Origin of the sequence: Streptomyces sp. NPDC050121 (assembly GCF_044460385.1) — a bacterium.
Taxonomy (GTDB): domain Bacteria; phylum Actinomycetota; class Actinomycetes; order Streptomycetales; family Streptomycetaceae; genus Streptomyces; species Streptomyces soliscabiei.
The window spans coordinates 172,065-228,435 of the sequence record NZ_JBITJV010000003.1 but is presented as its reverse complement, the minus strand read 5'-3'; the positions used below and the strand labels follow the sequence as shown (position 1 = coordinate 228,435).

Sequence of the window (56,371 nt, the reverse complement as noted above, 5' to 3'; positions counted from 1 at the left end):
AGGTGACCGTCTATTTCTGGATCATCAAGGTGCTGACCACCGGCATGGGCGAGACGGCATCGGACCTCCTGGCCCGCACGCTCGGCCCGATCCCGGCGGTGGCGCTCGGCGGCCTCGCCCTCGCGGCGTCCCTGGCCGTGCAGTTCACGGTCCGCCGGTATGTCGCCTGGGCCTACTGGACCGCCGTCGTCATGGTCAGCGTCTTCGGCACCATGGCCGCCGATGTCCTGCACGTCGGCCTCGGTGTGCCGTACGGCGTCTCGACCCCGGCGTTCCTCGTCATGCTGGCCGCGGTCTTCGGCCTCTGGTACGCGAGCGAGCACACCCTCTCCATCCACACGATCCGGACGCGGCGCCGTGAGGCGTTCTACTGGGCGGCCGTCCTGGCAACCTTCGCCCTCGGCACCGCCACGGGCGATCTCACCGCCACCGCCGGCTTCGGCTACCTGGGCTCTGTCGCCCTCTTCGCAGTCGCCATCTGCGTACCCGCCCTGGCCCACCGCTTCGGGGCCCTCGGCGCGGTGACCGCTTTCTGGACCGCCTATGTGATCACCCGCCCCCTCGGAGCCTCCCTCGCCGACTGGATGGCCCTCCCCCACACCCGCGGCGGCCTCGCCCTCGGCCTGGCACCGGTCACCCTCGCCTGGACGGTGGCGATCATCGGATTCGTCGGCTACCTGGCCGTGTCACAGCCCGACAGGGGCGCGCACGCGGCGGTATGAGGTGAGGCCGCGGAACGTGTCGGCCCGGTGTGCTGCTGTGGGACACGGGGCGGTCGGAGCCATCGGCACCGGCTTGGACCGCCCCGACGGGGTTCGCGGAGGGGGGTGGACGGTCAGCCCATGTCCGTCAGGAGGGCGCTCAGTTCCTTCTCCTGCTGCGCGGGCGGCATCGGCGGGTTCGAGTGGTCGATGCCGAAGGTCCCCAGCACCTTGTCCATCTGGGCGTCGATGGAGGTCCACCCGGTCTCGTCCAGCGGCTCCAGGGCGGCCTGGTCGGCATCCCACAGGTCACGCAACGACTGTGCGGCCGTGTGCGCACCCTTCGCGTCCCCCGAGCGTGCGTCCTTGAGCGAGGTGGAGGCGAGCGCCTTCAGAGCGGCGACCTTGGCGGGCGGGAACTTCTTCACCGCCTCGCCTGGGGCCATCTGGACCGCGGAGGTGTTGTCCTCCTCCGGCGCCGGGCCGGTGTGCGGCTGGCTGTGGGCCCAGATCAGCAGGCCCGCGGTGGCGACGGCGAGCAGTCCGAAGCCGGCCAGACCGACGCGCTCCTTTCGCCGGTCGCCGGTGGTGTGGGTGGCGTGGGCGGCCTCGTAGGTCTCGGTCACGTCCGAGCGCGTCACCGTCAGGTAGACCACGGTCGCCAGGATCAGGCCGAGGAAGATCAGGCTGGTGGTGAAGGTGCCCAGCGCGAGGCCGGTCGGCTCGCCCGGCTGGGCGACCTTCGGGGAGGCGAGCCAGTCTCCGATGTTCGCGCCCAGCGGGCGGGTCAGGATGTAGGCGAGCCAGAAGGACAGCACGGGGTTCGCGCCGAACTTCCACAGCAGCGTGATCGCGGCGATGAGGCCGAGCGGCAGCAGCACCGACGCGCCCGGGCTCCAGCCGGTGAGCTCGAGGGTCCAGTCGCCGGTCGCGGTGCCGAGCGCGAAGGTGACAAGAACCGCGAGCCAGTAGAACGACTCGCGCGGAAGCGTGGTGACCGAGTGGATCGACAGCGTGCGCTCGCGCAGCCACCACACGCCGAAGACCACGGCGAGCAGCACCGAGAAGACCGCGGAGCTGATCCACAGCGGCACGTTGAGCTGGTCGGTGAGGATGTCGGTGTACAGGGTCCCCGTGACGCTGACAACGACCACGGTCAGCCAGTAGGGGAACGGTACGTACCGCTTCAGCCGCAGCTGGACGGCTAGGACCACTACGAACACCCCGGTGAAGATCCAGGCCGTGTTCACCAGGCCGACGCCCAGCTTCATGTTGATCCAGTCGGCGAAGCTCTCACCCACGGTGGTGCACAGGATCTTGATCACCCAGAACCAGATGGTGACCTCGGGGACCTTGTTGAGCATGAGATGCCCGCTGCGCGTGCGCGCTTCCGCTGTCGTTGTCATGCCGCCAGGTTCACGCGGGGAACCTGCAAGCAACCTGACTACGTGATCGCGCGCACGGCCGGGAGCGTCACCTCGACATGACCGCGGCCGTCCGCGATCGCGCGGACCTCCGCACCGGCCGAGGCGGCGATGCGCCGGACCACCGGGAGCCCCAGCCCATATCCGTCACCGCGGGTCACACCCGCTTCGAAGACCCGCTCGACGTCCGCAGGATCGATGCCCGGGCCGTCGTCCAGGACATCGACCACGACGGCCGCACCCTGGTTGCGCGCGGTGATCCACACACGCGTCTTCGCATGCCGCAGGCCGTTCTCCAGCAGGGGTGACAGCAGCGACACGGCGACGTCGGGCGCCACGGCCACCTCGATCTTCGCGGGAAAGGCGACCTCGACCGCGCGGCCGCCGATCGCCTGCCGCGCGGCGGAGCGCAGATCGCACCGGGTGCCCTCGTCCGTGCGGGCGCGCGCGGCGCGCAGGATCGTCGTGATCGCCGCGTCGAGGCGGTCGACCTCGCTCAGGACCGCCTCCGGCGGCACCGGCTCGCCGGACAGCTGCGCCAGCTGCGCCTCGCCCCGCAGGACCGTGAGCGGTGTCCGCAGCTCGTGGGCGATCTCGTCGGTGAGCCGGCGCTCGTCCGCCAGTGCGTTGTCGACGCGCTCCAGGAGGCGGTCCAGCGTCTGTCCCAGTTCCCCGAACTCATCCCGGGGGACGCCGAGGTTGAAGCGGCGCCCGGGTTCGTGATGGCCCCAGTCGTCGGCGAGGGCGGCCATTTCGTGCACGACCCGCAGCGCGCGGTGCACCACGAGATGCGCGACACCGCCGGCGAGGACGATCGTGAGGCCGCCCAGGATCAGCGACAAGGTCAGACTGCGCTGCTCGGACGTCTCATAGGGCGTGAGGTCCACCCTCACGACCACCATGACGTGGTGGCCGTCGACGGGAACCTGCCGCGCGTACAGGAGGGAGTCGCCGACGGTCGCGGTCTGCGAACGCCCCGAGTCCACCAGCTCCTCGACACGCCTGACCACGCTCGCCGGCACGTTCCCGTCGATCAGGCGGCCGTCGGCATACACCCAGGCGACCTCGTCCAGCGCCTCGCTGTCGTTCTCCGTGAGCACGACACGGCCGCCTTTGGCAGTGACGTTCGCCGCGACCGCCTCGGCTCGCGTACGGGCCAGATCGTGTGCGTCGGCGTCCGTCACCCTGCTCAGCAGCACGTGCGAGACGACGACCAGGATGGCGACCACGGCGGTGGCGATCAGGACGGTGAGCGCGACGACGCTTCTGCGGAATCCCGTCACTGCCATCGGTAGCCCACGCCTCGGACGGTCGCCAGACGCTCGGCCACGCCCAGCGGACCGAGCTTGGTCCGCAGCCGGCGCACATAGGAGTCGAGGGTGTTGTCGCTGACGTGCGCCCCGTGCGGCCAGCCGGCGGCGACGAGGGCGTGGCGGCGCACCGCGTCGCCCTGCGAGGCGATCAGGCGGCCCAGCAGACGGAACTCGGTCGGGGTCAGGCTCATGCTCACCGCATCGTAGGTCACCACGTGCTTCGCCGGATCGAGGACGACCTCGTGCGATGCGGGCGCCACGGTGGCCCGGCGCAGCAGGGCCCGGACGCGGACCAGCAGTTCCGGGATGTCGAAGGGTTTGGTCATGTAGTCGTCGGCGCCCGCCTCGAAGCCGCCCACCTTGTGATGCAGACCGTCCAGGGCGGTGAGCATCAACACCGGCACGTCGACGCCGCGAGCCCTCAGGGCCAGGCAGACGTCGCGGCCGTCGGCGTCGGGCAGCCCGAGATCCAGGACGACCAGCTGGGGCGCCGGTGCGAGCTGCCGTAGCAGGCTGTCTGCCGTGGCGGCGACGGAAACGGTGTGACCGTCGTGCTCCAGCGCACGCTTGAGGATGCCGCGAACCGCCGCGTCGTCTTCGCACACCAGGATGAAAGCCACGTGCCGACCCTAGATTCCCGCATCTCAATACTCCATCTTCCCCGGCCGGGTACTTGACGCCGGGGCGCGGCCAGCCGAGGGCAGCTCGACTACATAGTCCTCCAGGTCGCCGACGGTCTCGCGCACGCCGCGTCCGTCGGCGTCAGCCGCGATCTCACTGTGCGTGACGTGGCGCGGCGTAGCGGCTCAGGGCCATGGCTCTCGCCTGCGCCGCCCCCTTCATGGGAGTCGTGGCCGTCCTGTCCGTGACGGCGCCCCGTCTCGTGCTGGCTCCGTTCTCCACAGGGGTGAGGGGACCGCGACCGACACGGCCGTCCCGCTCCTGCCATCGCCGCCGTTCTGCAGTGCTTCGACTGTGCGCGCAACATCGGGGTGGGCCTGCTGCACGGCCTCGACGACATCAGGGGCAGATTTCGGGCCACCGTCGTCGGTGGTCGGTGAAGGGCGCCGCTCAGGCTTCCAGCAAGGTGCGCCCGAGCCAGTCGGAGGAGTTACGGGCGCCGGGCAGGGCGTAGAAGTAGCCGCCGCCGGTGGGGAGGATGTAGTCGACGAGGGGTTCGTCGATCAGGCGGGTCTGGGTTGCTTCGAACTGCCGTTCGACGTCCTGCTGGTAGCAGCAGAAGACCAGCCCCATGTCGAGGTTGCCGACGTTGTCGACGCCGCGGTCGTAGTTGTAACCGCGGCGCAGGATGCGGGAGCTGTCGGTGGCGGCGGTACGCGGGTTGGCCAGCCGAATATGGGCGTCCAGCGGGATCGCGTTGCCCTTGGGATCCTGGGCGTACTGGGGGATGTCGGTCTCCTGAGCGCCGTCCAGCGGGGCTCCGGTGTCCTTGCGGCGGCCGAACATCAGCTCCTGCTCGCTCAGCGACACCCGGTCCCAGAACTCCACCAGCATCCGGATGATCCGGATGACCTGGTAGCTGCCGCCCCTCGCCCAGACGGGCTCGCCCTGGCCGTCGCCGACCCAGATCAGGCGGTTGGTCTCGCGGGCCGAGGACACGTCCGGGTTGGCGATGCCGTCCTTGAAGCCGAGCAGGTTGCGCTGGGCGCCGGTGGGACGCGGGGTGTTCTGGAACCCGTCGATGCGCCACTTGATCTGCATGGCGCCGCGGGTGTGCCTGGCGATGTCGCGCAGCGCGTGCAGCACGGTGTCCTGGCGGTCGGCGCAGATCTGCAGGGAGAGGTCGCCGTGACACTCGGCGGGGTCGAGGCTGTCGTTGGGGAAGGTCCGCATCGGTGTGAGGCGGACCGGCTTGGCCCTGGCGAGGCCGTAGCGTCCGTCGAAGAGGGAGGCGCCGACACCGACGGTGACGGTGAGCGCGTCGGCGGGGACGGTCGGGCCGAGGATGCCGTTGTCGGAGGGCGGGGCGCCGACGCCCAGGTCGGCGGGAATGCCGCCCTCGGTGAGGAAACGGGCCCGCTCCGTGATCGTCCTGAACAGGCCGGCCAGTTCCGCGCGGGACGGCGCGATGACGTCGAAGGAGACGAACGTGGCCGCCGTCGGAGTGGGGGTGAGGATGCCGGCCTGGTGCGCACCGTGGAAGGGCACCTTGGCCGCGTTCGTGGTGCCCGCGGCCTGCGCCCGGGGTGCGTCTGTCTGGCTGAGGGCGAACCCTCCGCCCGCCAGGACGGCGCCGGCGGCCCCGGCGCCGAGCGCCGACTTCACGAAGGAGCGGCGGCCGTGACCGGCGGGGCAGCCGCCCGGCGGGGCGGGCGTTTCGGCGGACGGCATCGGTTGATTCCCTTCCATGGATGCGGGCGCTGGTGCGGAGTGCTCGGCGGTCATCAGGCGGCCTTCCTGATCTCCAGGAGGTCCGGGACGGGCGCCACGTCCTCAAGAAGCTGTCCGGTGGCTCCGTTGATCCGGGCCCGGGAAGTGGCGTCCAGGCGGTCCACGGGGGTCCAGGCGGTGCCGTGCTGCGCGGCGTCGAGGAGCGTCTGCAGACGGGCGATGTCCGCGTCGACGCTCGGCAGCAGCTCGGGCGCGCGAGTGGTCAGCAGCGGCCTGAGTACGGTGAGCAGCTCGCGAGTGCCGGCCAGGTTGGCGCCGGCGGTGGCGAGGTTGGTGCCGCTGCCCTCGTCGGTGTCGCCGGTGAGCTCGAACTGGAGGGTGTTCTCCAGGATCTCGTGGGCGCGCAGCGGCAGGTCCGACGAGGCGAAGTCCTGGCTGGGGAACGCCTTCTGCAACCCGGCGGCCGAGGCGACGAGCTGGTCGGCCGGGGCCTCGAGGCTCGCGGCCGACTCACCGTGCCACAGGCCGTACTCGAGGCGGTGAAACCCGGCGAAGTCCTTGTCCCGCTCGCCGCCCGGAAGGCCGTCGGCCCGGCCGTTGACCATCTTGTCGAAGTCCTCGAAGGTGCCGTAGGCGGCTCCGAGGGAGGAGTACGTGAGGTGCGCGGTGAGCCAGTCGATGCGGGCCTTGTCGAGGTGGTTGCCCTTGATGTCGTCGTCGAGGGTGCGGGTCTGCACGACAAGGGTGGCCAGGCCGTGGTTGACGTACGCCTTGTACTCCTGGAGCGGGGCGGCGAGGTCCTCCTCGGAGACCGGTACGACGGCCTTGGCGCTGCCGCCGCCGGTGACGCGGACGGCCTTGGAGGTGACGGCGGTCCCTCCGGTGGGCACGCAACGCCAGGCGTAGGTGCCGCCGGCGACGGTAGCGACAAGGGCGCGGGTGGTGCCCGGGGCCAGTCCCTCGATCTCGCCGTAGACGGCACTCGTCGACGGGTCGATCAGGTATACCTCGGACGTCTTGCCGCCGGTGTTGTGCATCTGGAAGGTCTGCCGACCCGGTTTGGGCGCGGTGAAGCCGTTGCCGCACTCCTTGTCGGAGACGGCGATGGTCTGCGCGGCGGTGGGCTTGGGGCGGCCGAGGGCGACAGCGAGCGAGGCGATCACCACGGGGACGGCGACGACGGCGACGGGGACGATCCAGGTGGGACGGCGACGGGGTGCCTTCTCGGCCTTCCCGGCCCGCGACACCGGCTCCTTCGCCGCGTAGGCCTTCGTCGGCTCCGTCGTCGTGGCCCGGGCGGGGGCGCGTACACCGCGGACGAACAGGGTCATGACGACGGCGAGGTAGCCGACGTAGGCGAGGACCTGGAGCCAGGTCATCATCGGGGTCAGGTTGAACACGCCCTGGACAAGGGTGCTGTACCAGGAGCCGGTGTCGACGTTGCCGCTCAGGTCGAGGGCGTAGGCCGACTTGCCGGGCAGCACACCGCCTTCCTGCAGGTCGCGGAGGCCGTAGCCGAGGACGCCGGCGGCGATCACGATGAGGACGACGCCGGTGGCGGTGAAGAACTTCGTCAGGTTGATCTTCAGGACGCGGCGATACAGGCCCCAGCACAGGCCGGCCGAAAGGACCAGGCCGATCCCGGCACCGGTGAGGGGGCCGGCGGACTCGCCGGCGGCCTGGGCGGTGGTCCACAGGAACAGTGCCGTCTCCAGGCCCTCACGCCCCACCGCGAGGAAGGAGGTGACGATCAGCACGCCCGCGCCCGTGCCGAGCGCACCGGTGACTTTCTCCTTGAGCTCGCCGGAGAGGCCGCGTGCGGAGCGGCGCATCCAGAAGACCATCGCGGTGACGAACACGACCGCGATCACGCTGAGAGTGCCGCTGAAGGCTTCCTGGGCGGCGGCCGACAGGGAGGCTGCGGTGAAGGTGAGAACCGCGCCGAAGCTCATGGACAGGGCGACGGCTGCCAGGACGCCCGTCCATACCTGCGGCAGACGGGACTTGGCCCCGGCCCGGACCAGGGTGGCGACCAGGATGGAGACGATGAGTCCCGCTTCGAGCCCCTCCCTCAGTCCGATCAGGAAACTCGGAAACGCGTCGTCCCACATACGGCTCTCCCAGCTCCGGCCGAGCCGGTACAAGTTAGCGAAGGCATGCCTTATCCACGCCCGGTCCATCATGACTACAGGCCTGTAGTCAGTTGGTCATGAAGGGGTAACGGCGGAGCAAAGTCCGAGGCGGAGCGTCAGGCGAGACCGAACCAGCCGAGCACCGTCCGGACCAGCCGAGCACCGTCCGGACCAGCAGGATGGCGGACATGGCGACGACTCCGACGCGACCAGGGCGGTCGCCGCCAGGCCGTAGCGAGGGCCGCCAACGGCCTCGCCGAGCAAGGCGCAGCGATGGGCCGGCACCAGGAGTACACCAGAACGACAGAGCTGATCAGGACCTGTAGGACCTGAGCGCCGATGAGCAGTTGGATGACGTCGCCCGGATCGCGTCCGAGACGGGAAAGCCAGCCGAGGTGCTGACGTGAGCAGGCTGCGAACCTACACGTCCCGTCATGCCGGTCGTGATCGTCCTGGAGGGGGCCGCCGCCGACCGCTTGACTGTCACCGTGTCGCTCGCGGAACTGACGGCGAGCTTCCACGTCCTGACCGAACACACCCATCACACCGAACACGCGCTCTGGGCATAGACGACCAGCCGCGACGTCCCGGCCTCACCCCGGGCCGGCCTGCGTCGCTTCGCCCCGCCGTGTACGGCGCTGCGCTGGCGGGGCATCTCCCCGGGGCTGAACGCACCCCTGCCGGAACTGGCGACGGACCGGTGTTCGCCGAACCCACCGCCTGCACCTGCGCCAGCGGCTACCGCAGCTTCGGCTTCAGCCGCCTGCTCCACAACCCGGCACGGCCGCCGCGCCGCGCCGGGCGGCCTCCGGTCTGCCGGAACCGCAACCGGCCCTCGCCGAAGACCTGCTGCGCGACCCGAAGCAAACTGCGCACCGACATCCTCGACCTCTGCCGCCGCGTCTTCTTCGCCGGCCTGTGGGCGACGACCGAGCCCGCGCTCACCCGTGCCGCACACCTCGCGCGGCAGCGGCTCGCGGACGAGGGACCGGAGGCGGCCCTGCTCTCATCAGCCCGTCCAGCGCACGGCCGACCGGTCCATCGCGGGTCGCCTTCGACAAGTGCTCCACGCGGTGATCAGCCCGGCCCGTACGCCGATCCTGCTCATCTTCACCCGATACGGCGCCGCCGCACCTGCTCGTGAAGGACGAACCGGAACTCCCACCGGTCGTCCACTTCCCGGTGAAGCCCCGGGGACGGGCGTCACCTTGGCCCGCAGCCGCATGCTCGCGCTCACCGATCCGCGCCGCGTCCGGCTGCGCCGGCTCATCGCCAGGCGATGACCACGGCCGACCTCGCGGGCCAGCAGTCGATGACCCGCCCCCAGGTTTCCCGTTGCCTTCGCGCCCTGGGGCTCGTGCGAGTGGAACGCAACCGGCGCTACGTCCACCACGGTCTCGACCTCGCGGCGGTCGAGCGCATCGGCAGGGACGTGGCCACGGGCCTGCAGCACTGAAGGCGACGGCATGACGACCCGATACCCGATCCTCCGCCACCGCGAACTGCGACCTCGGCTGCGGTGGAGCGCGTGGCGCGAGCGGCGCGCTCCGCTGGTAGCAAGGCCGGTGGAGTCCTCGCGCACGAGATCGACGGGGAGCACAGGACGGGGGCCGACAACACGGCGCGGGCCACGGCCGACTCCGCGGCACATCAGGAGGATCACAAACCGGCCCGCGGCCGATTCCCCTTCCAGCACATATTGATCCGAAACGGTAGGTGTTCTGAGTCGTTGATCCCTGCGTGAGTGAACTGGTGGGGGACGCAAGGCAGTTGTCGCCGTCGGCGCAGGAGGCCCTTCGGCTGCGGGCGGTGGCCGCGTTGGTGGCCGGCCGGACGCGTGAGGATGTCGCGGCGGTGTTCCAGGTCTCGCTCAAGGCCGTGGACAACTGGTGGGCGAAGTGGCTTGCCGGCGGACGCGAGGCGCTTGTGGCCCGGCCGCGTGGGCGCCGGGTCGGGGAACATCAGGTTCTCGACGCGGTCGAGCAGCAGGCGGTCCGGCAGGCCGTACTGGATCACCGGCCCGGTGACCTGGGGCTGGCGGGGCAGCTGTGGACACGTGCCGGTGTGGGGGACCTGATCGCGAAGCTGTACCGGGTGCGGCTGACCGAGCAGGGCGTGGGCAAGTACCTGCGCCGCTGGGGCCTGTCGTTCCAGCGCCCGGACAAACGGGCCGTCGAGCAGAATCCGGAGGCGGTGCGCGTCTGGCGGGAGGAGACCTGGCCGGCGATCCGCGCGAAGGCGAAAGCCGATGGCGGCGAAATCCTCTTCGCCGACCAGGTCGGCATCCGCTCCGACCAGGTCACCGGCCGCACCTGGGGCGCCAAGGGATGCACCCCCATCGTGCGCCGTTCGGGCAACCGGTTCTCGGTGAACGCGATGTCCGCGATCAGCACGAAGGGCCGCATGCACTTCATGGTGTTCACCGAGACCTTCGACGCCGACGTCATGTGCCGCTTCCTCGACCGGCTCGCAGGCCACTTCGACCACAAGGTCCACCTCGTCGTGGACGGCCACTCCGCCCACCGCTCCCGCAAGGTCCGCACCTGGCTCGCCGACCACCCCGACCGGATCGAGTTGCACTTCCTGCCCTCGTACTCGCCCGAGCTCAACCCCGACGAACTGGTCAACGCCGACCTCAAACGCAGCCTGCCGATGCACAGCCGGGCCCGCGACCAGGCCCAACTCGCCACCGAGACCCGCCGGTTCTTCCACCGCCGCCAACGCCAACCACACATCGTCCGCGGCTACTTCGGCGGCCCACACGTTCGCTACACCCTCGAATAGAACCCTTTGAGTTTCGGATCAATAGAGGACACCCGGCATGATCAGAGGAAACGAAGATCGCCATCTCGGGTTTCACGGAACCCGCGACGGAGCCGGTATGCCGAGGCCACGACCGCATGGGCCTTCTCACAATTCGGGCCGGAATGCGTTCGTAGTGACAGGGGCCACTTCACCTCGCGCGCGTTATCTCTACCTTTACCATGCACTTTCCCTTTGTCGACCCACTGCGAGGCCTGCCCGACTATGTCCCACCCGCGCTCCATACCGTATTCGAAGACCTCAGCCAGGCGCCGCGGAAGCCGCATCGGCGCCTGCACCGGTGTGCTCCTGGCCTCGGTGACGACCCTCTTCTCCCTTGGCGCCCTGCACGCGGCACCCGCGGCCGCCGCGCCCGCGCTGTCGGCGCACACCCAGGCCACGGCCGGCGTCAACGCCGCGATGCAGGCTCAGAGCAAGGCACGCGTGACAGCGGCCGTGCTCCGCCTCGACGCTGGGAGCCGGAAGCCGTCGCTGTACGGCCCGGACGCCCTGTACGACACCGCCAGCATCATCAAGGTCGACATCCTCGCGACACTGCTGCTGCAGGCTCAGGACACGGGCCGACATCTCACCGCCCATGAACGCGCCCTGGCCGAACCGATGATCCGCAACAGCGACAACGCGGCGGCGAACCTCCTGTGGCGCGAGATCGGCCAGGCACCGGGCCTGGATGCGGCCAACAAACGTCTGGGACTGACCTCGACCAAGGGTGGTCACGGCCCGAAGTGGGGGCTGACGCGGACGACGGCGAGTGACCAGATCAGGCTCCTGCTCTCCGTGTTCGACGGCGCTGCGACGTCGAAGACTGACTCCCCGCTGAACAAAGAGTCCCGGACCTACGTCCAATCCTTGATGAGCCGTATCGCGAGCGATCAGGCGTGGGGGGTCTCGACGGCCTCCGGCGCGGAGTACGCATTGAAGAACGGCTGGCTGCAGCGCAACACCACCGGACTCTGGGACGTCAACAGCGTCGGCCAGGTGACAGTGGACGGACACCGGTACCTCGTCACCGTGCTGTCGGACGGCAGCGCGTCGATGAGCGACGGCATCTCACTGGTGGAGCGGGCGGCCCGACAGGCCGTGACCGCGACCGCCCGCTCCTGATGGGCAGACCCGTCCTACCTGTCCGCACGCGTCACGCCTGAGTCGGTCGCCGACTGGGCTCAACGCCCTCTTGCGCACAGCTTCGGAGGCCGTTCATGAGCGACCTCGCGCCCCCTGCCGCAGGGCTTCTGCACCGAAAAACCGGTGCCCCAGCTCCAGGAGAGCCGGCGCACCTTCGCGGACTACCGCGGCACCTTCACCTTCCTGCTCGGCTTCGCAGAGCGGCGAACCGGACGGCGGCCGACCCGCTTGAGCATCGCCGACCTGGACGCACTGACGAACGGCGCGTTCCTCAAGCACCTCGAAGCAGTCCGCGGCACTCCGCGGCGACCCGCCACGTCTGTCACACCGCGATGCGCTCGTTCCCGCACTACGAGGCCTACGGACACCCGAACGCGCGGCGCGATCCAGCGGGGCGCGAACGCTTCGACCGGGCCAAGGTCAACCACCTCACCACCACCGAGACCGACGCCCTCGTCGCGGCACCGGACCGCAGCCCCTGAAGCGGACGCCGCGACCACGCCCTGCTCCCATAATCGGCTGCAAACCTGCTAAATAGTGGCCTATGGCTGAAAATCGATCAAAAGGATATTCGGGCTTGTCATTACCCAGCCCAGCCCCTGGGTGCGGCGTCTCTCGCCAGAGCCGGGGCCGCTCCGTCAGGCGTACAGGGCTCTCGTTCCCGCGCCGTGGCGGCCCGGCGCACCTTCCGGGCAAGGAGGGGACTGATTGATGCGTGACTTCGGACAGCCGGCATCACCGGTCGGTCGCCGGACGGTACCGCTGGCGGCGGGTGGAATGGCATTCGGCGCCGCAGGCTTTTCCAGTGACCGCCCTCATGCCACCGCAGCGGAAAGCCCCGGAAGCCCGTCGGGACTCGCGCGCGCCACGTCGTGGCATCCCAGCCCTGATGATGTCGATCCGCAGGTCAAGCCGCGCGCCATACAGCTCATCGAGGCTCTCGGCAACTGGCGCGTCGGGGGAAGATGACGCGATTCCCCAGGGTGTCGTCCCTGAGATCGGGCACCGGCCCCTTGCCGTGGGAACCTGGATGGATGGCTGATCGTCCTCTTGGGCATGCCTCGAGTGCTCATTCTTGGAATCGACCCACGTGCAGTGCCCGGTATGGACGGAGACGCCCTTCGAGCGGCCCTTGACCAGGAACTGGCGCGATTCGGCAAACACGCCATCGATGCGTCCATGACGCTGATCGAGCTGGATGAGTCGGCAGAGCCGGCGATCGTCGCAGCACTGTCCGAGCACGACTGGGACGTCGTCGTCATCGGGGGTGGGATCCGCAAGCCGGAACCGCTTCTGCCGCTCTTTGAGCAGGTCGTGAATCTGGTCCGGCGTCATGCGCCGAAGGCTGCGATCGCGTTCAACACGAGCGGCGGCGACAGCGTCGAGTCAGCCAAGCGGTGGCTGTAAGCCCGAAGTCGCCGACAGGCTTCGGCGGCGGTGGAAGTATGGGCTCAGGGCCGCGAGTCCGGCCGGGCAAGGCCAAGGTGATGGCCCCGCCCTTGAGAACGATCAGTCCCGCTGGGCTTCGAGGGAGGCCGACTGCCCGCTTCTCCAGGTGCTTCGACGGGTGATTCGCCTGGTCATCAAGGTGATCGCGGCCCAGGTGACGAGCGATTCCGAGTGCTGGATGAGCCGTTCGTAGTCCCGCGCCCACGGATAGTGGTCGCAGACCTCCGGAAATCCTGCGTCCCCAACACGTCCCCACGATCATGAAAATGAGGTCAAGGAGATGGTGCCGGCTCGTCGGCTCAGGCCCCGCTGGCCAGCGTCGCGAACGCGTCCCGGAGGGACACGCATACCCGGTTCAAGGACCTTCCCGCCATCTGGGGAGAGGGCCTCGGAGCCATGCGCAGCGGATTTGCCTTCCAACGCGCGGCGATGCAAGGGCAGATGGATCGCTCCCCAAGTAGCGGAGCCGACATTTACCCTCCGTCACCTCAACAACGGCGCCGTACGGGCTGTACCCACGCCCGGGGCCGGCCGGGCACCTCCAAGGTGCCGAGCCCGAGTGGAAGCTGCCCCCGCGTACTTGGGACAGCTCCGCATGTGCGAAGCCTGCTCTCCCTCACTGCCACAGGCGACGTCGCCCCGGATAGCCACTGGGCCTTCCCTGCGGCCTCGGAGGCCTTGCCGGCCGCTACCTCGGCGCCCACCTCCCACCGCTCCTGCCCGAGAGCGCACTTCGGCTCCTGCTGGGCACCCTCGCCACCGGAATCGACACGCTCTACACGGTCCAGATCCTGCGCTGACCACGCACGACTCAGGCCCCGTAGCCACGGCCGGGCCGCCACCGGACACGGTGTTCGCCTCGACCCGGCACCGGCATTCGCAACACGACGCCGAGCGACTGCGGGACCGCAGCCGAGCGACGCATCGCCCAGACCGGACAGTTTTCAGTTCGGGCAGTTTCCATGAGCTCCAGCAGCGAAGAGCGGGAGCCACACTGCGCCGCGCGGTGCCGACCCCCTACCCGCCCTCAGGCGACGCCGGCGCGGCGGACGGAGCGACACCTTCCGTTTCCCTGCGTCCTAGCAGCGTCCCGACTCAAGCGCCCCAGCCACTCACGGAAGCCACCTGCGGCGACTTCTCCGGTTACGCTCCGAGGCATCTGTGCAGGTCAGAGCAGTTCGGACTCTCGCTGGCGACAACGCTGCCGAACCCACGAGCAGCGGATTCAGTCCGTTGAGGCAAAGTTGACGCTCCAGCACCCAAAAATGAACGTTTCCGCAGGTCAGAGACCTGCACAAGTGGGGCGGGTGGGACTCGAACCCACGGCCGACGGATTATGAGTCCGCTGCTCTAACCGGCTGAGCTACCGCCCCATAGCGGCGTGTCGCGTACATGTGTGCGCGCCGTCTGCCGCAGCATAGCCGCTCATACGATCTCACGCTTCGGCTGGTAGACCTTGCACGACCAGGAGGACTGCGCCCTGGCCTGCACGGTTCCCGTAGGCGTGAGACCGACATGAAAAAGGACCCCCATGGGGTCCTCGTTCACGATGCTCCCCCGACTGGACTCGAACCAGTAACCTGCCGGTTAACAGCCGGCTGCTCTGCCAATTGAGCTACGGAGGACCGAGCTCCCCCGACTGGACTCGAACCAGTAACCTGCCGGTTAACAGCCGGCTGCTCTGCCAATTGAGCTACGGAGGAATGCCTCGTTGCATCGAACGTACCTACCTGGGTATCCGCCAGGGGGCGCTCGCTCGCTGCGACACATACATTAGCGCAAGCTGGGGGGTGCTCCGCCAATCGGTTCCCCCGGCGCCGATGCCGTGCCAGGGACCTACACGAGGGAAGGTGGCCGTCATGCGCTACAAGCTCACGTTCGTCGTCGGGCTGGCTCTGGGTTACGTACTGGGCACGCGTGCCGGGCGCGAGCGCTACGAGCAGCTGAAGAAGTCGGCGCAGCAGGTCGCCCAGAACCCCGCGGTGCGCAACACCGCCGAGACCGCCGCCCACCAGGGCCGCCAGTACGCGGGCAAGGCGTACCACGTGGTCAGCGAGAAGGTCGGCGACCACATGCCCGAGTCGGTCGCGGGCCGGGTCCGCGCCCTGAAGGAGCGCAGCGCCCACAACGGCGGAGGCGACGACTGGGGCACCAGCAACACGTAACGGCATCTCTGTGCGCGGGCGCGACCAGCCAGAACGCGCCCGCCGCGCAAGAACAGACCCAGTCATACGCTCTCCACGGCCAAACCCAAGCGGAGTGTGCGGCAGAATTTTCGCCATGGGGATAGTCGCCGGGTTGGACAGTTCGCCCGATTTCACTCGTATCGTCGTCTGCGACGCGGACAGCGGAGCCGTGCTGCGGCAGGGATATGCGCCGCATCCGATGGAAGGCGTTGAGAGCGGTGGGCGGCCCTCCGATGTCGATCCGCAGGCCTGGCTGCTGTCCCTGGGCGAGGCCGCGGGCGGTGGGCTGCTCGAAGGGGTGCAGGCCATCGGGGTGTCCTCGCAGCAGAACGCCGTCGTGCCGCTGGACTCGCAGGGCAACACCGTGCGTCCGGCGATGGTGGGCGGTGACAAGCGGGCGCAGGTCGCGGCGGCCGACCTGGTCGACGCGCTCGGCGGGCGCGAGGCCTGGGCGCAGGCGGTGGGGTGTGTGCCGCAGGCGGCCCAGCCGGTGACCAAGCTGCGCTGGCTGGCGAAGAACGAGCCGGACGCGGCCGCGCGGACCGCCGTGCTGCTCCAGGCGCACGACTGGCTGGTGTGGCAGCTGCTCGGGCGGCCGGTCAGGAGGACCACCGATCGGGGTGGGGCCTCCGGGACCGGGTACTGGTCGGCGGCCACCGGCGGTTATCGGCCGGATCTCGTGGAGCTGGCGCTCGGTCACCAGGCCATGCTGCCCGAGGTGATCGGACCGTCCGACAAGGCCGGTACGACGCCGGAGGGGCTGTTGATCTCCGCGGGCACCGGGGAGACCATGGCCGCGGCCCTGGGGCTCGGGATCGGGCTCGGCGACGCGGTCGTGTCGCTGGGCGCCTCCGGGTCCGTGATGGCCGTGCACCCCGAGGCGCTCGTCGACCAGAGCGGGATGATCACCTCCCTGGCGGACGCGACCGGCATGCACCTGCCCGTCGTCACCACCCTGAACGCCGTACGGACCCTGCGGGGCGCCGCCGAGCTGGTCGGGGCGGCCGATCTGCAGGCGCTGTCGGACCTGGCGATGAAGTCGACGCCGGGGTCGCACGGGCTGGTCATGCTGCCCTATCTGGAGGGTGAGCGGACGCCGAACCTGCCGCACACCGCCGGGACGCTGGCGGGGCTGCGGCGCGAGTCGATGAAGCCCGAGCACTTCGCGCGGGCCGCCTTCGAGGGCATGCTGTGCGGGCTCGCCGACGCGCTCGACGTGCTGCGCGGCCGGGGCGTGGACGTGCGGCGGATCTTCCTGCTCGGGGCGGCGGCCGAGCTGCCGGCCGTGCAGGCGGCGGCGCCCGCGCTGTTCGGGGCGCAGGTCGTCGTACCGCAGCCGGCGGACTACGCGGCGATCGGGGCGGCCCGGCAGGTGGCGTGGGCGCTCGGGGTGTCGCAGGGCACCCTCGATCCGCGGAACCCGCCGGCCTGGCAGGGGGCGGCGGCGCAGGTCCTGGACCCGGGTGAGGAGCTGGCCGTGGGGCAGGCGGTGCGGCAGCAGTTCGTGTCGGTACGGGAGCAGACGCATCCCGGGGCGTTTCGCCCGTAGCGCCCTCCTGGGGCTCTCCACTGAAGGCCGTAAAGACACTGCTGTCGGCTTAATGGGTTGAGGTAACGCGGGTGGAGTGTCCGACGATAGGGGCCAGGGGCAACCGACTGCCCAAGCCCCGCCCGTCGACTCCGAGAGACGTAGCGTGCTCATACGACTGCTGAGGACGTACCTCAGGCCTTATCGAAAACCCATCACCCTGCTGGTGCTGCTGCAGTTCCTGCAGACCTGCGCCACCCTCTACCTGCCCACGCTCAACGCCCACATCATCGACAAGGGCGTCGTCGAGGGGGACACGGGATACATCCTGTCCTTCGGCGGCGTGATGATCGGCATCTCGCTGGCGCAGGTCGTGTGCAACATCGGCGCCGTGTACTACGGCGCGAAGACCGCCTCGGCGCTCGGCCGGGACGTGCGCGCCGGCGTCTTCGACCGGGTGCAGTCCTTCTCCGCCCGGGAGGTCGGCCACTTCGGCGCGCCCACGCTGATCACCCGGACCACGAACGACGTCCAGCAGATCCAGATGCTGGCCCTGATGACGTTCACGCTGATGGCCTCGGCGCCCATCATGTGCGTGGGCGGCATCGTGCTGGCGCTCGGCCTGGACGTGCCGCTGTCCGGGGTGCTCGTCGCCGTGGTGCCGGTGCTGGGCATCTGCGTGACGCTGATCGTGCTGCGGCTGCGGCCGCTGTTCCGGTCCATGCAGGTGAAGGTGGACACCGTGAACCGGGTGCTGCGCGAGCAGATCACCGGCAACCGGGTCATCCGCGCCTTCGTGCGCGACGAGTACGAGGAGGGCCGGTTCCGGAAGGCGAACACCGACCTGACGGACATCTCGCTGAAGACCGGCAACCTGCTCGCACTGATGTTCCCGGTGGTCATGACCACGGTGAACCTGTCGTCGATCGCGGTGGTCTGGTTCGGCGCCCACCGGATCGACAGCGGCGGGATGCAGATCGGTGATCTGACCGCGTTCCTCGCCTATCTCATGCAGATCGTCATGTCCGTGATGATGGCCACCTTCATGTTCATGATGGTGCCGCGCGCGGAGGTGTGCGCCGAGCGCATCCAGGAGGTGCTGGACACCTCGTCGTCCGTGGTGCCGCCGGTGGCGCCCGTCACCGAGCTGCGCCGGCACGGGCATCTGGAGATCCGGGGCGCGGGCTTCCGCTATCCGGGCGCCGAGGAGCCCGTCCTCAAGGCCGTCGAGCTGATGGCGCGGCCCGGGGAGACGACCGCCGTGATCGGCTCGACCGGCAGCGGCAAGTCCACGCTGCTCGGGCTGGTGCCCCGGCTGTTCGACGCCACCGAGGGCGAGGTGCTCGTCGACGGGGTGCCCGTCGCGGAGGTCGACCCGGTGCTGCTGGCCAAGACCGTCGGGCTGGTGCCGCAGAAGCCGTACCTGTTCGCGGGCACGGTCGCCACCAACCTGCGCTACGGCAATCCGGACGCCACGGACGAGGAGCTGTGGCACGCGCTGGAGGTGGCGCAGGCCAAGGACTTCGTCAGCAAGCTGGAGAACGGCCTGGACTCCCCCATCGCGCAGGGCGGGACGAACGTCTCCGGCGGTCAGCGCCAGCGGCTCGCGATCGCCCGTACCCTCGTGCAGCGGCCGGAGATCTACCTCTTCGACGATTCCTTCTCCGCCCTCGACTACGCCACCGACGCGGCGCTGCGGGCGGCGCTCGGGCGGGAGACCGCCGAGGCGACCGTCGTGATCGTCGCCCAGCGGGTGGCGACCATCCGCGACGCCGACCGGATCATCGTCCTCGACGAGGGCCGGGTGGTCGGCACGGGCACGCACCGCGAGCTCATGACGGACAACGAGACCTACCGGGAGATCGTGCTCTCCCAGCTCACGGAAGCGGAGGCTGCCTGATGGCCGGGCCCATGGGGCGCATGATGGCCGGCACCGGTCCCGACAACCGCTCGCTGGACTTCAAGGTGTCGGGCAGGCGGCTGCTCGCCCAGTTCAAGCCGGAACGGCTCACCCTCTACGCGATGCTGGCCTGTGTGACGCTGAGCGTCGGCCTCAGCGTGGTCGGGCCGAAGATCCTCGGCAAGGCCACCGACCTGGTCTTCGCGGGCATCATCGGACGGGAGATGCCGGCCGGGACGAGCAAGACGCAGGTCCTCGACTCGATGCGGGAGCGCGGCGAGGGCAGCGTCGCCGACATGCTCAAGAGCACCGACTTCACGCCCGGCAAGGGCATCGACTTCGACGCGGTCGGCGAGGTCCTGCTGTTCGCGCTCGGCGTGTTCCTCGTCGCCGGTCTGCTGATGGCGGTGGGGACGCGCCTGGTCAACCGGGCCGTGAACCGCACGATGTTCCGGATGCGCGAGGACGTGCAGACGAAGCTGTCGCGGCTGCCGCTGTCGTACTTCGACAAGCGCCAGCGCGGTGAGGTGCTGTCGCGTGCGACGAACGACATCGACAACATCGGGCAGACGCTCCAGCAGTCGATGGGCCAGCTCGTCAACTCGGTGCTGACGATCATCGGTGTGCTGGTGATGATGTTCTGGGTGTCGTGGCTGCTCGCGCTGGTCGCGCTGGTGACCGTGCCGCTGTCGTTCGTCGTCGCCACGCGGGTGGGCAAGCGGTCGCAGCCGCACTTCGTGCAGCAGTGGCGCACCACCGGCAAGCTCAACGCGCACATCGAGGAGATGTACACCGGGCACACGCTGGTGAAGGTGTTCGGCCGCCAGGAGGAGTCGGCCGAGCAGTTCGCCGAGCAGAACGAGGCGCTGTACGAGGCCGGGTTCAAGGCGCAGTTCAACAGCGGGGTCATGCAGCCGCTGATGATGTTCGTGTCGAACCTGAACTATGTGCTGGTGGCGGTGGTGGGCGGGCTGCGCGTCGCGTCCGGCTCGCTCTCCATCGGTGATGTGCAGGCGTTCATCCAGTACTCGCGCCAGTTCTCGATGCCGCTGACGCAGGTCGCGTCGATGGCGAACCTGGTGCAGTCGGGCGTCGCCTCGGCCGAACGGATCTTCGAACTCCTGGACGCGGAGGAGCAGGAGGCGGATCCGGTGGCGGCCGAGCGGCCGAAGGAGCTGCGCGGGCGGGTGGCGCTGGAGGGCGTGTCCTTCCGGTACGACCCGCTCAAGCCGCTGATCGAGGACCTGTCGCTGGCGGTGGAGCCGGGCCACACGGTCGCCATCGTCGGCCCGACGGGCGCCGGCAAGACGACGCTGGTGAACCTGCTCATGCGGTTCTACGACGTCTCCGGCGGGCGCATCACCCTCGACGGCGTCGACATCGCGCGGATGTCCCGCGACGAACTGCGCGCCGGGATCGGCATGGTGCTCCAGGACACCTGGCTGTTCGGCGGCACCATCGCGGAGAACATCGCGTACGGCTCGGCGCGCGAGGTCACCCGCGGCGAGATCGAGGAGGCGGCGCGGGCCGCGCACGCCGACCGGTTCGTGCGCACCCTCCCCGACGGCTACGACACCGTGATCGACGACGAGGGCAGCGGGGTCAGCGCCGGTGAGAAGCAGCTGATCACCATCGCGCGGGCGTTCCTTTCCGACCCGACGATCCTGGTGCTCGACGAGGCCACCAGCTCCGTCGACACCCGCACCGAGGTGCTGATCCAGAAGGCGATGGCGAAGCTGGCGCACGGGCGTACGTCGTTCGTCATCGCGCACCGGCTGTCGACCATCCGGGACGCCGACACGATCCTGGTGATGGAGAACGGCTCGATCGTCGAACAGGGCGCGCACGCCGAGCTCCTCGCGGCCGACGGGGCGTACGCGCGGCTGTACCAGGCGCAGTTCGCGCAGGCGGTGGCCGAGGTCGACTGACGGTCTCCTCGCCGGAGGCTTCTCAAGGGCTTCTCAAGGGGTTCTCAAGGGCTTCTCGGGGGCCGCTCGCATCGGGTGACTGCGAGCGGCCCTTTCAGTCCAGGTAGCCCCGCAGCTGGTCCGCGAAGGCGTGGTCGCGGAGTTTGTTGAGGGTCTTCGACTCGATCTGCCGTATCCGTTCGCGCGTCACGCCGAAAATGCGGCCGATCTCCTCCAGGGTGCGCGGGCGGCCGTCGGCGAGGCCGTAGCGGAGCTGGACCACCTTGCGCTCGCGCTCGCCGAGCGTCGACAGCACGGCCTCCAGGTGCTCGCGCAGCAGCATGAACGCCGCCGACTCGACGGGGCTGGTGGCGTCGCCGTCCTCGATGAGGTCGCCGAGGGCCACGTCGTCCTCCTCGCCCACCGGGGCGTGCAGGGAGACCGGTTCCTGGGCCAGCCGCAGCACCTCGCCGACGCGCTCGGGCGCCAGGTCGAGCTGGGCGGCGACCTCCTCGGCGGTCGGCTCGTAGCCGCGTTCCTGGAGCATGCGGCGCTGGACGCGGACGACCCGGTTGATGAGCTCGACGACATGCACGGGGACGCGGATGGTGCGCGCCTGGTCGGCCAACGCCCGGGACATGGCCTGGCGGATCCACCAGGTGGCGTACGTGGAGAACTTGTAGCCGCGGGCGTAGTCGAACTTCTCGACCGCCCTGATCAGACCGAGGTTGCCCTCCTGCACGAGGTCGAGCATGGTCAGCCCGCGCCCGATGTACCGCTTGGCGACGGACACCACGAGCCGCAGGTTGGCCTCGATCAGCCGCCGCTTGGCCATCCGGCCCATGACGACCAACCGGTCGAGGTCTAGGGCGAGTTCGCTGTCCAGGTCGGGTGCGCCGCTGAGCTTCTCCTCGGCGAACAGGCCCGCCTCCACGCGCCGCGCCAGCTCTACCTCCTCGGCCGCGGTGAGCAGCGGGATCCGGCCGATCTCACGCAGGTACTGGCGGAACAGGTCCGAGGAGGGGCCGCTGTTGTCGGCGGTGCGGGTGCGGGGCGGTACGACGGGCTCGGGGGCCTCTTCGAGCAGCTCGGCGGTCGGCTCGTCCTCCTGCTCTGCCTCCTGCTCGGCCTCCTCCTGGACCGCGGTCCCCGGCTCCGTCGCCGCTTCCGTCTCCGGGTGGTGTGCGGCACGGTCCTGCGGCGGGACCGCGACGAGGACGTCGGTCTCGGCGTCTGCTTCCGTGCCGTCGGCCGTGCCCGTCGGGCCGGTCGGGCCGGTCGTACTGTCGGCGGTGCTGTCGGTGTGGGTCAGGGTCTGGGTCTGCACGGGGGCGACCTCCAGGATGATCGCTGCTGGGGTGAGCAGCAGCGGTACTACGGGAGCGGAGTCGGCGGCCACGCCGCTGTCCGTCCGGGATCGGCCGCGCTCCGAGGACTCAGGCACCGCAACCCAGTGTGGAGTACGACACATCACCGCCACGAGGGGCGTGCGGTGACTTTTTGAGTCCGAGCCGTGACCAGGTGTTCAGAGAGCTGCGGCGCCGTGCGTCTGCAGTGCCTGGTCGTATTGCTGAAGGACCCACAGTTCGTTCTGCACGGCGGCGAAACGGGCCGGGTCGCCTCCGGCGGCAAAGCGGGCGAGCTGGGACTGGATGTCGCGAATGCGGCGTTCCACCGCGCGGCGGCGGACCTGGACGAGCACCCCGCCGGCGTAGATCTCGTCCACCGTGCGACGCATGATCGGTTCAACGGCGAGCTCGGTGACCATGGCGCGGACGGTGTCGTCGGGGGCGGCCTCGCGGACGCGGATCAGGTACTCCTGGCCGTCCCGCGTACCGTATTCGGCTCCGCCCGCTTCCAGGATCACCGCGTGTACGGCGGCGTAGGGCGCGGCGGTGAACTCGTCCATGCCGTAGGCGTCGAAGGCCGGGGAGACCAGCTCCGGGCGCTGCAAAGCAAGCTTCAGCAGCTCGCGTTCCGTCGCGTAGACGGGGTTGCGGAGCGTCAGCGGAGGGCCTCCGAAGGGCTTGGGAGAAGCCGCTTCCAGCTGGGGGGAACGCGCGGGGGCGGACGTCGGGCCCTTGCCGCCGCGCCGGTGCAGGTGACCGACGCGGTCCACCACGAACTCCGGGTCCAGGATGCCGACGAGTCCCGCGAGTTCCACAGCCATCTCGCGCCGCGCGGTGCGCTCCTTGATCCGGGCTGCCACGGGGGCAGCCTCGTCGAGGGCCGCCGCGCGCCCGCCGGGGGTCTCCAGGTCGTAGCGCTGCACGATCTGCTGGAGCGCGAACTTGAACAGTGGGGTGTGCGGTTGGACCAGCTCCGCGACGGCGTCGTCCCCCTTGGCCAGGCGCAGCTCGCACGGATCCATGCCGTCGGGAGCGATCGCGATGTACGTCGAGGCAGCGAACTTCTGGTCGTCCTCGAACGCCCGCAACGCGGCCTTCTGGCCCGCCGCGTCACCGTCGAAGGTGAAGATGACCCGCGCGGTGCCGTTGTCCATCAGCAGGCGGCGCAGGACTTTGATGTGGTCGCCGCCGAAGGCCGTGCCGCAGGTCGCGATGGCGGTCGTCACGCCGGCGAGGTGGCAGGCCATCACGTCGGTGTAGCCCTCGACGACGACCGCCCGGCTGGTCTTGGCGATGTGCTGTTTGGCGAGGTCGATGCCGTACAGCACCTGGGACTTCCGGTAGATCGCCGTGTCGGGCGTGTTGAGGTACTTCGGCCCGTTGTCCGCCTCGTACAGCTTGCGGGCGCCGAAGCCGACGACCTCCCCGCCGATGTCGCGGATCGGCCACATCAGCCGGCCCCGGAAGCGGTCGATCGGCCCGCGGCGGCCCTCCTGGGCGAGCCCGGACAGGAGCAGCTCCTTGTCGCTGAAGCCCTTGCCGCGCAGGAAGCGGGTGAGGTGGTCCCAGCCCTGGGGGCTGTAGCCGACGCCGAAGTGGACGGCGGCGGCCTGGTCGAAGCCGCGCTCGGCGAGGAAGATCCGGCCGGTGTCGGCCTCGGGGCTGGTGGCGAGCTGTTCCGCGTACCACTCGGCGGCGATCTTGTGGGCCTCGACCAGCCGGATCCGTTCGCCGCGCTGGTGGGAGGGGTTGTAGCCGCCCTCCTCGTAGCGCAGGGTGATGCCGGCCTGGCCGGCGAGGCGCTCGACCGCCTCGGAGAAGGTGAGGTGGTCGACCTTCATCACGAACGTGATGGTGTCGCCGCCCTCCTGGCAGCCGAAGCAGTGGAAGAGTCCCTTGCTCGGACTGACCTGGAAGGACGGTGACTTCTCGTCGTGGAACGGGCACAGACCCTTCAGGTTGCCGCCGCCCGCGTTGCGCAACTGGAGGTACTCGGACACCACGGCGTCGATCGGGACCGCGTCCCGTACCGCCTTCACGTCCTCGTCGTTGATCCGTCCAGCCACGAGGTGATTCTACGGGGCGGGGCCGACACTCCCGGGGCCACTACGAGGCCAGGTCCTCCAGGGGAACGTGCGGGTCGGCCAACGCCTCCGTGTTCACCGGGGTTCTCGACGTGATCAGCTTCTGGATCGGCTCTGTGACGTCCCACACGTTCACGTTCATCCCGGCCAGCACGCGGCCCTCCTTGACCCAGAACGCGATGAACTCCCGCTTGCCCGCGTCGCCCCGGATCACCACCTCGTCGTACGTCCCCGGCGGCGCCCACCCGCTGTACTCCATGCCCAGGTCGTACTGGTCGGAGAAGAAGTAGGGCACGCGGTCGTAGGTGACGTCCTTGCCGAGCATCGCGCGGGCGGCGGCCGGACCGCCGTTCAGCGCGTTGGCCCAGTGCTCCACCCGCAGCCGGGTGTCGAAGAGGCCGTGCGGGAAGGACGCGACGTCGCCGGCCGCGTGGATGTCGGGGTCGGAGGTGCGCAGCTGGGCGTCCACGGCGATGCCGCCGCCGTGGGCGCGGTCGGCGAGGGTGAGGCCGGCCGTCTCCGCGAGGCCGGTGCGGGGGGCCGCGCCGATCGCCGCGAGGACGTCGTGCGCCGGGTGCTCCTCGCCGTCGTCGGTGCGGGCGGCGAGGACCATGCCGTCCTGGCCGACGATCTCGGTGAGCCGGGCCCCGAAGTGGAAGCGGACGCCGTGCTCGCGGTGCAGGTCGGCGAAGAGGCCGCCCAGCTCCGGGCCGAGCACTCCGTGCAGCGGGGTCGGCTCCGGTTCGACGACGGTGACCTCGGCGCCGTACTCACGGGCCGCCGCCGCGATCTCCAGGCCGATCCAGCCGCCGCCGGCGATCACGATGTGGCCGTTGTCACGGCCGAGGGCGGCCAGGACGCCCTTGAGGCGCTCGGCGTGCGCGAGCCGCCGCAAGTGGTGCACGCCCGCCAGGTCGGTACCGGGGATGTCCAGCCTGCGCGGCTCGGCGCCGGTGGCCAGGAGCAGCTTGTCGTAGTGGACGAGCGTGCCGTCGTCACCGAAGCGGACCGTCTTCGCGGTGCGGTCGATCGCGTCGACGGTCTGGCCCAGGTGCAGCTCGATGTCGTTCTGCGCGTACCAGGCGGGCTCGTGCACGAAGACGCTCTCGCGCGTCTCCTTGCCGAGCAGGTAGCCCTTGGAGAGCGGCGGACGCTCGTAGGGGTGGTCGCGCTCGTCGCAGATCAGTATCACGCGGCCGGTGAAGCCCTCCGCCCTCAGCGTCTCGGCCGCCTTCGCGCCGGCCAGGCCTCCTCCGACGATGACAAATGTCTGATCCGCGTCGACCACGTGATGCCTCCTCGTAAGCGTGCCGCCACATGCGAGCGTCCCGCACGCAGCGTGATGGGGGAAGGGGGACGTGCCCGATCAAGGCACGCCGGGGCTCGTTCGGGCCCGTTTGGGCGCACCCGACCCTCCCTCGGTCAGGGTCGTCGGTCAGGGTGCCGTCTGCCCCGTCAGACGGGCGTGAAGCGAGCGGGCGGAGGCGTCGGTGAGGGAGGCGATCTGGTCGACGACGACCCGCTTGCGGGCCCGGTCGTCGGCGGCCCGGTCGAACAGCGCGCGGAACTGGGGGTCGAGGCCGGCCGGGGCGCGCGCGGTGAGCGCCTCGGCGAGTTCGCTGATGACGACACGCTGGTCGGCGCGCAGGCGTTCCTGCTCGGCCCGCTGCATGACGTACCGGTCGGCGACCGCCTTGAGGACCGCGCACTCCAGGCGCGTCTCGTACGGGACGACGAGTTCGGCGCCGTAACGCGTGAGGCGGCCCGCGCCGTGGAGCGCACGGGTGGCCGACTCGGCGGCGAGGCAGAAGCGGCCGATGAGCTGGCTGGTGGCGTCCTTCAGGCCGGCCTGGGCGACCGCCGTGCCGTCGTAGCCGTGCGGCCACCACTCCTGGTCCAGGAGACGGTCCAGGGCGGCGGCGAGTTCGGCCGGATCGGTGTCGTCCGGAACGTAGCGGCCGACGGCGACCCGGAAGACCTCCTGGCGTTCCGGTTCGGCGTGCAGGCAGCCCGGGTCGATGTGTCCCGCGTGCAGGCCGTCCTCCACGTCGTGCACCGAGTACGCCACGTCGTCCGCCCAGTCCATGACCTGCGCCTCGAAGCATGTGCGCGTGCCCGGCGCCTCCTTGCGGACCCAGTCGAAGACCGGCCGGTCGTCCTCGTACACACCGAACTTGCGGGACGCGGGGTCCGTGGGGTGGGCGCCCCGGGGCCACGGGTACTTGGTGGCGGCGTCGAGGGCGGCCCGGGTGAGGTTGAGGCCGACGGAGCCCTCGGCGGTGAAGCGCTTGGGCTCGATACGGGTGAGGAGGCGCAGTGACTGGGCGTTGCCCTCGAAGCCGCCGCAGTCCTGCGCGAAGTCGTTCAGGGCCTGTTCGCCGTTGTGGCCGAACGGGGGGTGACCCAGGTCGTGGGAGAGACAGGCCGCCTCGACCAGGTCGGGGTCGCAGCCCAGGGCCGCACCGAGCTCGCGGCCGACCTGGGCGCACTCCAGGGAGTGGGTGAGGCGGGTGCGGGGCGTGGCGTCCCATGCGTCGGTGCGCTCTCCCGGGGTGACCACCTGGGTCTTGCCGGCGAGTCTTCTCAGCGCCGAGGAGTGCAGGACGCGTGCGCGGTCTCGTTGGAAGGCGGTACGGCCTGGACGCTTGTCGGGCTCGGGAGCCCAGCGTTCGGTTGACGGCGGGTCATAGGCGGTGAGGGGTGCGGTGCCTTCCATGCTTCGACAGTAAGCGGCGGTACTGACAAATGGGTGCCTACTCGTCTGCCGGGTTCTGCTGTCGGATCAGGCGGCGTTGCTCTTGCCGCCCGCTTCCAGTGCCTGGTCGTAGCGGTGGAGGAGGAGGTCGGCCATGGCGGGGTGGGTGCCCAGCGGGGCGGACGCCATCCAGGGGGCTGCTTGCGCGCACTCGGTTGCGAAGCGGCCGGGGGCGGTGAAGTAGGAGGCGATCGCCACCCGGTCCCGGCCCCTCGCCGCCAGGGCCCGGACCGCCGTGTCGACCGTCGGGGTCGCTGTGGAGGCGTAGGCGGGGATCACCGGGACGCCCAGGCGGTGGGCCAGGAGGTGGGCGGTGCGGCGGGTGTCGACGGCCGAGTCGGGGTCGCGGGAGCCGGCCGCCGCGAGGACCACCGCGCTCGTCCGGCGTTCCGCGTCCGTCATGTCCGTGCGCCAGCCCGCCTCGACCAGACGGGAGTGCAGCGTCTCCACCAGCAGGGGGTGCGGGCCGAGCGGGGCCGCCACGCGCGTGCGTACCCGAGCCCTGGCGGCCATCTCGGGGATGTCCCGCTTGACGTGGTAGCCGCGGGCCAGCAGCAGCGGGACCAGGACGGCGTCCGTCGTGTCGTGGGCGTCGAGGTCGGCGAGGGTGTCCGCCAGCAGGGGCTCGTTGAGCTCGATGTGGCCGAGGTGGACCGGCAGGCCGGGACGCTGCTCGCGGACGCGGTCCAGGAGCGTGCGCACGGTGCTCAGGGCGCGCGGGTCGCGGCTGCCGTGGGCGACGACGACCAGCGCGGGCGGGCCGGGTCGCCGGCGGCCGTCGAGGTGGACGAGGCTTGGCTGGCTCATGCACCGATCGTGACGGCCCGAGGTTGCACTGCCGTTGCCTGACCGTCACGAGTTCTTTCCGGGGGTTCACGGCGGGCGGGGCGGCGGTGTGAGATGCCGCTCGGACGCGGGAGCGACGCGGGAGGCGAACCGGGGGGCGAACCGGGGGGCGAACCGGAATCGAACCTGGATCGAACCGGATCTCTGTTCGCTGCGTCTTCCCAGGCCGAAGGGGTTGTCGACCCGGGGGGACACCGTATGAACATCCGTCGACCGCGGCTGCCGCGTACCCGTGCGGGACGGCGCCGGCTGGTGCAGGCCGTGATGGCGGGGTGTGTGCTGGCGCTGCTGCCGTCCACCTGGATGTGGGTGACGACGGCGGACCGGCTCGGTACGACGGCGGACGCGCCGCGCACCGAGGTCGCCGTCGTCTTCGGCGCGGGTCTGTGGGACGGCGAGCCGTCGCCGTATCTCGCGCACCGGCTGGACGCGGCGGCCACGCTGTACCGGGAGGGCCGGATCAAGGTCGTGCTCGTGACGGGCGACAACAGCCGGAAGGACTACGACGAGCCCGACGCGATGCGCATGTACCTGACGAAGCACGGGGTGCCCGACGCGCGGATCGTCAGCGACTACGCCGGTTTCGACACCTGGGACTCCTGTGTCCGCGCCAAGAAGATCTTCGGCGTCGACCGGGCCGTACTGATCAGCCAGGGGTTCCACATCCGGCGGGCCGTCGCCCTGTGCGAGGCGGCGGGCGTGGACTCGTACGGCGTCGGCGTCGCCGCGAAACACGACGTGACCTGGTATTACGGGGGCGCCCGGGAGGTCCTCGCGGCCGGCAAGGCGGCCCTGGACGCGCTGTTCGAGCCGGACCCCCGGTTCCTCGGGCCGAAGGAGCAGGGCGTGACGAGGGCGCTGGCCGACGGGCGGTAACGGGACGGCGGCGGGCGGGGTCGGCGGGTCGGTCGCCGGCGTGGCGGACGCCTCACGGTGGGCCGGGGGCGGTCGGGAGGGCACCACCACACCGCCGTAACAGGAGACCGCACGGGGTGTAACACGGCCGACGCACGCTGAGGCGTATGCGGACCACCTCGACACCCACCCACTGCCCGTACTGCGCCCTGCAGTGCGGGATGGCCCTGTCGCCCCTGCCCACGGGGGGTGTCGAGGTGGTCGAGCGCGCGGACTTCCCGGTGAACCGGGGCGCGCTGTGCGGCAAGGGCCGTACGGCGGCTCAGGTGCTCTCGTCCCGGGTGCGGCTGACCTCCCCGTTGGTGCGGTCCGGCGACACGCTCGTGCCGGCCACCTGGGACGAGGCGCTCGACCGGATCGCCGGGGAGCTGACGCGGGTGCGGGACGTGCACGGGGCCGACGCGCTCGGGGTGTTCGGCGGGGGCGGGCTGACGAACGAGAAGGCGTACACGCTCGGCAAGTTCGCGCGGGTCGTGCTCGGCACCTCGCAGATCGACTACAACGGGCGCTTCTGCATGTCGTCCGCGGCGGCGGCCGGCATCAAGGCGTTCGGGCTCGACCGGGGGCTGCCGTTCCCGCTGGAGGACATCCCAAAGACGGGGTGCGTGATCCTCGTCGGGTCGAACCTCGCGGAGACCATGCCGCCCTCCCTGCGGTTCTTCAACGAACTGCGGGAGAACGGCGGCACGTTGATCGTGATCGACCCGCGCCGGACGAAGACCGCCGAACAGGCCGACCTGCATCTCGCGCCCCGGCCCGGGACGGATCTCGCCCTCGCCCTCGGCCTGTTGCACCTGATCGTCGCCGAGGGGCGGGTCGACGAGGAGTACGTGCGGGAGCGGACCGTCGGCTGGGAGGACGCGCGGGCCGCGGCCATGGCGCACTGGCCGGAGTACGTGGAGCGGATCACGGGGGTGTCCGTTCCACAACTGAGGGAGACAGTGCGGCTGTTCTGCGAGCCCGAGACCGCGATGGTGCTCACCGCGCGCGGGCCCGAGCAGCAGTCCAAGGGAACCGACACGGTCGGCGCCTGGATCAACCTGTGCCTGGCGACGGGCCGGGCGGGACGCCCGCTCAGCGGCTACGGCTGCCTCACCGGGCAGGGCAACGGGCAGGGCGGGCGCGAACACGGCCAGAAGGCCGACCAGTTGCCCGGCTACCGAAAGCTGGACGATCCGGCGGCCCGGGCGCACGTGGCCGAGGTGTGGGGCGTCGACCCCGACTCACTGCCCGGACCGGGACGCAGCGCCTACGAGCTGCTGGACGCCCTGGGCACGGACATCCGCTCGCTGCTGCTGATGGGGTCCAACCCGGTGGTGTCCGCGCCGCGGGCGGCCCATGTCGAGGAACGTCTGAAGTCCCTTGATTTCCTTGCCGTCTGTGACGTCGTCCTGTCGGAGACGGCGCAACTCGCGGACGTCGTCCTGCCGGTCACCCAGTGGGCGGAGGAGACGGGGACGACGACGAGCCTGGAAGGGCGGGTGCTGCTGCGCCGGCAGGCGATCACCGCCCCGGAGGGCGTGCGCAGCGACCTGGAGGTGCTGCACGAGCTGGCGGCCCGGCTGGGCGTCGAGAAGGGCTTCCCGACCGAGCCCGAGGAGGTCTTCGAGGAGCTCCGGCGGGCCAGCGCCGGCGGCATCGCGGACTACTCCGGGATCAGCTACGCGCGGCTGGCGGAAGGAGCGGGCGAGGGCGTGTTCTGGCCCTGCCCGGCGGAGGAGGAGACGGACGCGGGGGGCGCGGCGGGCGGGGAGCAGGCCGAGCAGGGGCCGTCCGGCACGCCCCGGCTCTTCCTCGACCGGTTCGCCACGCCGGACGGCCGGGCCCGGTTCGTGCCGGTCACGCACCGGCCGGCCGCCGAGGAACCGGACGACGACTACCCCGTGCTGCTCACCACCGGGCGGGTCGTGGCGCAGTACCAGTCCGGCGCGCAGACCCGGCGGGTGGACGAGCTGAACGCCGCCGCGCCCGGCCCGTTCGTCGAACTGCACCCCCGCCTCGCGGCGCGGCTCGGGGCGGCCGAGGGCGACCCGGTGGCGGTCGTGTCCCGGCGGGGGCGCGCCGTCGCACCCGCCCGCATCACCACCGGAATCCGCCCGGACACCGTCTTCATGCCGTTCCACTGGCCGGGCGAGGGCCGCGCCAACACCCTCACCAACCCGGCGCTCGACCCGACCTCACGCATGCCGGAGTTCAAGGTGTGCGCGGTACGGGTGGAGAAGGTGGCGGCTCTCTAGTCCTGCTGGAGTACTAGGACGCGTCGCGGGGCAGGCGCAGGGCCAGGCCGTCCAGGACGACCTCCAGGCCGTAGGTGAACTTGTCCTCGCGCAGCGCCACCGGGTCGGTCGCCTCGGCGGCGCTCACGGCGTACTCGCCGGCGAGGTGCTCGTAGGGGGCGGCGGCCTGCTGGGCTGCGGGCATCAGACGGGCGATGAAGTCGGCCTCGCTCTCGCCGGAGCGGGCGACCGTGGTGAGCCAGGCCGCCTCGGTGGTGCTGATGCCGATGACATAACTGAGCAGCGGCTCGATCGCGCGGCCCGGCTCCTCGAAGCCGGCGGCGGTGAACAGGGCGGCCAGACTCTCGGAGAAGGCCATCAGGTTGGGGCCCAGGTAGGCGAGGCCGGCCTGGCCGAGGACCGAGGACAGCCAGGGGTGCCGTAGCGCCGTCGCACGGAAGGAGGCCGCGGCCTCCGTGACGGCGGCGCGCCAGTCGGGGCCGTCGGCGGGCGGGACGTGGATCTCGGCGGCGACCTCGTCCACGGCCAGCTCCATCAGCTCGTCCTTGGTGGCGACGTGCCGGTAGAGGGAGGTCGCGCCGGCGTTCAGGCGCGCGCCCAGCTTGCGCATGCTCAGCGCCTCGATGCCGTCGGCGTCCAGCATCGCGACCGCCTCGCGGACGATCGCGTCCTGGCTGAGCGCGGGCTGGTCGGGCTCGCGCTTCTGCCGGGTCCAGACGGACGGGACGGGCTTCGGGGTCTTCGTCTTGGCGGTCATGGCTTCACTCCCGGCGATCCGACGGCATAGGGCGTACATCGTGCGCCCTCAGCGTACAGAGTTCTACGCTTGCGTACACCGTTCCAGTCTGCGTACAGTGTTCGCAACGGACGGAACACCGTACGCAGCCGCCGAAGTCATCGAAAGGACCGGACTTCCCATGTCGGAAACCCGCAGCCCACGCCGTTGGTGGATCCTCGTCGTGCTGTGCCTGAGCACGCTGGTCCTGACGATCGACAGCATGGCGCTGACCGTCGCGGTGCCCTCGATGACCGAGGACCTCGGCGCGAGCGCCCAGGACACGCAGTGGATCCTCGACTCCTACATCCTGGTCTTCGCCGGCCTGCTGCTGACCTCCGGAAGCCTCGGCGACCGCTTCGGCCGCCGGAAGGTGATGCTGACAGGCCTGCTGCTCTTCGGGGCGGCCTCACTGGCCGCGACGATCTGCACGAACCCCGGTGAGGTGATCGCCGTCCGCACCGCGATGGGCGTCGGCGGGGCGCTGATCATGCCGTCCACCCTCTCGATCCTCATCACCGTCTTCGACGAGGAGGAGCGCGGCAGGGCGATGGCTGCCTGGGGGTCGGTGTCGATGCTGGGCCTGGTCGGCAGCCCCGTGCTCGGCGGTGTCCTGATCGACCACTTCTCCTGGCACTCGATCTTCTTCATCAACGTCCCGGTCGTCGCGCTGGCCGTCGTCGCCGCCGTGGTCCTGATGCCGGAGTCGAAGGCTCCCTGGCAGAAGCCCGACCCGCTGGGCGCGGTGCTCTCCGCGGTCGGCATGACCGCCCTGGTGTGGTGGATCATCGAGCTCCCGCAGCACGGCGCCTTCGGCGGCCGCTCCACCGTCAGCCTCGTGGTCGCCGTCGTCGGTCTGGCCGGCTTCGTGATCTGGGAGAACGTCAGCTCCGCCCCGATGGTCCCGCTGGTCCTCTTCAAGCACCGCAACTTCAGCGGCGGTTCGCTCTCGCTGGCCCTGGTGCAGATCGGCAACGGCGGTCTGCTGCTGGTCCTCACCCAGTACCTGCAGTTCGTCCTCGGCTACTCCCCCGTCAAGGCGGGCCTCGCCTTCCTGCCCCTGGCCGTCGCCGCGCTGATCGGCAACGGCATGGGCGCCAAGTTCGCCGCACAGTACGGCAACCGCTACGTGATCCTGTCCGGCATGCTCGTGATGGTCGCCTGCTTCGCCCTGCTGACGACGGTCGACGCCGACTCCGGCTTCACCGTCCCGGCGATCGCCCTCGGGCTGCTCGGCCTCGGCGCGGGTCTGGCGATGCCGGCCGCGGTGGGCGCGCTGATGGGCACCATCCCCGCGGACAAGGCGGGCGTCGGCTCGGCCCTGAACGACACGATCCAGCAGGCCGGCACGGCTCTGGGCATCGCGATCCTCGGCTCCCTCCTCACCAGCGGCTACGCCGCCGAGATGCCGGCCGACGCCCCCGAGGCGGCCCGGCAGTCCATCGGCGGGGCGCTGGCGGTGGCCGGCGGGGACCAGGGCCTGGTCCGGGCGGCCCGGGAGGCCTTCACCGCCTCGATGACGACGACCTTCACGGTCAGCGCGATCGGTGTGCTGGCGGCTGCGGTCCTGGCCGCCCTGGTGATGCGGGACCGCAAGCCGGAACAGCCGACGGCCGCGCTCGACACGTCGCTGCAGGAGCAGGAGCTGGTCGCCTGAGCGGCTGAACGCCCGTACCGAGAAGGCCGGCACCCTGCGGGGGCGCCGGCCTTCGGCATGGTCGTCAGCCGGCAGCCGCCGGCCGGGAGCCGACGGTCGTCAGCCGGCTGCCGTCCAGCCCGGGATCGCGGGCAGTACCTTCTGCGCGACGCGCAGCAGTGCCGCGTCGTCCGGACGGACGCTGTCCTGACGCCAGATGGCGAGTTCGTAGGAGCCGCCGCCGTCCTTGGTGTCCGGGGCGACGACCAGGGTGCGGGCGATGCCGCCGGGAGCGGTGTCGGACTTGCCGCCGCCGAGGTTGAACTGGATGGCGACCGTCTGGCCCGAGTAGAGCACCGCGGGGTGACCCAGGATCGTCTTCTTCTCCGCCTCGTTCAGCAGCTCCTCCATCCCGCCGACCGGAAAGTCGTCGTAGGACCGCGACAGCTGCACGGTGTAGGTGTCCAGCTGGACGGTCCCCCCGGGGGTCGGGGTCTCCGAGCCGCCCGTCTCGATCGAGCTGTGATTGCCGTAGGCGCTGCGCGCGTGCTCGCGCGGGGTGCCGAGGAGCGTCGGCAGGTCCGCGCGGTTCAGCGCCGTGCACAGCTGGGTCCCGGAGAGGCGGTGCGCCGCCTTCGCGGCCCGGTCGGCCTTCTTGTCCTCGTCGTCGGCGGTGCAGGTCGCCGGCTTGTCGGCGGCCTTCGCGTCGTTCTTGGCGTCGTTCTTCTGGATCACGAACAGCCCGCCCCCGAGCGCCCCGACCACGACCAGCGCCGCGATGGCCTGAGCCCATGCGTTCGGGCCCTTCTCCGGCGCGGCAACTCCCTCGACCATGTCCCCCATGTCCCCTATTACCCCCGGTACGGCCTGCTCGCGCCGGATGCGCGCTGGGGGAGCGTAGCGGGTGATCCAGCCACGCGGAAGAGAGTTGTTCGGGCGACGCCGGGCCGTGCCGTGCGTACGCTCCGCTCCCGGAGGTGCACCATGGGAATGTCCCTGCTCTACCAGGTACTCGAGCCGTTGCCGGACGCCGTGAGCGCGCTGCGACGTGCCCGTGGGCTACTGGGCGCGTTCGCGGAGTGGGCCGAGGAGCCGTTCGCTCCCGAGGTCGGCTCGGTCGTGACGGTCGATCAGTTCCACTACGCACGGCGTCACTTCACCTGGGATGACGTCAGATGCGGTGACGGCAGCCCTCTTCCGCCGGACGGGCTGGCGGAGTTCTGGCGCGTGCTGCCCGGAGGCGGAGTTGGACCTCATGGTCCAGGCCGTGGGCCCGCTGGGATTCGACGTGTCCTGGGAGGGGAGTCTGCGGGGCCCGCCCTCGTCGAAGCTCTGCGGAGTGCAACTCTGCCTCGACAGTGTGTGGACCGACCAGTGCACCGAACCCGCCCCCGGAACCCACGCGGTCTACCTCTCCATAGACACCCGCAACCGCGACGCCCAGGAGGAATGGCTCGAGGGGACCGGGCTGAGCCTCGGCCCGGCAGTGGTCGGCTGGTAGACGCGGCGACCGCGTGGGTTCCGGGGGCGACTCGCCTCAGGACTTGAGTTCGGCGTCGGTGTAGTAGCCGCCCGCGACCAGGACGTACTCGTAGTTGCTCTTGTCGACGGTCGTCGGCTGGAGCAGGTAGGACGGCACGGTCTTGACGCCGTTGTTGTAGGACCTTCTGTTGTTTATCTTCGGCGTCTTGCCGGTGAGGATGTCGTCGGCCATCTCCGCGGCGACCCCGGCGAGCAGGCGGAGGTCCTTGTAGACGGTCTGCGACTGCTGGCCCGCGATGATCGACTTCACCGAGGCCAGTTCGGCGTCCTGACCGGTGATGACCGGCAGGGGCTTGTTTCCGGAGCCGTAGCCGTCCTCCTTCAGCGCGTTCAGGACGCCGATGGAGATGCCGTCGTACGGCGACAGGACCGCGTCGACCGCCTTGGTGCTGTACGACGCGGAGAGGATGCCCTCCATGCGCTTCTTCGCGGTGGGGCCGTCCCAGCGCAGGGTGGTGATCTGCTTGAGCGCGGTCTGGCCGGACCGGACGACCAACTGCTTGTTGTCCAGGTACGGCTGGAGGAGGTGCATCGCGCCGTCGAAGAAGTACTTGGTGTTGTTGTCGTCGGGGGAGCCGGCGAACAGTTCGATGTTGAACGGGCCCTTGCCCTTCTCCAGGCCGAGCTTGTCGATGATGTAAAGGGCCTGGTACCGGCCGACCTGCTCGTTGTCGAAGGAGACGTAGTAGTCGACGTTCGGGGTGCCGAGGATGAGCCGGTCGTAGGAGATGACCGGGATCTTGGCGGCGGCGGCCTGCTGGAGCACGCCGTTCAGCGACCTGTTGTCGATGGCCGCGATGATCAGTGCGTCGACGCCCTCCTTGATCAGGCCCGCGATCTGGGAGACCTGGGTTTTCGGATCGTCCTGGCCGTAGAGCAGCTTGGCCTGGTATCCCTTGGCCTTCAGGTCGTTGACCACGCTCTTTCCGTCGGTGAGCCAGCGCTCGGAGGCCTCGGTCGGCATGGCGATGCCGATGGTGCCGCCGGCCTTCTTGGAGCTGCCCGTGGTGCTCTCGCCGCACGCGGACAGGGTGAGGGCCAGAGAGGCGGCTCCGGCGATCGTGGCGAGCGCGGCTCTTCGGTTGCGCATGGTGATCGTTCCTCGTTCTTCTTGTCGTTGAGAGGGTGACGGCGTACCCGCGGACCGGACTCAGGGGGATCGGCGCGCCGCGGCGGATCCGCACGCGGTCGCCGACGTCGTCGGGGACGTGGTGCGCACGTGCAGGCACGGGGAACAGGCGGCGGGTCGCGCTGAGACGACTGCGGGTCGGAACACCTGGGCATACGTCAGGCCACGCCATGGCGCGCCTGTCACGTATGTCCCGATTCCGGTGGTGCGCAGTGCGCTTGCCTTTCAGCCGTTCGAAATACCGTCACATGATCGGAAGTTTGGCGCGAGATTAGGAGGAGGCGTGCGGGGTGTCAACGGTCCGAACAGAAACGGTCTCAGAAAGTACCGAAAACAGCGGCGATGACGACCCAGCGGCCGCCCCGGTCCCGAGGACCGAGGCGGCCGCGTCACCTGCCCGGGAGCGTGCCCAGGAGCGTCGGCGGGGTCAGTTCACGTTGACCGCGCTCCAGGCCGCCGCCACCGCGTTGTACTCCGTGCTGCCGTTGCCGTAGAGGTCCTTCGCCGCGTTGAGGGTCGCCGTCCGCGCCCCCGCGTAGTTCGTGGAGGACGTCATGTAGACCGTCAACGCCCGGTACCAGATCGCGCCGAGCTTGTCGCGGCCGATGCCGGTCACCGTGGAGCCGTTGTACGTAGGGGAGTTGTACGTCACGCCGTTGATCGTTTTCGTGCCGCTGCCCTCGGCCAGCAGGTAGGCGAAGTGGTTGGCGACGCCCGAGGAGTAGTGGACGTCGAGGTTGCCGACCGAGCTGCTCCAGTAGTCGGCGGAGTTGCCGTCCTTGCTCGGCTTGTCCATGTAGCGCAGGGCGTCCCGGCCGAAGCCGGAGCGGACTATCTTCTCGCCGATGAGGTAGTCGCCGGGGTCGGAGGAGTTGTTCGCGTAGAACTCCACCAGGGAGCCGAAGATGTCGGACGTCGCCTCGTTCAGGCCGCCCGACTCGCCCGAGTAGGTCAGCGCGGCCGTCTTGGACGTCACGCCGTGGGACATCTCGTGGCCGGCCACGTCCAGGGCGACCAGCGGGCCGAGCTGGGTGCCGTCACCGTCGCCGTAGGTCATGCAGAAGCAACTGTCGTCCCAGAAGGCGTTGTTGTAACTGTTGCCGTAGTGGACGCGGTTGTAGGAGCCCTTGCCGTCGTTGCCGATGCCGTTGCGGCCGTGCACGTTCTTGTAGTAGTCCCAGGTCACGTCGGTGCCGTACTGGGCGTCGACGGCGGCCGTGGAGCGGTCGGCGCTCGCCCCCGTGCCCCAGTGGTTGTCCGCGTCCGTGAACAGGGTCGCGGGGGCGCGGCTGATGCAGATGCCGAAGATGCACAGGTCGGTCTTGTTGGCCGCGTCGCCGGTGTAGGTGTTGCCCCGCGTCGGGTCCTTGAGCTGGTACGTCGCCCCCGAGAGGGTCGCCTCCAGCGGGACCGTGCCGCCGTACAGGGACTTGCCGTCGCCCGTCGCCGTCTCGATGGTGTCCCAGGCGTCGATCTGCGCGCCGGTGCGGGCGTCGGTGAGCACCGCGCGGGCGACCGGGTTGCCGAGCGAGTCCAGGGCGACGACGTTCGTCCGCCAGGCCAGCCTCGGGGCGCCGTGCAGGGCGTCGACGACCAGCTGCGGCTTGGCCTTCACCTGCTTGAGCGTCTCGCCCAGGTTGGCCGCGCGCAGGGCGTTGACGGCCACGTCGGCGGCCTTGGGCGCGGACAGCTTCGGTGTGATGCTCGCCAGCGAGATCGCCGCCCGCGTCGCCCGGTTCGCGCTGCGGTAGCTGCCGTCGGGGGCCAGGTGGACGACGAAGTCACCGCCCAGGACGGGGAGTTGGCGGTAGGTGCGGTCGTAGCGGATGTGCTGGGCGCCGTCCTTGTCGACGACCACGTCGCGGACGGAGGTGCCCTGCACGGAGGTCAGGCCCAGGGTCGCCGCGTGGTCGGCGAGGGCCGCCGCCGCGTTGTCCAGGGCGGTGGCCCGGGTCGGTCTGTCGGCCGCGTCGGCGACCGGGGACAGTACGGCGGCCAGGAGCGTGGCCGTGGTGGCGGCGATGCCGGCGGTGGCGAGACGGGAACCTCGGACGTGCTGCCGTATCCGACTCATCAGTGTCTTCGGTCTCCTCGGGAAGGCGCCGTGGGGGGCGCGTGTGGGGGTGCTTGGGGAGTGGCGCCGATGTCGTCCTGGCATTTAAGTGGGCATGACATGTCATGTCCATAGCGCCAACGCGAGAGACCGGTGTGGGGGCCGTGAGGGGAGAGAATCGTTTCCGTGACCGCCCCTGAACTCCCCTTCTTCGTCTACGGCACTCTCCGCCCCGGCGAGGTCAACCACGACGCCTTCCTGCGCGGCCGCACCCTGCGCGAGGAGCCGGCCCGGCTCGGCGGCGCGGTGCTGTACGACGGCCCCGGCTACCCCTACGTGGTCGAACAGCCGGGCGCCGCGGGCGCGTCCGTCGTCGGGGAGCTCGTGACGGCCCTCCCGGCGGCGTACGCACGGCTGCTCGCCGAGCTCGACCGGCTGGAGGAGTACCGGCCGGGCGACCCTCGCAACCTCTACGAGCGCGTCGAGCGGGCGGTGCTCGGCGAGGACGGCTCGACTCCCGTACGCGCCTGGGTGTACGTCGCCGCGCCCGCCGTCGCCGCCCGGCTGCGGGCCCGGGGGAAGCCGATCGAGGGCGGGGACTGGCTCACGCGGGGGTGACCGACTCGCGCGGGGGTGACCGACTCGCGCCGGGGTGACCCACTCGCGCGGCGGTGGCCGGTCACCCGTTCACACCCTCTTCGGAAGCTTTTCCGCACTTTGCCGCCCGCACGGCGATGACCTGCCCAAACGCAGGTGACGGCAGCCGTACGTCGCCGCATCTGACACCCATTCATCCCATTACTGACGCGACATCAGCAAGCGCGCACTCGCCGCTGCGACTTACCTCGGAAAGGCAGAGAACCTCAGAAGATCCCGAAGATCCCGAAGATCTCGAGGTCCTCGAGGACCTCAAAGACCCCGAAGACCCCGAACAGCCCGTGAGGAGCACCGATGCGACGCACCACCCGGCTGCTGACCGGTACCGCGCTCGCCGTCACCGCCGCGGCCGGCCTCGCCGGACCCGCCCACGCGGCCGGCACGCGGGCCGGAAACCTGGAGGTGTACCCCTCCGTCGCGGTGCCGGGCGGCCAGGTGTCGGTGAACACGGCGGCGTGCGGGAACGGCCATGCGGCGGCGGGCGACGCCGGCGCGGTGGGCGCCGGTCGTTTCACGCTCGCGCCCAGCGCGCACGAGGGCGAGGCCGCGGGCCGGTTCCAGGTGCCGCCCAGCGCGCAGCCGGGGACGTACGAGATCGTCGCGGAGTGCGGCGGGGACGGGCGGCGGATCACCGGGGACCTGGTGGTCACGCTGGCCTCGGACCGGCAGCCGACGGCTCCGCGCGGAAGTGTGAAGACGGGGGTCGGCGGCGCGCTGGGCACCGACCCCGTGCAGACCGCGGCCGGTGTGGCGGCTCTCGCCGTCGCCGCCGCGGGCGGTACCTGGCTCCTGCATCGCCGGGCGAGAGGCGACGGGTTCTGACGGACACCCTCCGCTGTCCGTCAAGCAGGTACCGCATGTCCCCTCCCCCTCCGGGTCCGACGCCCCTCGCGGCCCGGAGGGGGCTCGGGGCCCCCTCACCGAGAGGAGTTCCACGATGCGCCGCGAAGTCGGCAACACCGCGATAGCGGCCGTCACCGCGGTCGCCCTGTGCTCCGGCGCCTGGCTGCTGCACAGCGGCGCCGAGACGCACCCCCCGCCGCAGCCGTCCGCGGCCCAGGCCCGCTCGGGGAGCACGGACGTACGCTCCGTCCCCGCCCTGCCGCCGTCCCCGCCCATCCGCATCCGCATCCCCGCGATCAGGGTGAACGCCCCGATGATGGGCCTGGGCCTGACGGCCGGCGGCAGCCTCGACGTGCCGCCCCCCGGGAGGAAGAACCTCGCCGGCTGGTACGAGGCCGGCGCCACGCCCGGAGAGACCGGCACCGCGATCGTGGCCGGCCACGTCGACAACGCCGACGGCCCCGCCGTCTTCTACGACCTCGGCGCGCTGCGCAAGGGCAGCACCGTGGAGGTGGACCGCCGCGACGGCGGCGCGGCCCTGTTCACCGTCGACGCCGTCGAGGAGTACGAGGCCAGCCACTTCCCCGACGAGAAGGTGTACGGAGCGGCCGACCGGCCCGAGCTGCGGGTGATCACCTGCGGGGGCGGCTACTCCAAGTCGACCGGCTACCAGGGGAACGTGGTCGTCTTCGCGCACCTCACCGGGAGCCGCTGAGCACGGTCGCTGCGATGGTCCGGGCGATCGTCCGCGCGCAGTCCAGCGCCTCGCTGTGCGTGGTGTCGACCTCCAGGTCGTAGATCACGCCCCAGTGCACGAGCTCCGCCTGCCGCTCGGCCATCCCCCGCACCCGGTCGCCGCGCACGATCTCCCGCCCCGCGGCCACCGCGGCCTCGCACCGGACGCCGACCCACAGCACGTCGAGTCCGTCGAGGACCTTGCGCCACCCCTCCTGGGACCGCGTGCCGCCGAGGAAGACGTCGTCGATGATCACCCGGGCGCCGGCGTGGACCATCGCGGCGACGCCAGTCGCCCACGCCGCCTGCAGCCTCATGAACTCGTCGTCGACGCTCACCTCGCCGTCCGCGGCGAGCTCGATCCCGGCGCCCGCCCCTGGCATCGCCTCGATCAGCGAGTCGACGCCGAAGGCCAGCCAGGGCTCCGGCAGGACCTCCTGCAGACATCGCACGATCCCCGACTTGCCGGAGCTGGAGCCGCCGTTCAGCACGATCACCTGAGTCGTCACACGCGTCGTCACGCGGGTCACAGTAGGGGGCCGGGCCCGACTCCCCCACTCGTTTTCAGGCGATCCACTGGTCGTAGGCCAGGTTCGCGACCAGCGCGAACACCACCGTCAGCAGGACGACCCGGACGAATCCGCTGCCCTTCTTCAGGGCCGTGTGCGCGCCGAGGGTGCCGCCCGCGAGGTTGAAGACGGCCATCACGGCGGCCAACTGCCACAGCACGGCGCCCTGCCAGGCGAAGGTCGCGAGCGCCCCGGCGTTGGTGCAGCAGTTGACGATCTTGGCGGTGGCGGAGGCGGTGACCAGGTCGAGGTGGAGGACGGCGGTGAGGGCGAGGACCAGGAAGGTGCCCGTGCCGGGGCCGATGAGACCGTCGTAGAAGCCGATGCCGAGGCCGGCGAGGGCGATGGCCGCCAGGGTCCGGCAGCGGGAGGCCGGACCGGCGGCGGGGGCCGTGCCGAAGGCGGGGCGCAGGATCACGAAGGCCGCCACGCCCAGCAGCACCACCATGATCACCGGCTTCAGCACCTCGGTGCTCATCCCCGCGGCGAAGAAGGCCCCGCCGGACGACCCGGCCAGCGCCGCCAGCCCGATCCGCACCGCGAGCCGTACATCCACGGGCGTGCGACGCGCGTAGGTCACGGCCGCGCCCGAGGTGCCGACGATCGCGACCGCCTTGTTGGTGCCGAGCGCGGTCGCCGCCGGCGTCCCGGCCGGGAGGCCGAGCAGCAGCACGGGCAGGAGCAGCAGCCCTCCCCCGCCGACCACCGCGTCGATCCAGCCGGCCGCGAGAGCCGCGACGCAGAGCAGCACCAGCATGGTCAGGGATATGTCGGGCATGGTCAGGAACCCTATGCGAGCACGGCCGGCACCTGTGTGGCGGCCGTCGGGGACAACCCTCACACCCACCCTCCGCCCCCGCTGAGGGCAGCGTTCCTCGCGGGAAACAACCGTGATGCGGCCGGGTAACGTCGGCACCGCACGCTCCTGGACATGACCTCGAATTCGCGTGTGGTGGTGATCGGCGCCGGCCTCGCGGGCGTACGACTCGCCCGCCGGCTCGGCGAGCTGGGCACGCCCGCGCTGCTGATCGGCGAGGAGGAGCACCGGCCCTACAACCGGGTCCTGCTCGCCGAGGTGCTGGCCGGGCGGTACGCCCCCGAGGTGATCGCGCTGCCCGCGCCCGCCGGACTGGTCCGGGCCCAGGTCACCGGCATCGACCGCGACCGGCGGACGGTGGCCTGCGCGGACGGCTCGAAGATCGCATACGACACGCTGGTCCTGGCCACCGGCTCCAACCCGGTACTGCCGCCGCTGCGCGGTCTGTTCAGGGACGCGTACCTCGCCTCTGCCCGCCGGGCTGACGAGCCGACCGGCTCTTCCGGCCGGGGGTCCGGGGGTCGCCCCCCGGGAAGGCACAGCACCCCTGACCACGTGCTGCCGGAGGGCGTCCACGCCTTCCGCACCATGGACGACTGCCTCGGTCTGTCGAAGGCGGTACGGCCGGGCGTACGGGCCGTCGTCATCGGCGGCGGCCTCCTCGGGGTCTCCGCGGCCCGCGCGCTGGCGATGCGCGGCGCGCAGGTCGTCCTCGCGCAGCAGGCCGAGCGGCTCATGGAGCGCCAGCTCGACCCGAACGCCTCGAAGCTGGTGCTGCGGCACCTGAAGGACCTCGGCGTCGAGGTCCACACCGAGTGCCGGGTGCGCGACGTGCGCTGCGTCGGCGGGGCCGTCCGCTCGGTCGAGATGGCCGACGGTTACACCCTCGGCGCCGATCTGGTGGTGCTGGCCTGCGGGGTCTCCCCGCGCGCCGGACTCGCCAAGGACGCGGGGCTCGCCGTCCACAAGGGCATCCTCGTCGACGACGAACTGCGCACGTCCGACCCGCACATCCGCGCGATCGGCGACTGCGCGCAGCACGACGGGAACGTGTACGGACTGGCCGCCCCGGCGCTCGAACAGGCGGACGTCCTCGCCGAGTCGCTGACCGGCGTCGCCAACTCCCGCTACCGCGGCACCCGTGCCCTCACCCGGCTCACGCTCGCCGGGCAGAGCGCCTTCGACCTCGCCGCGTTCGGCGAGACGGAGCCGCTCCCCGGCGACGACGTCGTGCAGCTCGCCGACGCCACCCGGGGCACCTATCGCAAGGTCGTCGTCCGCGACGACCGCCTGGTCGGCGGGGTCCTCGTCGGCGAACTCGGCACCGTCGGCGCGCTCGCCCGCGCCTGGGAGGGAGCAGAGCCGCTCCCCACGGACGGCGGCCCCCTGCTTCACCTGCTCACCAACGATGGAGGCTCCTGATGACCGCCACCCTGGGGGCCACCCCCACGATCGTGCTCGTCGGCCACGGCATGGTCGGCCAGCGCTTCCTCGAAGCGCTGGCCGAGCGCGGCCTGACCGCCACGCACCGCGTGGTCGTGCTCTGTGAGGAGCCGCGTCCCGCATACGACCGTGTGGCGCTCACCTCGTACTTCTCGGGCAAGACGCCCGAGGACCTCTCCATGACCGACATGGCGTTCATCGAGACACACGGCATCGAGCTGTACGTCGGCGACCCGGCGGAGACGATCGACCGCGAGGCGAAGAAGGTCACCGCCCGCTCCGGTCAGGTCTTCGAGTACGACACCCTCGTCCTCGCCACCGGCTCGTTCCCCTTCGTGCCGCCGGTGCCGAACAAGGACGCCGAGGGCTGCTTCGTCTACCGCACCATCGACGACCTGCTCGCGATCGAGGAGTACGCCAGGACGGCGACGACCGGCGCGGTGGTCGGCGGCGGTCTGCTCGGACTGGAGGCGGCCGGTGCGCTGAAGGGCCTCGGACTCACCTCCCACATCGTGGAGTTCGCGCCCCGCCTGATGCCCGTCCAGGTCGACGAGGGCGGCGGCGCGGCCCTGCTGCGCACCATCGAGGACATGGGCCTGTCCGTCCACACGGGCGTGGGCACGCAGGAGATCGTCGTCGGCGAGAACGGCGCGGTCACCGGCATGAAGCTCTCCGACGGCTCCGAACTCTCCACCGACCTGGTGGTGTTCAGCGCCGGCGTCCGCCCCCGCGACCAGCTCGCCCGCGACTGCGGTCTCACCGTCGGCGAGCGCGGCGGCATCACGGTCGACGAGCAGTGCCGTACGGTCACCGACCCGCACGTCTTCGCGATCGGCGAGTGCGCGCTGGCCTCCGACGGCCGGGTGTACGGCCTGGTCGCCCCCGGCTACGAGCAGGCCGAGACCGCCGCCGCGACGATCGCCCAGGACGAGGCGGAGTTCACCGGCGCCGACCTGTCCACCAAGCTGAAGCTGCTCGGCGTGGACGTGGCGTCCTTCGGAGACGCGCACGGCGCGACCGACGACTGCCTCGACGTCGTCTACTCCGACTCCCGCTCGGGCCTGTACAAGAAGCTGGTCATCGGCCGCGACGGCACGCTGCTCGGCGGCATCCTGGTCGGCGACGCGGAGGCGTACGGCACGCTGAAGGCGTTCACCGGTTCCGTCCCGCCGGTCGCGCCCGAGTCGCTGGTGCTGCCCGCCGGCGCCGGCGAGTCCGTCCAGCTCGGCCCGTCCGCGCTGCCGGACGACGCGATCATCTGCTCCTGCAACAACGTCCGCAAGGGCACCATCCGCGCCGCGGTCACCGACCACCAGTGCACCACCGTGCCCGAGGTGAAGAAGTGCACCAAGGCCGGTACGACCTGCGGCAGTTGCGTCAAGGTCCTCGGCCAGCTCGTCACCGCCGAACTGGAGGCGTCCGGCGTCGAGGTCGACAAGGGCCTGTGCGGCTGCTTCGCGCAGACCCGCGAGGAGCTGTACGAGATCGTCCTCGCCCTGCGCATCAACACCTACCAGGACCTCCTCGACCGCTACGGCCGCGAGGACGCCCGGGGCGGCGACGGCTGCGACATCTGCAAGCCGGCGGTCGCGTCGATCATCGCGTCCCTCGCCCCGACGATCGGCGCGAGCGGCTACGTCCTGGACGGCGAGCAGGCGGCCCTGCAGGAGACCAACGACCACTTCCTCGCCAACCTCCAGAAGAACGGCTCCTACTCGGTCGTCCCGCGCATCCCCGGCGGCGAGATCACCCCCGAGGGCCTCATCGTGATCGGTGAGATCGCCCGCGACTTCGGCCTCTACACGAAGATCACTGGCGGTCAGCGCATCGACATGTTCGGCGCACGCGTCGAACAACTCCCGCTGATCTGGACCCGGTTGGTCGACGCCGGCTTCGAGTCCGGCCACGCCTACGGCAAGTCCCTGCGCACGGTGAAGTCCTGCGTCGGCCAGACCTGGTGCCGCTACGGCGTCCAGGACTCCGTCCGCATGGCGATCGACCTGGAGCTGCGCTACCGGGGACTGCGCTCGCCCCACAAGCTCAAGTCGGCGGTTTCGGGCTGCGCCCGCGAGTGCGCCGAGGCCCAGTCCAAGGACTTCGGCATCATCGCCACCGCAGGCGGCTGGAACCTCTACGTCGGCGGCAACGGCGGCGCCACCCCGCGCCACGCCGACCTCCTCGCCCAGGACCTCGACGACGCCGAACTGATCCGCCTCATCGACCGGTTCCTGATGTTCTACATCCGCACCGCCGACCGCCTGGAGCGCACCTCGACCTGGCTGGAGCGCATCCCCGGCGGCCTGGACCACGTCCGCGACGTGGTCGTGGAGGACTCCCTCGGCATCTGCGAGGAGCTGGAGTCCCTGATGAAGGACCACGTCGCGCACTACGCCGACGAGTGGGCGACCACCATCAACGACCCCGAGAAGCTCGCCCGGTTCGTGTCGTTCGTCAACGCGCCGGACACCCCCGACCCGGTCGTCGGCTTCGTCCCCGAGCGCGACCAGATCAAGCCCGACCTGCCGCTGCTGACCATCGGCCACCGTCCCCTGGAAGGGAGCACCCAGCGATGACCCTGGCAATCGAGACCACCGACCTCAAGGTCCACCTGCGGCTGGAGGAGGGCGGCGAGGACTGGTTCACGGTCTGCGACCTCACCCAGCTGCTCCCCGGCCGGGGCGTGGCCGCCCTGCTGCCCGACGGCCGCCAGGTCGCCCTGTTCCGCGACCGGGCGGGCGAGCTGTACGCCGTCGACAACCGCGACCCGTTCGGCGGCGCGGCCGTCCTCTCCCGCGGCCTGACCGGCACCCACCAGGGCCGCCCGTTCGTCGCCTCCCCGCTGCTCAAGCAGCGGTTCGACCTGCGGAGCGGGGAGTGCCTGGACGACGAGACGGTACGCATCGCGACATACGAGGTACGGACGGCCTGACGGCCAACGGCCAACGGTTGGCGGTTGGCGGTTGGCGGTTGGCGGGCGGACGGTCTGACGGTCTGACGGTCTGACGGGCAGCTGTTGACGGGCGGACGGGACGGGCACGCCCGTCCTGTCGTCGCCCGTCCTGCCTACCTACCTGCCTACCGGCGGCCGGGCGCCGTGGGCTCAAGGTGTCTGGCCGACCGGGGTGCGGGCACGCCGGGCAGGGTCGGCACCGCCGGGAGCCGGACCACCGCGTCCAGGCCGCCGCGCGGCGCGGGCCGCAGGGCCACCTCGCCGCCGCTCGCGTGGGCGAGGCGCTGCACCAGGGCGAGGCCCAGACCGGTACCGCCCTTGGGCGCGTCCGGGGCGCGCCAGAAGCGGTCGAAGGCGCGCCGCCGCTGTTCCTCGGTCATGCCCGGCCCCTCGTCCATGACGTGCAGCTCGACCCACGCCGGACCCGCCGGACGACTCGGCTGCCGGTGCGGGAAACGCCGCTCGTGGGATGGGGTGCCCCCGGGGGTCTGGTGGCGAGGGTCGATCGAGACCGTGGAGCCCGAGGGCGCCACCCGCAGGGCGTTGGAGAGCAGGTTGTCGAGGATCTGCTCCACCGCGCCGGGCAGCGCCAGCACCTCGCCCGCGTAGTCCCCGGCCAGCGCCAGCCAGACGCCGTGCTGCTCGTACAGCGGCGTCCAGGCGCGGTGGCGCTCCGCGCACACCCGGCCCAGATCGACCGTCTCCCGTTCGGCGGCGCTCTCGTCGAGCCGGGCCATCGCGAGCAGCCCCTCGACCATCCGGGCCAGCCGGTCGGTCTCGGTCAGCGCGGCGGTGAGCGAGCCCCGCGCGTTCAGGGCGATGTCGTTCTCCAGGTTCTCCAGCCGCAGCCGCAGCGCCGCGAGGGGCGTCTTCAGCTGGTGCGAGGCCTCGCCGGCGAACGCCCGCTGGGAGGCCAGGAGGTGTTCCAGACGGGCGGCGGTGCGGTTGAACGTCGCGGCGAGACTGCGGACCTCCGGCGGCCCCTTGGTGATCGCGACGGGCGTTGCGGCACCGCCGACGGCCAACTCATGGGTGGCGTGCTCCAGTTCACGGATCGGACGGCCGGTCCAGCGGGCGATGACGAACCCGAGGGCGGCGACCGCGGTGAGCGCGGCGAGGCCGCCGAGCGCAAGCAACAGCCACACGTGGTGAACGCGTTCGGACACCATCCGGGTCGGCAGGGTGATCCGGACGGCGCCCTGCTCCTCGACGCCGTGCCGGACCGGGGCGGCCACCGCCAGATACTGCACCCCGCCGATGGTGGACGTGCGGACGTCCGCCGTCGCCGTCCCCTGGAGCGCGGCGGCGATGCCCGGCCAGGCGGCCAGGCCGCGTTCCTCGCTCGCGGTGAGCGGATGCGAGCTGGCCAACAGCGAGCCGCGCTCGTCGACGATCAGCACCTTGCCGCCGATGCGTTCGGCGCAGTGCGCGGCCCGCTCGGGCAGGTCCTGCGCCGCCCGGCCGGCCGAGATGGACAGCGAGGCGAACGCCGACACCGACTCCGCCTCGTCCTTCGCCGCGTTCATCACCCGCTCCCGCTCGCCCCGCGAGTACACGAAGCCCAGCGGGATCTCCAGACAGACCAGGACGAGCGCGGCGAGCGTGAGATAGCTGAGCAGCAGCCGACGGGTCATCGGTAGGCCGCCGTGGGGTGAGGCTCGTCGAACCGACGGGCCGAGGTGAAGTCGTGGGCCTGAGTGAAGTCGTGGTCGTGGGTCTGGGTGAAGTCGTGAGTTCCGTGGGGGTACGGGGCCGGCGGCTCGTATGCGGGAGGCGCGGGTGCCTGCTGTGACGCGGGGGCATTTTGCGGGGCGGGGGCGTACTGCGGGGTGGGGTCGTACTGCGGGGCGGGTGCCTGCCGTGTGTCCGGTGAGGTGGTCTGCACGGCCAGCCGGAAGCCCACTCCGCGAAGGGTCTGTATCCAGGCCGGGTGGCCCAACTTCCTTCGCAGGGTGGCCACATGGACGTCCAGTGTCTTCGTCGGCCCCTGGTAGTGCGGATCCCACACCCGGTCGAGGATCTGCTGCCGCGAGTAAACGGCCCCCGGATCCTCGGTGAGCAGCGCGAGCAGCTCGAACTCCTTGGGCGTCAGCGTCACCGAGTCCGGCCCGACCCAGACCTGCCGGGTCCGCCGGTCGACGACGAGGGGGCCGACGGCATCGCCAGTGAGCTGCGGCTGCGGCTGCGGCTGCGGCTGCGGCTGCGGCTGCGGCTGCGGCTGGGCGTTGTAGCCGGGGGCCGTCTCGGTGAAGTCCCTTTTCTGAAGCCCCCGTTGGGTCCGTCGGGTCACCGCGCGCACCCGGGCCACCAGTTCACGCATGCTGAAGGGCTTCGCCAGGTAGTCGTCGGCGCCCAGCTCCAGTCCCAGGACGCGGTCCGCCTCCTCGCCCCGCGCGCTGAGGATGATGATGGGGACGTCGGAGGCCTGTCGGATGCCCCGGCAGACGTCGATGCCGTCGATGTCGGGCAACCCCAGGTCGAGCAGGACGACATCGCCGTACGGGCCCCTCAACCCCTCGTTCCCGGTGCTGACGTGATGCACCGTCAGGCCGAAGTTGCCAAGGCCCTCGACGAGCGGTTCGGCGATCGTCCGGTCGTCCTCGATGAGCAGGACTCGTACACCCATGCGTTCCCGTCTCTCCCGTGAACCGAATTCGCGTGTTCCGTGGATCCGTTGCTCCGTCACGCTACAAGAACGGTAAGAAAAACGCCGCACCCCTCCCGGACAATGTGAGCAGCGGCTCAACTCCGTACGAAAACTGTCCCATTTTTGTCGGCGGTTTAGCGTTCCTCTAACCTTCGCCTGGCAAACGCCCCTCTACGGTGATGAGGAACTGGTCGGACCCCCACGACGACCAGCTCTGACCTGGGAGGATCCGTGAAGGCATTGCTGGACCGCGCCCGCTCGTTCAAACGACGGGTCGACTTCGAAAGCGGCGAATACCGACGGCTGGCCGAAGGCCAATATCCCGAGGCATTGTTCATCACCTGCTCGGACTCACGGGTGATACCCGCTCTGATCACGGGCGCACGGCCCGGTGAGATATTCGAGCTGCGAAACGCGGGCAATATCGTTCCGCCGCACGGCCGGCAGGGCGCCTCGGGCGAGGCCGCCACCATCGAGTACGCACTGGAGGTGCTCGGCGTTCAGGACATCGTGGTGTGCGGCCACTCCCACTGCGGCGCGATGGGCGCCCTCAAGTCCGGCGACGACCTCTCCGCCCTGCCCGGCGTGGACGCCTGGCTGCAACTGGCCCGCCCGAGGCTGGCGTCCGTCCTGGACGGCGACGTCGAGGACCCGTCGATGCCGGACGTCGCCCAGCTGAACGTCGTCAACCAGCTTTCCGTGCTGCGGAGTTACCCGACGGCGCGCCGCCATCTCGACGCGGGACGGCTGCGACTGCACGGCTGGTACTACGAGGTGGACACCGGCCAGGTGCACGAGCTCGACGCGGACGGTCTGTTCCGGGTGCACGCGGCATGAGCGGCGCACACGCGACGAGGACCCGCGGCATGCGGGCCCGCGATCCCAGGGCTCCCGGCCCCAGGGCTCCCGGCCCCAGGACTCCGGACAACAGGGCTCCCGACAACAGGGCCGACGCCCCTACAGAAGGCACGACCGGTTACCCGGCGAAGCCCCAGCAGTCCCAGCAGCCCCAGACAGGGCCGCGGGGGGCCAAGGGCGGCCCGAAGGCGGATCTCGCCACCGAGATCACCGCGTCCCTCGTCGTCTTCCTGGTCGCGCTGCCGCTGTGCATCGGCGTGGCCGTCGCCTCCGGCGTCTCCCCCGAGCTGGGCATCATCTCGGGCGTCATCGGCGGTCTGGTGGTGGGCGCGGCGCGCGGCAGCACGCTCCAGGTGAGCGGCCCGGCCGCCGGTCTCGCCGCGCTGGTCGCGGAGACCGTGCTGGAGTACGGCGTGGCCATGCTCGGCGTGATCGTGCTCTTCTCCGGGCTCCTCCAGATCGTTCTCGGTCTGGTGAGACTGGGCCGGTTCTTCCAGGCGATCTCGCTGGCCGTCGTCCAGGGCATGCTCGCGGGCATCGGTCTGCCGCTGATGTTCAGCCAGGCGTACCCGGCGATGGACGCGAAGGCCCCCGGCACCCCGCTGGAGAACATGGCCGGCATCCCCGGCCTGCTCGCGAACACCTTCGCCGACCCGCAGGCGCTGATCGCGGCGGGCCTGGGCGTCGTCACCGTCGTCCTGAGCTTTCTCTGGAAGAAGGCGCCGGGGCCGATCAAGAAGGTGCCCGCGGCCCTGGTCGCGGTGGGCATCGGCATCGCGGTGGCCGCGACCCCGGGCGTGGACGTCAAGACGCTCCAGGTCGGCAACCTGCTGGCCTCGGTCGACGTCCCCGGCCCGGAGCAGTTCGCGGGGCTGGCGGACGCCGGGATCATCACCGCGATCCTCACCTTCACCGTGATCGCCTCGGCGGAGTCCCTGTTCACGGCCGCGGCGGTGGACCGTATGCACGACGGACCGCGCACCCGCTACAACCCCGAGCTGATCGCCCAGGGCGCCGGAAACACCCTCGCGGGACTCGTCGGCGCGCTGCCCATCACGGCGGTGGTGGCCCGCAGCTCGGCGAACGTCCAGGCGGGCGCCAAAACCCGGCTCTCCCGCACCCTGCACGGCCTGTGGCTGCTGGCCTTCGCGCTCCTGCTCCCCCAGGTGCTGGCCCTGATCCCGATCTCGGTGCTCGCGGGCGTGCTCGTCCACAGCGGCTGGAAGCTCTTCGCGCCCGCCGAGTTCCCGAAGATGTGGCGGCAGGACCGCGGCGAGTTCGCGGTCATGACCCTCACCACGCTGGTCATCGTGGCGACAGCACTCCTGGAGGGCGTCCTGATCGGCCTCGCGGCAGGCATCGTGCTGGCCGCGGTGCGCATGTCGCAGACGGTCATCCGGCAGCACATCGAGGACGACACCGCGAAGGTGGTGATGGCCGGCAACGCGACCTTCCTGCGGCTGCCCCAGGTCATCGAGGCCCTGGAGTCCGCCGCCGAGGCCGGAAAACCCCGCATCCGGCTCGACCTCACCGGCGTCACCCACCTCGACCACGCCTGCCGCAGCCAGGTGGAGGAGTTCACCGCCCAGCAACGCGGCAAGGGCCTACGGGTGGAACTACTGATGCCGGGCCCGGCGAAACAATCCCCTGCGGGGGCCGAGCAGCCGGTGGGCGAGGGCATGGTCCCGGTGGCCGAACGCCCCGCGCCCCCGCAGCCCGACCCACAGCCCGACCCGCTGCCGCGCCGCCAGCCCGTCCCGGCATCCGCCACCGCGTCCGCCCCCGGCCCCACCGCCGAGTGGTTCTACCTGGACACCACGCCGATGCCGGAGGACTTCGCACAGAGGTACGTGGAGGAGTACGCGGACGAATACCTCCCCGAGCCCCCGCAGGACCACGAGCAGAGCTACGGGCAGAACTACGGGCAGAACTACGGGCAGGACTACCGCCAGAACCACGGCCGGGACTACGGCCAGAGCCACGGAGGCGGATACGCGCAGGGCTACTCCTCCTACTGACAGGGCCCGGGCGGGCGGCGTAGGTACAGGTCACGTGCGGCCGGACGGCCGCACCACCCCCGTGCTTCCGCACCCCCGAACCCTCCGACGAAGCCGCAACCCCGGTGCGCGGTCCGGTGTCCCCCAGAACATCGGCCGCGCACCGCAGCGCGGTCGGCGGAGATCGGGGAACGCTCATGAACCTTTCGCACGTCTCGCGCGCCGCGACCGTCCTCGCCGTCGCGGCGGTCACCACCCTCACCGCGACCTCGGCATTGGCATCGACACCGGCACCCGTATCTGCACCGGCCCCGGCACCAGGACGGGGGCAGGCCATCGAGACCCAGGCCCACCGCAGCACCCCGTACGCCTGGGCCACCCGCAGGGGCAGCACCATGGGCATCTACGGCATCGACATGCACGGCCAAGCTTCACCGTCGGCGGCACCATACGGATGGCCCTCTTCAGCGACTCGGGCCCGCGCGGGATCCCGGTCTGGACGAAGGACGCCACCGCCCGCCGGATCACCGGCCGCCCCGGCGGCTCCTTCAACGTGACGACGGGCCTGCTGGACTGCACCGCCTACGGCTACGCGAAGGACTCGACCATGATGGTGTGGGACATCGCCACCAACACCTGGTCCAACAAGGCCCGCGTCTCCACGAGCTGCAACCAGTAGCCAGGGCAGGCGAGTTCAGGCGCCCCAGGCTGCCCTGGCGGCTCAGGCCGCCCTGGCAGCTCAGGCCGCCTTGAGCGCGGCGGCGTAGGACACCCCGGTCAGTTCCTCGGAGGCGGCCCACAACCGCTCCGCCGCCCGGTCGTCGAGGGTCCAGGGCGCCCGCCGGGACGGTGCGGGCGCCCCACGCCACATCGCGAGGGACGGCCCCGTGAACGAGTCCGGGCGGACACCGGGCGCGGTCGCCGCGTACAGCGTGGGCAGCGCGCCGGCCTCGGCGGGCTGGGCGATCACCCGGTTGCCGAGCGCCATCAGCCGCTCGGCGACCCGGCGCCCCTCGGCGCGCGGCCCGGCCGTCTGGAGGTTGGTCGCCGCGTACCCCGGGTGCGCGGCCGCCGCCACGACGCCGGACCCGGCCGCCGCGAGCCGGCGCGCGAGCTCGTGCGTGAACAGCAGGTTGGCCGTCTTGGAACGGCCGTAGGCGGTCCAACGGCGATAACGCCGCTCGGAGTTGAGATCGCTCGGATCGATGTTGCCGAGCAGATGGGCCATGCTGGAAACGGTCACGACCCGCGCCCCGGACTGCTCGCTGATGGGCGAGCCGGCCGACCGACCCTCCCCGGCGAGCAGCGCGGGCAGCAGAAGCCCCGTGAGGGCGAAGTGCCCGAGGTGGTTCACCCCGAACTGCGTCTCGAACCCGTCGGCGGTCGTGCCGTACGGCAACGCCATCACACCCGCGTTGTTGACGAGCAGATCCAGCCGCTTGTACGGCAGAGACTCCGCGAACTCCCGCACAGAGCCGAGATCCCCGAGATCGAGCCGCCCCAACTCAACCTCCACACCCGGCACTTCACCACGCAGCCGCGCAACGGCATCCCGCCCCCGCGCCTCACTCCGGCAGCCGAGCACGACCCGCGCCCCCTTGCGGGCAAGCTCCCGCGCGGTGACGTACCCGAGCCCACTGTTGGCCCCGGTGACGACAGCGGTACGACCGCTCTGATCAGGGATGTCACGCACACTCCAGCCGGCCATGACCGCACTCCTTCCACTGCTCCCGCCCCCTCACCGCACCCTACGACGACGACTCCACACTGGATTGAGGAACACGGTCGGGCGACGGCTCGTCACCGGCCAACGAAGTTCAAAACAGAAGCAACTGGGTCCAGCTCCCGGACGTCAACAACGCCAACGGGATCGTCGGTAACGCCGGACGGCCGCGGCCTCTACCTGGTCAACGCACGCTTCACCAGCCCGCAGGTCCCGACGACGTTCACGGCGGTCGCGGTGCCGATCTGACGCCACAGCGACCCGACACCCGGGCGGGTGACATCATGAACGCATGACGACGACCATCACCGTCGGCCGAAAGGCAGATGGCGCGTAGCCGCCCCGGCGCGCTGCGCGCCCGCCGTTCTCCCGACCTCCGCACCCGCACCCGCACGGCCCCCCAGCCGACACGCATCCGCGGCCTCTCCGCCCGCACCAGCCGCGCGATCCACCACGTCGAGCACGAGGGCGGCGACTTCCACCTCTTCCCCGGCGCGACAGCGAGCGCCCTGCAGCGCTACCACGCCTTCGTGACGACCCCGGGCCGCGGCATCCTCTATCCCCGCACGTCCGCGTGCCCCGGCTGCCCGGGCTGCGGCCTGGACGACGTCCGCCACACCCGGGACGTCCTCGCCGAGACCCTGCGCCTCCTCCCACCCAGAGCCCGAGCCGAACTCGCCCGCACGGTACGAACGCTGGACCGCCGCTACCTGAACCGCACCCTGCCCGACCCCCGACCGCGATCGGCCCCCTGGTGGCACCACCGCCTGGGAGAAGGAGCGGAGGGCTGGTGATCGATGATCGACGACCCGCCCTCAGGCGACACACACAGAAAAGTCACAGAACAGCCACACCCCATACACCACAAGCAAACCGGCCATACCGTCGTCCCCTCACACCACAGTCCTGGGGGGACGCCATGACCAACCCGTACACCGCACCGCCCACCCCGCCCGCTCCCCGGTGGGCCCGCAAGAGATACGTCCTGCCCGCCCTCGCCCTGGCCCTGTTCATCGGCATGGGCGTCGGAAACAGCGACGGGAACAAGACGACCGACGCGAAGGCGACCTCCGCGAAGCCGCAGCCGACGGTGACCGTGACCACCACAGCAACGGAAACAGCCGTACCGAAACCGGCGGGCACGGTCACCGCGACAGCAACGGCGACGAAAACGGTGCGGGTCACGAAGACGGTAACGGCGCAGGCAGGTGCAGGGGCTGGAGCCGGGGCCGCGGCGAACGAGAGCAGTACGGACGACAACTCCTCCGACGACTCCGGAAGCGTGTACTACGAAAACTGCACGGCCGCCCGCGCCGCCGGAGCCGCCCCCGTACACGTGGGCGACCCGGGCTATGGCCGCCACCTGGACCGCGACGGAGACGGAGTCGGCTGCGAATAGCGGCACCCGCGCAGGTTTGCCGAACCAGCAACTGAACACGAACGAACCGAGACACCGCCTACTCCCCTCGCCCGCCGGCCGTATCCACCAGAAAGGGGCGGCACCTCATACCGGAGGTACCGCCCCACACCACGTCCGCCCGCTCTCCGTCAGTCCCGCCGAATCAACTCCGGATCGATCCGCCGCCCGATCAACGGCAGGGATCCAAAGGCGGCGACCGCCACGGCTCCGAGAGCGGAAGCCACCAACAGCGGCACACCGGCCCCGTCCCAGAAGACCTCGCCCCCGCCGCTGACGAGATAGCTGGACTCGGCCGCCTTCCCTGTGACGACCGCCAACACCAGGCCCACCGCCAGTGGCAACACAACCTGCGACACCTGCACGGCCCGCAACGTACGAGGCCGCGCACCGAGCAGAGACAGAGCGGTCACCTGCGGCCGGCGCTCGACCGCGCGATCGGTGGCAGCCACGAGGTAGGCGGCTACGCCGATGATGAGGCCGAGGACCATGCCCATAGCGAGGATCGACTTGACTACGGTGATCTGTTGAAGGGCGGTCACCACTACGCCGGGCGTCTCCAACTCGACGGTTGGATCGACTCCGCCGATGTCGTCAAGGACGTCACGGACGATCTGGGGTTCCGAGCTGCTGACCAGGGTGAGACTAGCCCCCTCGGGCCGGAAGCCGTCAGGCAAGAAGGACGGCGGGACTACGACGTCGACACTGCTCAACGCCGAGAGTCCTGGTTCATCCCGGTAGATCACCTGGCGCTTCGGCACTCGAAGCGTCACCACACGCCGCTCGCCTCTGTCATTCCTGAGATGGAAAGGGAAACTCGCACCAGGCTTGCTGTCCTCGTCGTACGCCCCCAGAGGGTTCACCACTCGAAAAGGTCGTCCGTCCGTGCAGCGTCCAATTTCAGGAACCATCCCGCGAATTTGGCTGCACGTGGCAATCAAGGCGGAGATCATCGGTGGAAACTCGATTTCGGGATTCCTCCACGATCGCGCCTCCATGCCATACCCACGGACACCCGCCACGGCCTCGAACGCCCGCTGCCGATCTTGGCTGACGCCGTCGAGAGACAGCATGTACGACTGCACAGGTGATGTGTTCTTGGAAACTTGGTCCAGTTCGATGAGAACTCCTTGCGCGAGCGATGCCGCATAAACGAGCAGCACCAGACCACTCGCCACGCGCAGAGCCCCACCGGGCTCCATCTCATTACGCCTCATAGCCAGTCCGAGCGACAGAGAGCTGGTACGTGCCACCGACCGGGACAAACTCCGGGAGAGGATCGGGAGTGACAGTACGAGCCCTACGCCCACCAACACGACGGCGAGCGGCATCAAGATCGACGAGACCGAGGTGCCTCGGGGCGCGTGCCCCGTCGCGCCAGCCACGCAGTAAGCGGCGACGATACCCAGCCCCGGAAGGAGCGGCAGCAGCCTCCACTTCGCGGGCGGTTTCTCCACCGCACTACGCCTCACAGCCAAAGGGTTCGCAGCAGCCTTCCTGGCCCCGATGGCTCCCGCGAACCAGGCGAGTACTGGACAACCGATCAGACAGACG

At 70.6% G+C, this 56,371-nt stretch carries 47 protein-coding genes, 3 tRNA genes and 1 pseudogene (2 of these 51 only partly in view); 27 read left to right on the top strand and 24 right to left on the bottom strand.

Features of this window, described 5'->3' with window-relative positions:
- Window positions 1-722: the 3' portion of a hypothetical protein gene (locus tag ACIBTS_RS05860; RefSeq protein ID WP_398431717.1), read on the top strand. It extends 70 nt beyond the left edge of the window; 722 of the gene's 792 nt are visible here — the last part of the coding sequence; the start codon falls outside the window, past its left edge; the stop codon is at window positions 720-722.
- Between the two features lie 113 nt (window positions 723-835).
- Here ACIBTS_RS05860 and ACIBTS_RS05855 read toward each other — a convergent pair whose 3' ends face one another.
- From ACIBTS_RS05855 to efeU, 5 genes are all read right to left on the bottom strand, one after another.
- Window positions 836-2,107 (bottom strand): hypothetical protein, encoded by a 1,272-nt coding sequence (locus ACIBTS_RS05855; RefSeq protein ID WP_399316876.1) that lies wholly within the window; start codon window positions 2,105-2,107, stop codon window positions 836-838.
- 38 nt (window positions 2,108-2,145) lie between these two features.
- Window positions 2,146-3,414, bottom strand: a complete 1,269-nt coding sequence (locus ACIBTS_RS05850) for a sensor histidine kinase (protein WP_398431718.1) — start codon at window positions 3,412-3,414, stop codon at window positions 2,146-2,148.
- The gene (locus ACIBTS_RS05845) at window positions 3,405-4,058 is read right to left on the bottom strand and encodes a response regulator transcription factor (protein ID WP_398431719.1); all 654 of its coding nucleotides are present in this window, start codon (window positions 4,056-4,058) and stop codon (window positions 3,405-3,407) included. The genes ACIBTS_RS05850 and ACIBTS_RS05845 overlap by 10 nt, the downstream gene beginning before the upstream one ends.
- A 451-nt stretch (window positions 4,059-4,509) precedes the next feature.
- Entirely contained in the window at window positions 4,510-5,790 is a 1,281-nt protein-coding gene (gene efeB, locus ACIBTS_RS05840; protein ID WP_398431720.1) for an iron uptake transporter deferrochelatase/peroxidase subunit, read from the bottom strand.
- Window positions 5,791-5,843: 53 nt separating this feature from the next.
- Window positions 5,844-7,901: an iron uptake transporter permease EfeU gene (gene efeU, locus ACIBTS_RS05835; protein WP_399316873.1), complete on the bottom strand. Its 2,058-nt coding sequence runs from the start codon at window positions 7,899-7,901 to the stop codon at window positions 5,844-5,846.
- Between the two features lie 455 nt (window positions 7,902-8,356).
- Here efeU and ACIBTS_RS05830 point away from each other — a divergent pair, with 455 nt between their 5' ends.
- Entirely contained in the window at window positions 8,357-8,491 is a 135-nt protein-coding gene (locus ACIBTS_RS05830; protein ID WP_398431722.1) for a DUF5937 family protein, read from the top strand.
- A 169-nt stretch (window positions 8,492-8,660) separates the two neighbouring features.
- On the opposite strand, the gene ACIBTS_RS05825 is transcribed toward ACIBTS_RS05830, so the two are convergent.
- A complete protein-coding gene (locus tag ACIBTS_RS05825) occupies window positions 8,661-8,798 on the bottom strand; it encodes a hypothetical protein (RefSeq protein ID WP_334478306.1) in 138 nt (45 codons plus the stop codon).
- Between the two features lie 403 nt (window positions 8,799-9,201).
- On the opposite strand from ACIBTS_RS05825, the gene ACIBTS_RS05820 reads away from it, so the two are divergent.
- From ACIBTS_RS05820 to ACIBTS_RS05795, 6 genes and pseudogenes are all read left to right on the top strand, one after another.
- A complete protein-coding gene (locus ACIBTS_RS05820) occupies window positions 9,202-9,378 on the top strand; it encodes a hypothetical protein (protein ID WP_398431723.1) in 177 nt (58 codons plus the stop codon).
- 284 nt (window positions 9,379-9,662) lie between these two features.
- Window positions 9,663-10,706 (top strand): IS630 family transposase, encoded by a 1,044-nt coding sequence (locus ACIBTS_RS05815; protein ID WP_399316872.1) that lies wholly within the window; start codon window positions 9,663-9,665, stop codon window positions 10,704-10,706.
- Between the two features lie 243 nt (window positions 10,707-10,949).
- On the top strand, window positions 10,950-11,849 hold the full coding sequence (locus ACIBTS_RS05810; protein ID WP_399316871.1) for a serine hydrolase: 900 nt from the start codon (window positions 10,950-10,952) through the stop codon (window positions 11,847-11,849).
- Between the two features lie 353 nt (window positions 11,850-12,202).
- The gene (locus ACIBTS_RS05805; RefSeq protein WP_398431725.1) at window positions 12,203-12,352 is read left to right on the top strand and encodes a hypothetical protein; all 150 of its coding nucleotides are present in this window, start codon (window positions 12,203-12,205) and stop codon (window positions 12,350-12,352) included.
- A 574-nt stretch (window positions 12,353-12,926) separates the two neighbouring features.
- Window positions 12,927-13,277: a hypothetical protein gene (locus tag ACIBTS_RS05800; protein WP_398431726.1), complete on the top strand. Its 351-nt coding sequence runs from the start codon at window positions 12,927-12,929 to the stop codon at window positions 13,275-13,277.
- Window positions 13,278-13,922: 645 nt separating this feature from the next.
- Window positions 13,923-14,119, top strand: a pseudogene (locus ACIBTS_RS05795) (sulfite exporter TauE/SafE family protein); the annotation flags it as partial.
- Between the two features lie 499 nt (window positions 14,120-14,618).
- On the opposite strand, the gene ACIBTS_RS05790 reads toward ACIBTS_RS05795, so the two are convergent.
- From ACIBTS_RS05790 to ACIBTS_RS05780, 3 genes are all read right to left on the bottom strand, one after another.
- Window positions 14,619-14,692: transfer RNA gene (locus tag ACIBTS_RS05790), tRNA-Ile, on the bottom strand.
- A gap of 179 nt (window positions 14,693-14,871) precedes the next feature.
- A tRNA-Asn gene (locus tag ACIBTS_RS05785) sits at window positions 14,872-14,944 on the bottom strand.
- A 5-nt stretch (window positions 14,945-14,949) separates the two neighbouring features.
- Window positions 14,950-15,022: transfer RNA gene (locus ACIBTS_RS05780), tRNA-Asn, on the bottom strand.
- Window positions 15,023-15,178: 156 nt separating this feature from the next.
- Here ACIBTS_RS05780 and ACIBTS_RS05775 point away from each other — a divergent pair.
- The 4 genes from ACIBTS_RS05775 (at window position 15,179) to ACIBTS_RS05760 (ending at window position 20,861) form a co-directional block, all read left to right on the top strand.
- Complete coding sequence (locus ACIBTS_RS05775; protein WP_143688256.1) at window positions 15,179-15,484, top strand: YtxH domain-containing protein; 306 nt, start codon at window positions 15,179-15,181, stop codon at window positions 15,482-15,484.
- A 115-nt stretch (window positions 15,485-15,599) separates the two neighbouring features.
- The gene (locus ACIBTS_RS05770; protein WP_399316869.1) at window positions 15,600-17,054 is read left to right on the top strand and encodes an FGGY-family carbohydrate kinase; all 1,455 of its coding nucleotides are present in this window, start codon (window positions 15,600-15,602) and stop codon (window positions 17,052-17,054) included.
- A 145-nt stretch (window positions 17,055-17,199) separates the two neighbouring features.
- Window positions 17,200-18,933 carry an ABC transporter ATP-binding protein gene (locus ACIBTS_RS05765; RefSeq protein ID WP_399316867.1) on the top strand — a complete coding sequence of 578 codons (1,734 nt, stop codon included), beginning with the start codon at window positions 17,200-17,202 and terminating at the stop codon, window positions 18,931-18,933.
- On the top strand, window positions 18,933-20,861 hold the full coding sequence (locus ACIBTS_RS05760; protein ID WP_399316865.1) for an ABC transporter ATP-binding protein: 1,929 nt from the start codon (window positions 18,933-18,935) through the stop codon (window positions 20,859-20,861). Before ACIBTS_RS05765 ends, ACIBTS_RS05760 begins: the two co-directional genes overlap by 1 nt.
- Before the next feature lie 94 nt (window positions 20,862-20,955).
- Here ACIBTS_RS05760 and ACIBTS_RS05755 read toward each other — a convergent pair whose 3' ends face one another.
- The 5 genes from ACIBTS_RS05755 to ACIBTS_RS05735 all read right to left on the bottom strand — a co-directional run bounded on the left by ACIBTS_RS05755 (window position 20,956) and on the right by ACIBTS_RS05735 (window position 27,835).
- The gene (locus tag ACIBTS_RS05755; RefSeq protein ID WP_399316864.1) at window positions 20,956-22,284 is read right to left on the bottom strand and encodes an RNA polymerase sigma factor; all 1,329 of its coding nucleotides are present in this window, start codon (window positions 22,282-22,284) and stop codon (window positions 20,956-20,958) included.
- Between the two features lie 81 nt (window positions 22,285-22,365).
- Window positions 22,366-24,255, bottom strand: coding sequence for a DNA primase (gene dnaG, locus ACIBTS_RS05750; RefSeq protein ID WP_399316863.1), 1,890 nt, complete (start codon window positions 24,253-24,255; stop codon window positions 22,366-22,368).
- A gap of 40 nt (window positions 24,256-24,295) precedes the next feature.
- On the bottom strand, window positions 24,296-25,561 hold the full coding sequence (locus ACIBTS_RS05745) for an FAD-dependent oxidoreductase (protein ID WP_319676942.1): 1,266 nt from the start codon (window positions 25,559-25,561) through the stop codon (window positions 24,296-24,298).
- Between the two features lie 147 nt (window positions 25,562-25,708).
- Window positions 25,709-26,989, bottom strand: coding sequence for a deoxyguanosinetriphosphate triphosphohydrolase (locus ACIBTS_RS05740; protein WP_399316861.1), 1,281 nt, complete (start codon window positions 26,987-26,989; stop codon window positions 25,709-25,711).
- Between the two features lie 66 nt (window positions 26,990-27,055).
- Complete coding sequence (locus ACIBTS_RS05735; RefSeq protein ID WP_399316860.1) at window positions 27,056-27,835, bottom strand: sirohydrochlorin chelatase; 780 nt, start codon at window positions 27,833-27,835, stop codon at window positions 27,056-27,058.
- Between the two features lie 237 nt (window positions 27,836-28,072).
- Here ACIBTS_RS05735 and ACIBTS_RS05730 point away from each other — a divergent pair, with 237 nt between their 5' ends.
- Together ACIBTS_RS05730 and ACIBTS_RS05725 are read left to right on the top strand one after the other, a co-directional pair.
- Complete coding sequence (locus tag ACIBTS_RS05730; RefSeq protein WP_399316858.1) at window positions 28,073-28,750, top strand: vancomycin high temperature exclusion protein; 678 nt, start codon at window positions 28,073-28,075, stop codon at window positions 28,748-28,750.
- 146 nt (window positions 28,751-28,896) lie between these two features.
- Window positions 28,897-31,026, top strand: coding sequence for a molybdopterin oxidoreductase family protein (locus ACIBTS_RS05725; protein ID WP_399316856.1), 2,130 nt, complete (start codon window positions 28,897-28,899; stop codon window positions 31,024-31,026).
- A 13-nt stretch (window positions 31,027-31,039) separates the two neighbouring features.
- Here ACIBTS_RS05725 and ACIBTS_RS05720 read toward each other — a convergent pair whose 3' ends face one another.
- Window positions 31,040-31,783, bottom strand: coding sequence for a TetR/AcrR family transcriptional regulator (locus ACIBTS_RS05720; protein ID WP_399316854.1), 744 nt, complete (start codon window positions 31,781-31,783; stop codon window positions 31,040-31,042).
- 160 nt (window positions 31,784-31,943) lie between these two features.
- On the opposite strand from ACIBTS_RS05720, the gene ACIBTS_RS05715 reads away from it, so the two are divergent.
- Window positions 31,944-33,458 carry an MFS transporter gene (locus ACIBTS_RS05715; protein WP_399316852.1) on the top strand — a complete coding sequence of 505 codons (1,515 nt, stop codon included), beginning with the start codon at window positions 31,944-31,946 and terminating at the stop codon, window positions 33,456-33,458.
- 99 nt (window positions 33,459-33,557) lie between these two features.
- Here the strand turns inward: ACIBTS_RS05715 and ACIBTS_RS05710 are convergent, their stop codons facing one another.
- Window positions 33,558-34,280, bottom strand: a complete 723-nt coding sequence (locus ACIBTS_RS05710) for a DUF6215 domain-containing protein (RefSeq protein WP_399316850.1) — start codon at window positions 34,278-34,280, stop codon at window positions 33,558-33,560.
- A gap of 412 nt (window positions 34,281-34,692) precedes the next feature.
- Here ACIBTS_RS05710 and ACIBTS_RS05705 point away from each other — a divergent pair, with 412 nt between their 5' ends.
- On the top strand, window positions 34,693-34,938 hold the full coding sequence (locus tag ACIBTS_RS05705) for a hypothetical protein (protein WP_399316849.1): 246 nt from the start codon (window positions 34,693-34,695) through the stop codon (window positions 34,936-34,938).
- Window positions 34,939-34,974: 36 nt separating this feature from the next.
- On the opposite strand, the gene chvE is transcribed toward ACIBTS_RS05705, so the two are convergent.
- Window positions 34,975-36,069: a multiple monosaccharide ABC transporter substrate-binding protein gene (gene chvE, locus ACIBTS_RS05700; protein WP_399316847.1), complete on the bottom strand. Its 1,095-nt coding sequence runs from the start codon at window positions 36,067-36,069 to the stop codon at window positions 34,975-34,977.
- A 466-nt stretch (window positions 36,070-36,535) separates the two neighbouring features.
- Complete coding sequence (locus ACIBTS_RS05695) at window positions 36,536-38,182, bottom strand: M4 family metallopeptidase (RefSeq protein ID WP_399316846.1); 1,647 nt, start codon at window positions 38,180-38,182, stop codon at window positions 36,536-36,538.
- Window positions 38,183-38,347: 165 nt separating this feature from the next.
- Between ACIBTS_RS05695 and ACIBTS_RS05690 the strand changes: the two genes are divergently transcribed.
- The 3 genes from ACIBTS_RS05690 (at window position 38,348) to ACIBTS_RS05680 (ending at window position 40,376) form a co-directional block, all read left to right on the top strand.
- Window positions 38,348-38,779 carry a gamma-glutamylcyclotransferase family protein gene (locus ACIBTS_RS05690; protein WP_319675602.1) on the top strand — a complete coding sequence of 144 codons (432 nt, stop codon included), beginning with the start codon at window positions 38,348-38,350 and terminating at the stop codon, window positions 38,777-38,779.
- 333 nt (window positions 38,780-39,112) lie between these two features.
- Entirely contained in the window at window positions 39,113-39,640 is a 528-nt protein-coding gene (locus ACIBTS_RS05685; RefSeq protein ID WP_399316845.1) for a hypothetical protein, read from the top strand.
- Window positions 39,641-39,755: 115 nt separating this feature from the next.
- Window positions 39,756-40,376, top strand: a complete 621-nt coding sequence (locus tag ACIBTS_RS05680; RefSeq protein ID WP_399316842.1) for a class F sortase — start codon at window positions 39,756-39,758, stop codon at window positions 40,374-40,376.
- Here the strand turns inward: ACIBTS_RS05680 and cpt are convergent.
- Together cpt and ACIBTS_RS05670 are read right to left on the bottom strand one after the other, a co-directional pair.
- Window positions 40,360-40,905, bottom strand: coding sequence for a chloramphenicol phosphotransferase CPT (cpt, locus tag ACIBTS_RS05675; RefSeq protein WP_399317196.1), 546 nt, complete (start codon window positions 40,903-40,905; stop codon window positions 40,360-40,362). The genes ACIBTS_RS05680 and cpt overlap by 17 nt on opposite strands.
- A gap of 55 nt (window positions 40,906-40,960) precedes the next feature.
- A complete protein-coding gene (locus ACIBTS_RS05670; protein ID WP_399316841.1) occupies window positions 40,961-41,743 on the bottom strand; it encodes a sulfite exporter TauE/SafE family protein in 783 nt (260 codons plus the stop codon).
- A gap of 153 nt (window positions 41,744-41,896) precedes the next feature.
- Between ACIBTS_RS05670 and ACIBTS_RS05665 the strand changes: the two genes are divergently transcribed.
- Genes ACIBTS_RS05665 through nirD form a run of 3 tightly spaced genes read left to right on the top strand, consistent with a single transcriptional unit; the run spans window position 41,897 to window position 46,154 of the window.
- On the top strand, window positions 41,897-43,204 hold the full coding sequence (locus tag ACIBTS_RS05665) for an NAD(P)/FAD-dependent oxidoreductase (RefSeq protein ID WP_399316840.1): 1,308 nt from the start codon (window positions 41,897-41,899) through the stop codon (window positions 43,202-43,204).
- Complete coding sequence (gene nirB, locus ACIBTS_RS05660; RefSeq protein ID WP_319675607.1) at window positions 43,204-45,798, top strand: nitrite reductase large subunit NirB; 2,595 nt, start codon at window positions 43,204-43,206, stop codon at window positions 45,796-45,798. Before ACIBTS_RS05665 ends, nirB begins: the two co-directional genes overlap by 1 nt.
- Entirely contained in the window at window positions 45,795-46,154 is a 360-nt protein-coding gene (gene nirD, locus ACIBTS_RS05655) for a nitrite reductase small subunit NirD (protein WP_319336907.1), read from the top strand. Before nirB ends, nirD begins: the two co-directional genes overlap by 4 nt.
- A 146-nt stretch (window positions 46,155-46,300) precedes the next feature.
- On the opposite strand, the gene ACIBTS_RS05650 is transcribed toward nirD, so the two are convergent.
- Window positions 46,301-47,809, bottom strand: coding sequence for a sensor histidine kinase (locus ACIBTS_RS05650; protein WP_399316838.1), 1,509 nt, complete (start codon window positions 47,807-47,809; stop codon window positions 46,301-46,303).
- On the bottom strand, window positions 47,806-48,801 hold the full coding sequence (locus ACIBTS_RS05645; protein ID WP_399316837.1) for a response regulator transcription factor: 996 nt from the start codon (window positions 48,799-48,801) through the stop codon (window positions 47,806-47,808). Before ACIBTS_RS05645 ends, ACIBTS_RS05650 begins: the two co-directional genes overlap by 4 nt.
- Window positions 48,802-49,053: 252 nt before the next feature.
- Here ACIBTS_RS05645 and ACIBTS_RS05640 point away from each other — a divergent pair, with 252 nt between their 5' ends.
- The 3 genes from ACIBTS_RS05640 to ACIBTS_RS05630 all read left to right on the top strand — a co-directional run bounded on the left by ACIBTS_RS05640 (window position 49,054) and on the right by ACIBTS_RS05630 (window position 52,356).
- On the top strand, window positions 49,054-49,659 hold the full coding sequence (locus ACIBTS_RS05640) for a carbonic anhydrase (protein ID WP_399316835.1): 606 nt from the start codon (window positions 49,054-49,056) through the stop codon (window positions 49,657-49,659).
- Entirely contained in the window at window positions 49,656-51,698 is a 2,043-nt protein-coding gene (locus ACIBTS_RS05635; protein ID WP_399316833.1) for a SulP family inorganic anion transporter, read from the top strand. Before ACIBTS_RS05640 ends, ACIBTS_RS05635 begins: the two co-directional genes overlap by 4 nt.
- A gap of 433 nt (window positions 51,699-52,131) precedes the next feature.
- On the top strand, window positions 52,132-52,356 hold the full coding sequence (locus ACIBTS_RS05630) for a hypothetical protein (RefSeq protein WP_399316831.1): 225 nt from the start codon (window positions 52,132-52,134) through the stop codon (window positions 52,354-52,356).
- A gap of 60 nt (window positions 52,357-52,416) precedes the next feature.
- Here the strand turns inward: ACIBTS_RS05630 and ACIBTS_RS05625 are convergent, their stop codons facing one another.
- Window positions 52,417-53,385, bottom strand: a complete 969-nt coding sequence (locus ACIBTS_RS05625) for an oxidoreductase (RefSeq protein ID WP_399316829.1) — start codon at window positions 53,383-53,385, stop codon at window positions 52,417-52,419.
- A gap of 341 nt (window positions 53,386-53,726) precedes the next feature.
- Here ACIBTS_RS05625 and ACIBTS_RS05620 point away from each other — a divergent pair, with 341 nt between their 5' ends.
- Complete coding sequence (locus ACIBTS_RS05620) at window positions 53,727-54,194, top strand: hypothetical protein (protein WP_399316827.1); 468 nt, start codon at window positions 53,727-53,729, stop codon at window positions 54,192-54,194.
- 125 nt (window positions 54,195-54,319) lie between these two features.
- Complete coding sequence (locus tag ACIBTS_RS05615; protein WP_399316825.1) at window positions 54,320-54,799, top strand: excalibur calcium-binding domain-containing protein; 480 nt, start codon at window positions 54,320-54,322, stop codon at window positions 54,797-54,799.
- Window positions 54,800-54,948: 149 nt separating this feature from the next.
- Here the strand turns inward: ACIBTS_RS05615 and ACIBTS_RS05610 are convergent, their stop codons facing one another.
- Window positions 54,949-56,371 carry the 3' portion of an FtsX-like permease family protein gene (locus ACIBTS_RS05610; protein WP_399316823.1) on the bottom strand. Its footprint extends 866 nt past the window's final position, so the window shows 1,423 of its 2,289 coding nt (coding positions 867-2,289); its start codon lies off the right edge, out of view; it ends in the stop codon at window positions 54,949-54,951.

Coding starts and splice junctions, on each gene's coding strand:
- ACIBTS_RS05630 (WP_399316831.1), top strand. CDS start 52,132: ATGGCCCTCTTCAGCGACTCGGGCCCGCGCGGGATCCCGGTCTGGACG.
- ACIBTS_RS05715 (WP_399316852.1), top strand. CDS start 31,944: ATGTCGGAAACCCGCAGCCCACGCCGTTGGTGGATCCTCGTCGTGCTG.
- ACIBTS_RS05760 (WP_399316865.1), top strand. CDS start 18,933: ATGGCCGGGCCCATGGGGCGCATGATGGCCGGCACCGGTCCCGACAAC.
- ACIBTS_RS05775 (WP_143688256.1), top strand. CDS start 15,179: ATGCGCTACAAGCTCACGTTCGTCGTCGGGCTGGCTCTGGGTTACGTA.
- ACIBTS_RS05810 (WP_399316871.1), top strand. CDS start 10,950: ATGTCCCACCCGCGCTCCATACCGTATTCGAAGACCTCAGCCAGGCGC.
- ACIBTS_RS05830 (WP_398431722.1), top strand. CDS start 8,357: ATGCCGGTCGTGATCGTCCTGGAGGGGGCCGCCGCCGACCGCTTGACT.
- ACIBTS_RS05820 (WP_398431723.1), top strand. CDS start 9,202: ATGACCACGGCCGACCTCGCGGGCCAGCAGTCGATGACCCGCCCCCAG.
- efeB (WP_398431720.1), bottom strand. CDS start 5,790: ATGCCGTCCGCCGAAACGCCCGCCCCGCCGGGCGGCTGCCCCGCCGGT.
- ACIBTS_RS05650 (WP_399316838.1), bottom strand. CDS start 47,809: ATGACCCGTCGGCTGCTGCTCAGCTATCTCACGCTCGCCGCGCTCGTC.
- chvE (WP_399316847.1), bottom strand. CDS start 36,069: ATGCGCAACCGAAGAGCCGCGCTCGCCACGATCGCCGGAGCCGCCTCT.
- ACIBTS_RS05725 (WP_399316856.1), top strand. CDS start 28,897: ATGCGGACCACCTCGACACCCACCCACTGCCCGTACTGCGCCCTGCAG.
- ACIBTS_RS05645 (WP_399316837.1), bottom strand. CDS start 48,801: ATGGGTGTACGAGTCCTGCTCATCGAGGACGACCGGACGATCGCCGAA.
- ACIBTS_RS05695 (WP_399316846.1), bottom strand. CDS start 38,182: ATGAGTCGGATACGGCAGCACGTCCGAGGTTCCCGTCTCGCCACCGCC.
- ACIBTS_RS05720 (WP_399316854.1), bottom strand. CDS start 31,783: ATGACCGCCAAGACGAAGACCCCGAAGCCCGTCCCGTCCGTCTGGACC.
- ACIBTS_RS05800 (WP_398431726.1), top strand. CDS start 12,927: ATGCCTCGAGTGCTCATTCTTGGAATCGACCCACGTGCAGTGCCCGGT.
- ACIBTS_RS05620 (WP_399316827.1), top strand. CDS start 53,727: ATGGCGCGTAGCCGCCCCGGCGCGCTGCGCGCCCGCCGTTCTCCCGAC.
- nirB (WP_319675607.1), top strand. CDS start 43,204: ATGACCGCCACCCTGGGGGCCACCCCCACGATCGTGCTCGTCGGCCAC.
- efeU (WP_399316873.1), bottom strand. CDS start 7,901: ATGTGGGACGACGCGTTTCCGAGTTTCCTGATCGGACTGAGGGAGGGG.
- ACIBTS_RS05680 (WP_399316842.1), top strand. CDS start 39,756: ATGCGCCGCGAAGTCGGCAACACCGCGATAGCGGCCGTCACCGCGGTC.
- ACIBTS_RS05625 (WP_399316829.1), bottom strand. CDS start 53,385: ATGGCCGGCTGGAGTGTGCGTGACATCCCTGATCAGAGCGGTCGTACC.
- ACIBTS_RS05805 (WP_398431725.1), top strand. CDS start 12,203: ATGCGCTCGTTCCCGCACTACGAGGCCTACGGACACCCGAACGCGCGG.
- ACIBTS_RS05730 (WP_399316858.1), top strand. CDS start 28,073: ATGAACATCCGTCGACCGCGGCTGCCGCGTACCCGTGCGGGACGGCGC.
- ACIBTS_RS05850 (WP_398431718.1), bottom strand. CDS start 3,414: ATGGCAGTGACGGGATTCCGCAGAAGCGTCGTCGCGCTCACCGTCCTG.
- ACIBTS_RS05770 (WP_399316869.1), top strand. CDS start 15,600: ATGGGGATAGTCGCCGGGTTGGACAGTTCGCCCGATTTCACTCGTATC.
- ACIBTS_RS05635 (WP_399316833.1), top strand. CDS start 49,656: ATGAGCGGCGCACACGCGACGAGGACCCGCGGCATGCGGGCCCGCGAT.
- ACIBTS_RS05665 (WP_399316840.1), top strand. CDS start 41,897: ATGACCTCGAATTCGCGTGTGGTGGTGATCGGCGCCGGCCTCGCGGGC.
- ACIBTS_RS05740 (WP_399316861.1), bottom strand. CDS start 26,989: ATGGAAGGCACCGCACCCCTCACCGCCTATGACCCGCCGTCAACCGAA.
- nirD (WP_319336907.1), top strand. CDS start 45,795: ATGACCCTGGCAATCGAGACCACCGACCTCAAGGTCCACCTGCGGCTG.
- ACIBTS_RS05710 (WP_399316850.1), bottom strand. CDS start 34,280: ATGGGGGACATGGTCGAGGGAGTTGCCGCGCCGGAGAAGGGCCCGAAC.
- ACIBTS_RS05615 (WP_399316825.1), top strand. CDS start 54,320: ATGACCAACCCGTACACCGCACCGCCCACCCCGCCCGCTCCCCGGTGG.
- ACIBTS_RS05855 (WP_399316876.1), bottom strand. CDS start 2,107: ATGACAACGACAGCGGAAGCGCGCACGCGCAGCGGGCATCTCATGCTC.
- ACIBTS_RS05670 (WP_399316841.1), bottom strand. CDS start 41,743: ATGCCCGACATATCCCTGACCATGCTGGTGCTGCTCTGCGTCGCGGCT.
- ACIBTS_RS05735 (WP_399316860.1), bottom strand. CDS start 27,835: ATGAGCCAGCCAAGCCTCGTCCACCTCGACGGCCGCCGGCGACCCGGC.
- ACIBTS_RS05705 (WP_399316849.1), top strand. CDS start 34,693: ATGGTCCAGGCCGTGGGCCCGCTGGGATTCGACGTGTCCTGGGAGGGG.
- ACIBTS_RS05685 (WP_399316845.1), top strand. CDS start 39,113: ATGCGACGCACCACCCGGCTGCTGACCGGTACCGCGCTCGCCGTCACC.